This window comes from Pseudoalteromonas undina (assembly GCF_000238275.3).
Classification (GTDB): domain Bacteria; phylum Pseudomonadota; class Gammaproteobacteria; order Enterobacterales; family Alteromonadaceae; genus Pseudoalteromonas; species Pseudoalteromonas undina.
On record NZ_AHCF03000002.1, the window covers coordinates 230,484 to 287,117 of the forward strand.

Sequence of the window (56,634 nt, forward strand, 5' to 3'; positions counted from 1 at the left end):
TTACCTATCAAGAGCTTAAGCTGTTTACTGAAGAATTTGTGCCGTTATTATCACAAGTACTTGAGTATTATCCGGGCGAGCGCCCCATTTTTGATTTATTTGATGTAGAAAGTGAAATTCAAAAGGCGTTGCACCGTAAGGTGACTTTAAAGTCTGGCGGGTATCTGATCATAGATCAAACCGAAGCAATGACCACAGTTGATGTTAATACCGGTGCATTTGTTGGTCACCGTAACCTTGAAGAAACTATTTTTAATACCAATGTTGAAGCAACCTCTGCTATTGCCCGTCAACTAAGGCTGCGCAATTTGGGCGGTATTATTATTATCGACTTTATTGATATGGTGAGCGATGAGCACAAACGCCGGGTAATGCACTCATTAGAGTCGGCGCTCGCTAAAGATCGTGCTAAAGCCAATATTAATGGTTTATCGGCATTGGGGCTGGTTGAAATGACCCGCAAGCGAACTCGCGAAAGTTTAGAGCATATACTGTGTGATGTATGTCCTGCATGTTCAGGGCGAGGCTCTCAAAAAACGGTTGAGACCGTATGCTATGAAATCCTTCGTGAGATAGTACGTGTTAACCGCGCTTATGCAGCTGATAAGTTTGTAGTTTATGCATCTCCTGCAGTATGTGAAGCGCTATTAAATGACGAATATCATAACCTTGCAGAGTTAGAGTTATTTATTGGTAAGCAAGTTAATATTCAAACAGAGAGCTTATACAGCCAAGAGCAGTTTGATGTGGTAATGATGTAATGAAATTTAAAGCGGCCTGTTTCTTTTGTGTGCGCAAATTATGGCAAATAAGTGCTGTAATTTTGGTGCTACTGGCCGTCATTGTTTCTATTTTAAAATACACCTTACCCTACGCAAATGACTATAAAGGCGAGATAGAAAATTATCTTGATAGCAAGTTTGATATTAGCCTATCGATAGGCGCTATATCGGCAAGTTGGCAAGGTAATGGCCCTGCCTTAGTGCTCGAAGAATTATCATTTAAAGACAACCAAACCGCCCCTATTTCTTTAACTATTGCGAAAACCAGTTTAGAGCTAAACCTTTGGGAAAGCCTAAAGTCCCTTCAACTTAAGTCGAATTACTTTGTGATCAATGGTTTTCATACCAAGGTTAATGTCGCGAATTTATTTGTAGGCAACCAAGACGATGTATCATTTGAACAAAAAGAGTTAATAGAAGGGTTGTTTTTAGGTGAAACAGGTCATTTTGCAATAGAAAACTCCAGTATCAACTTTGTATTAGAAGATAACAAAGAACGTAAACTGTTATTAGAAAACATTGTATGGCAAAACCAAGATAAACAACACCTTGGTAGCGGTAGTCTAGCATTACCGGGTATTTCGGTAGGGAATTTTGATGCGCGCATTGCGCTTAAGGGGGAAACCTTAGAGCAAATGGTGGGTGATTTGTATGTGCAGGCTAATCAGGTTGATGTGTCAAATTGGTTAGCGCAATACATTAATACTCAAAAGCAGCATCTACATAGCGATTTAAACTTACAAGCTTGGCTTAGATTAGAGCAAGGCCTAGTGAGTGACGTAAAAGTTCAGTGGTTACCGAGCGCGGTAAATTGGCAGCTCAATGAGCAAACACAAAATGTAAGCCTAAGTGAAGGGGGATTTCATTTATACCCTGAGCAAAATAGCTGGCGATTAAAAAGCACGGGCTTAGCATTTAGTACGGGTGAAACCACTTGGCCAAGCCTTGAATTTGAAGCCTTATTGGGTAAGAAAAATAAAGTATGGCTACAGCAACTTGATTTAGCGCTATTGAGTGATTTAGCTGAGTTGACTAATTTTACCGATTTAGCCCCTTTTTTAGCACGCCAACCTAGCGGACAAATAAAGGCTGCGTACTTTGAGTTTGCCGATACAAAGCAATGGCAATTATGGTTTGATGCTGATGAAATTAGCTGGCAAGAAAAAAACGCCGTACCTTCCGCTCAATCTTTAAGAGTTAATGGGCTGGTTAATCAACAGTATGGTCGCATTGCGATTTTTGGTGAGAACAGCCATTTAATTACAGGCGCTAGCTTTAGTAATAATATTGATTATAACCAATTAAATATTGAGCTAGATTTAGCAAAGCGCTCAGGCGATTGGTACATCAGCAGTAATAATCTTTGGCTTGATAACAATGAGGTGACTTTAAGCGCACAAATTCAGCTGAGTTTGGGTGATACGCCACGCTTAGATTTATATGCTGAAGCGTTTGCACCAGATGCCAGTATTGCAGGTCACTATTTTCCTTTAACGTTAATGAGTCCTGACTTAGTTAGTTATTTAAATGGCGCAATAAAAGCAGGCGAAGTATCAAATACTCAGGTGTTATTTTCTGGCCCACTATCAGGCTTTCCATTTGACGATGGTTCAGGGCAGTTTGATGTAATAGCACAAATAGATAATGCCACCTACCAATTCGATCCCGATTGGCCAGCAGTTACTAATGCCAATGTAAAACTGCATTTTGCTAATGAGCGAATGGATATATATAGTCAGCAAGGTCAACTGGTAAACCTTGACGTTGGCAGTAGTGTCCATGTAAGTATTGATGACTTAATGGGTGATGCGCCGTTGGTGGTTAATATTGATAAGCAAGCTGAGCTTGAAAAAATGCACGATTTTTTTGCCGCTACGCCTTTAGCAAATCCATTAGCTGATATTTTTAATGTTGTGCAAGGGCAAGGGCAGGGGCTGGCAAGTGCAAATATTGAATTGCTAATAGGTTCACAATTTGAGGGGGGAGCCAGTGTCAGTGGTAAGGTTAATTTACTCGACTCACCTCTCTACATTTCTGCGCCTGGTATTTCTCTTGAGCATTTAAAGGGTGAACTTAGCTTTAATAATCAACAAATAAACCTTACAAATGCAACGGCTACATGGCTTGGTATGCCACTAACTATTAACTACAATAGTGACGCAAACGAAGAGGATTATCGCGCTAATATAAATATAAATGCTCAGCTTGATGCACAAACACTCATAAACCATGGTCAAGGCATTTTAGATGGTTACTTAAGTGGGCAAAGTGATGTTGATATTGCTTTGGAGCTTAATTTTACCGAGCAAGGGTTTAACTATCGTGCCCAAGTTGAATCGCCACTTATTGGCTTAAGTAGTTCTTTACCTGGAGCATATACAAAAAACAGTGAGCAAGCTTGGCCACTGAGTGCGGTTATTCAAGGTGATGATATTTCTAATTTGATCACCGCAAACGTTGACCAGCTAGTGTATTTCAATGCCATTCTAGACAATGCTAAATCACAGTTTAACAACGCCCACTTTATAATTGGCAACAAAGATTTAGGGCTTAACGCGCAAGATTTAGCGGTAAGTATTAACTTAGCGCAAAGTGAGTTATTACCTTGGATTGATTTAATTGATCAAATTATTAATGCAGCTAAAGCGCAGCCAGAGAGTGCATCGCCAGGTATTATGCCGCCTTTGTATGAGGTTGTTGCGAATATTAACTCTTTTAATGTGAGTGGCATGCAGTTTAATGATTTTGATATGCGTTTATCGCCCTTAAATAATAACTTGCAATTAAGGCTCAATGCTAAAGAATTACGAGCAGAAGTGTTCATTCCCAGCGAGCAATCAAGTCAGCCGATTCGAATAAACAGTGACTATTTAAGGCTTAATTTTTTAGAGGCCGAAACAGAGCAACCAAGCGAAAAATCATCTCCTGAACAACTTGCATGGCTTACAAATTTGCCTGCTATTGAGTTTGAATGTGCCGATTGTAAGATCAGCCATTATCAGCTAGATAAAGTCAGCGCCTCATTATTAGGTGATGGTAAAAAACTGCTTATTTCTGAGCTAGTAGTTGATAAGGGCGATCATATATTACGTACTAAAGGGCAGTGGCAAAATGGCCTAACAGCAATGAGCGGCGAACTTAAAAGTGATGATATTGGCGCCTTATTTAATGAATTTGATATTACCACCACTATTAAAGACTCAAACGCCAATCTAAATTATCAATTAAATTGGCAAGCGGCACCTTATAACTTAGATATTGCTAGTTTAGACGGTGAAATTAGTTGGGATCTAGGCGAAGGCCACTTAACTGAGGTGAGTGATGGGGGCGCACGGGTATTTTCATTACTAAGCCTTGATTCATTAGTGCGTAAGTTAAAGCTTGATTTTAGAGATGTATTTTCTAAAGGTTTTTTCTATAACAGTATGAAAGGCACGATGCAGATAGATAAAGGCATTGCCTATACCCAAGATACTAAAATGGATGGGGTGCCTGCCGATCTCTCTATTAAAGGGTATGCAAATTTAAATACTCTCGAAATTGACTACGACTTAGCAGTAGCACCGCAAGTAACCTCGAGTATTCCGGTGATTGTAGCTTGGATGGTGAATCCCGTAACGGGGCTTGCAGCCTTAGCAATTGATAAAGTGATTCACTCTGCGCGAGTGATCTCAGAGATCAACTTTAAAGTGACGGGCAAAATGAACGATCCTCAGGTACAAGAGTTAGATCGTAAGAGCCGAGAGGTGACTTTACCGCAAGCAGCACAAAATCAGCCGCAAGCATCTTCAGAGTTAAAGCTTAAAGATGCTGAGGTGAGCGCAGCGCAATGAGTAAATCACTTATAAGTACAACACCTGCGATTATTGCATTACAAATGTGCTCAGGCTTAAATCCTGATGATAACATTGCCACCTTAAAGCAAGCCTTAGCTGAATTACCAAGCCGGCGACCTTTGTTAGTATGTTTACCAGAAGCGTTTTTAGTGTTTAGTAAACACGCTGGTGATACGTTGTTAGTGTCTCAGCGTATTGAACAATATAAACAGCAACTCAGTGAATTGTGCCGTAAACACAATATTTGGTTAAATGCTGGCACCATGCCAGAGCCCTATAACCAACATAAATATTACGCTGCCTCACACTTGTTTAATAACCAAGGCGATATTGTTGCAAGCTATAACAAAATACATTTATTTGATGTTGAGGTAGATGACCAGACCGGCAGTTACCGAGAGTCTGACTTTACTCAAGCGGGCGATGAGATTGTGGTTGTTGATTCTCCCTTTGGTAAAATTGGTTTAACAGTGTGTTATGATTTGCGCTTTGCTGGTTTATTTAATGCTTTAGTTCGCAAAGGCGCAGAAATTATATTAATACCCAGTGCGTTTACTGTGCCTACAGGTAAAGCGCATTGGCAGCCGCTACTTGCAGCACGTGCCATAGAAACTCAGTGTTATGTTATTGCTGCAGCGCAATATGGAACACATGAAAACGGTAGACAAACTTATGGCCACAGCCTGATGTTATCGCCTTGGGGTGAAACATTAAGTGAAAAACCAACAGGGCTTGGTTTTATTAGTTGCACCTTAGATTTAAACCAGTTACACAAAATTAGACGAGATATGCCGCTGCAATCTCACCAACGATTTAGAGAGCCATTATTATGAATTCGGTTGAACAGCATTTATTACACGACAGCCAGCTAAATCGAGAAGAACTCGAAAAAACATTAGCTTATATTCACCAGCACAAAGTTGATTATGCCGATCTTTATTTTCAATCGAGTCATCATGAGTCTTGGGTATTAGAAGACGGCCTTGTTAAAGAAGGGTCTTATAACGTTGAGCGCGGTGTTGGCGTACGGGCTGTTAGTGGTGAAAAAACCGGTTTTTCGTATTCAGATGCAATCAATCTTGAGGCGTTAAACAAAGCAGCCACGGCTGCACGTAGTATTGCCGATGCTGGTGAAGATAAAGCGGTTAAAGTATTTAGTGATGTGGCTGCAAAACAGCAGTTTTCACCGCATCAACCAATTTCTAGCATGAGCGATACCGATAAAGTTAATTTGTTACGTGAGCTTGAAAATTATATCCGCGAATTAGCCCCAGATGCTGAGCAAGTTATTAGCTCGATGTCTGCGGTATACGAAGAAGTATTAATTGCAGCCAGTGATGGCACCTTTGCTACCGATATTCGCCCACTGATCCGTTTAAACTGCTCTGTATTGCTAGAGAAGAGTGGTCGTCGTGAACGTGGCGGTGCTGGTGGCGGTGCGCGCCTAGATTACGGTTACTTTAAAGAGTTGGTTGATGGTAAACCGCGTTGGATGGGCTTTGCAGAAGAAGCCGTACGTCAAGCTAAAGTAAACCTAGAAGCTATTGATGCCCCAGCCGGTACTATGGAAGTGGTATTAGGTAATGGCTGGCCAGGCGTGTTGTTACACGAAGCGGTAGGCCATGGCCTCGAGGGTGACTTTAACCGTAAAGGCGCGTCTGCGTTTAGCGGTAAAGTAGGTCAAAAAGTCGCATCAGAGCTATGTACTGTGGTTGATGATGGTACTATGGCTGATCGTCGTGGTTCACTTAATGTGGATGACGAAGGCACGCCTGCAGCCTATAACGTACTTATCGAAAACGGTATTTTAAAAGGCTATATGCAAGATAAAATGAACGCGCGTTTGATGGGGGTAAACCCAACAGGTAACGCACGTCGTGAGTCATACGCGCATTTACCAATGCCACGTATGACCAACACTTACATGTTAGGCGGAGAGCACAGCCAAGCTGATATTATCAGCACGGTTAAAAAAGGCGTGTTTGCCCCTAATTTTGGTGGCGGCCAAGTGGATATCACCTCAGGTAAGTTTGTGTTTAGTGCCTCAGAAGCTTACTTAATTGAAAATGGTAAAATTACTCAGCCAATTAAAGGGGCAACATTAATTGGTAATGGCCCTGAGGTTATGCAACAAATCTCTATGGTAGGTAATGATTTAGCGCTTGATAAAGGCGTAGGTGTTTGTGGTAAAGATGGTCAAAGTGTACCAGTAGGTGTTGGCCAACCAAGTTTGAAAATTGATCAGTTAACAGTGGGTGGCACGGCTTAATTTTATTACTGCCAAATACTACAAATAAAACCTTGGAAGTGCATGCTTTCAAGGTTTTATTTTGTCGGCTGTTTATTTAAATTTGCTGCTGAAAAAAATCCATAAATGCGACAACTTGTCGTGGCTGAAATTGCCTTGATGGGTAAAGAAACTGTAAGCCAATCTGTTGTTTATCTTTATTACTAAAACCGAGAATATAGTCATCAAGTAGTGTCACTAAATGACCCTTTGTCAGATCATCGCTAATATCTACCATTGATTTTAGAGCAATCCCGGCACCATCAATTGCCCATTGTCTGATCACTGCACCATCACTGCTACTCATAGCCACAGGGACGCGAATTATTTGATTTTTAAAATGCCAATCATTCATCGATTGACCAAATCGCTCCATTACTAGGCAGCGATGATTTAATAAATCGCTTGGCTGCAAAGGTTGGCCATGTATTTTTAAATATTCAGCTGAAGCACATAACACACGTTGATTGGCCTTGATCATTCGGCTAATCAAATTGCTATCGGGTAAGTTTCCAAAGCGAATAGCAATATCAATGCCTTCTTCAACTAAATTGACTAAGCCATCGGTTAAATGCAGGTGTGGTTTAACTTGTGGGTTTTGTGCTACAAATTTAGCTATTGCAGGGGCAACAAACTGTTTACCAAAGTCAGAGGGTGCGGTTATTTTGAGACTACCCGAAAGGGTGTTTTTACTAAGCTGAATACTTTGCTCTGTGGCATCAATTTCAGCAATTACTCTTAAACAGCCTTGATAAAATTGCTCTCCAGCCTCGGTCAATTTAATACTGCGAGTATTACGTATTAAGAGTCGGGTTTGATAGTGATTTTCAAGCTGGTTGATACGTGCCGTCATACTCGCAGGCGATAAACCAATTTTTCGCCCAGCTGCAGCAAGCCCGCCAGAGCGCACCACATGAACAAAAAGCTGCATATCATCAATCTTAGCCATCGTTCCTCACTCTTTATAATTCAGTATTAATGAATAGTGTTTTTGATATTAACTCAATTATCAAATTTAAGTAAATAGTTAAACTGGTTGTACTCATTATCAACAGAGAAAGTTTATGCGTTTAGATCATGTATTAATTTCTAGTTGTGATTACCAGGCGATGCGACAGTTCTTTATAAATTCAGTTGGGCTAGTTGAAGGGTATCGTCCGCCTTTCCCTTTCGAGGGGGCATGGTTATACGGCAGTGATAATGTTGCTTTGATTCATTTGGTTAATGCCACGGGTAATAAAGCGCAACAGGGTTACTTATCAGCATTAAACAGCAAAACCCAAGGCCGAGGAGTGGTAGATCACATTGCCATTCGTAGCATAGGTTATCAAGGATTGAAAAGTCGCTTAGCGCAAACAGGTATAAGCTACTTTGAGCGAACCGTGCCAGAGCTATTAGAGCAGCAAGTCTTTATACCGGGACCAGAAGAGATAAAGGTCGAAATGCTATTTAGTAGTGATGAAATTTAATTTAAATCCAGATAAACATTATTTATAAGAGAGTTAGTTATGTCTATAGAATCCTTATTTGAAGTTAAAACCCTCGGTGGCATGGTCACTCAAAATAGAATTGTGATGGCACCTATGACCCGTTCGCGAACTGCGCAACCGGGCGATATTCCTACTGAACTGATGGCCACTTATTATGCGCAGCGTGCTACTGCAGGACTGATTATTTCTGAAGCAACACAAATTTCTGCTCAGGGCAAAGGTTACTCATTTACGCCAGGTATTTACACGCAAGAACAAATCGAAGGTTGGAAGCAAGTAACACAAGCTGTGCATAAAGAAGGCGGTAAAATATTTTTACAACTTTGGCACGTTGGTAGAATGTCGCACTCTTCATTTCATCATGATGGAACGCCAGTTGCCCCATCTGCACTTGCTCCAGATGCACAAGTTTGGGTGGTGGGCGATGATGGAGAAGGACGGATGCTTGACTGCCCAACCCCACGAGCACTAAGTGTTAAAGAAATTAAAGAAATAGTAAATGATTATAAGCAAGCGGCAATTAACGCGATTGAGGCTGGTTTCGATGGCGTTGAAATACATGGAGGTAACGGGTATTTAATTGATCAGTTTTTAAGACGTTCAGCGAATAAGCGCACAGATGAATATGGCGGTAGCCAAGAAAACCGTATTCGTTTTGCCTGTGAAATTATTGGCGCAATTAGTAATGCCATTGGAGCTCATAAAGTGGGTATTAGATTAGCGCCTTTTATCACTCAGCGTGGTATGGGTGATAGTGAAGCAATTGACACTATTTTATTGGCAGCAAAGCAATTTGAGCAAATTGGTATTGCGTATATTCATCTTGCCGAAGCGGACTGGGACGATGCACCTACCGTAACACCAGAGTTTAGAGTCGCACTTCGTCAGTATTTTAGTGGCGCGATTATTGTTGCCGGTAATTATACCGAGCATTCAGGTGCGCAGCTTATTGAACAAGGTCTTGTTGATTACATTGCATTCGGTCGTCGTTTTATTGCCAACCCAGACTTACCGTATCGTATTCAAGAGCAACTGCCACTAAACACGATTACCGATGGGAGTACATTGTTTGGCGGTACAGCCAAAGGTTATACCGATTACCCAGCGTATCAAAAGTAACTTTTTTTAACTGAAAATATAAGGGCTAAAAATGGTTAATTTTTCAAACTCAGTCGTTACTTTACTGATCAGCGGGCTGTTTAGTAGTGCCAGTTTTGCGGCTGAATTTAGTTTATCGAGCCCTGATTTACAGCCAGGGCAGGCAATAAAGAGTGAGCAATATTGGAATAGCTTTGGTTGTCAGGGGAGTAATGTTAGGCCACAACTTAAATGGCAAAATGCGCCTAAGAAAGCCAAAAGCTTTGCCGTGACAGTGTATGACAATGACGCACCAACTGGCAGTGGTTTTTGGCACTGGGTAGTACATGATATTCCTCTTACTAGTAACTCACTATCTTCAACGACTTTGCCCAAAGGAGCCATTGAAGGTAATACAGATATGGGGAAGCCCGGATACCTTGGGCCATGTCCACCAGAAGGACGCAAGCATAGCTACACCTATAAAGTGTATGCATTGGATGTAGAAAAATTAGCTGTTCCACAAGGGGCAACAAGTGCACTTACAGGGTTTTTCTTACACCAACACTCTTTGCAAACAGCCGAGATCACAGTAACGGCAGGACCGCGTTAATTAGCTTAGGAGATAAAAATGAAGGCTTTACCTTTACTCATTCTTTTAATGGCACTGTGCAGCAGTAAGCTATTAAATGCAGCCCCACTACCTGAGAAATCAGGTTATTGGCCTGATGATGCACAATTAGTGATTTCTATTTCAATGCAATTTGAAGCAACAGCACAAGATAGCTCTGATGCAGGGCCGTTTCCTCAAATAGAGCAGGGTTATCACGATACTATTTCGCCTACTTGGTATCAGTATGGGATGAATGAAGGGATCCCGCGATTACTTGATCTATGGGATAAACATAATATTAAAGTTACCTCTCATATGGTGGGCAGGGCTGTGGAATTAAATCCAGCACTTGCTAAAGAAGTGGTTTCGCGAGGGCATGAAGCATCGGGTCACGGCCAAACATGGACACCACAATATTCGATGAGTGTTGAACAAGAGCGCGCTTCATATATTAAAAGTGCAGATATTATCGAAAAAGTGACAGGCATGCGGCCGGTTGGCTTTAATGCATTTTGGATGAGACACTCAAAAAATACACTTACGCTTTTGCAAGAGCTGGGGTTTATTTATCATATTGATGATCTATCGCGTGATGAGCCTTCTTTTACACCAGTAAATAATAAGCCTTTTGTGGTTGTACCTTATACTTTTCGTAATAACGACATTGTGCGCTATTCAGGAAGCACTGCAATGGCGGCCCAAGCCTACTTACAAGAGTTAAAAGATGAGTTTGACATGTTATACGCTGAAGGAAAACACAGAAGACGAATGATGTCGATTAGTGCTCATGACCGTATTGCAGGAACGCCTGCACGGGTAAAAGCGCTTGATGATTTTATCCAATATGCAAAACAGCATACTGGTGTTAAGTTCATGCGAAAAGATAACATAGCCCGTTGGATAATGAAGCAAAATAATGTGCCTACTAATCCGGCTCAGACGGCTAGATAAAGGAAACATCTATGAGGCAGCTTTTTAATACCATAAGTATGCCTCGTGTGATTTTTAGAGGTGAAGGAGTTAAGTTGTTGTCGTAAATTTTAAACTTCAACGGAATTAGAATAGCTTGTTACATTTTTACTATTCACTTTAAACGAATATCTCTTAAAATAGGTACTTGAATAGTCTATAACACTTTAGGAAATAGCATGTTTAGCCGATGTATGTTCATTTTATTTGTACTATCTCTATCAGGATGCTCTTCTTTGTCTCAGGATGAATGTATACAGGCCAATTGGACAAACCTAGGCTTTAGTCATGGCGAGCAAGGGTATACATTTGAACATGGCAGAGAAATTATATCCGCTTGTAGTGAGTTTGGTATCACTGCAAAATTAGATGATTATAAGGTTGGTTACAAGCAGGGGCTCGCAGCCTTTTGTGAGCCTGAAAATGGCTTTACCCTGGGCTTACGAGGGGATGCGTATAACGGGATTTGTAATGACACACAGTTTAGAAAAGCATGGCAAGAGGGTAACGAGCGTTATCAATTTGAAGCAAGGAAAGCTGAGATAGATGATCGACTTAATAATATTAATTGGCGGTTGCAATCTATTAGTAATGAATTAGCGAGTGATAAACCGTCAAGCAGCCAAAGTAAAGAGTTACGCCGAGAAAGAGAACTGTTAGAGAGAGAGCGTCGTGATTTAAGAAAAGAAAAAGCACTTTTACCATTACTCAACAAGTTTCCTTCATGGCATTTTGAGTATGAACTATAGTTTATAACATATCCTTTTACGGTGATTAATATGAAAGTAATATCAATTTTAATAACATTTCTGATTCTCAGTGGGTGTGCGTCAAAAGAAATGCCAGACGGTTATGGAAATGAAGTATTTGCGGAGCATGAGTGCTTAGGTGGCGAAGTTGAAACAGACTATAGCTATACAATCTTTAGTTCTGACGAAGATGAAAGCAATAAGAGTACGGTGAAGTCGACTTGTCATCCAGTGAAAACGCAGTCTGAACTTGAGCGAGATATAAGGACGGGTGGTTGATAGAAAAAATAAAAAACCCACTTTAAAAGTGGGTTTTTATTTTAAGAATTAAAGCTCAAAGGGAGCAACACCAACAGCTTGCATTTGATAACCCACTTGGGCTATTTCGCCAGGCCAAGTTTGCGTTTTAATAACGCCCGTTACAACAATCGCATCATATAAGCTATCGATAGGCACACCGCCTTTAATAGTTACATGAACCAGCTGGTTTGGCGGTGGGGGTGGCACATGAATACAGGCACCAAAGTAAGGGACTAATAAAAACTCGGTAATAAGTTCGCTGTCACCTTCAAGTGGCACAACAAACCCAGGTAAGCTAACAGACTGCCCATCAAGTGCTTTAACAACCGGCGCGTCCAAATCAGGTTGCACCCAGTTTTGCTCACTGCCTTCGTGATTAGCTTGTGCTTGGGTATCTATTTGCACATGCCCTTGTGGGATCAAGTCTTCCCAAAAAATTTCCTTCGGGGGACTTGCAATGCTAGCAAAGCTAATTAGCACTGCACTTAATAGCATTAAAGAGTGTGTAGTTACTTTAAACAACGTCATGATCATCCTAAAGTTTATATTTTTATACTCATACCATCACTAAGAGAATAAAAGTAAGCGCGTGTAGCGGGGATCAAGCCAATAATGAATCCCGCAGCCATAATAACGCCAATCAAAGTGAGTTCATAGTCAGAGAGCATACTGATATTAATGCTCACTCCTGCTTGGCTTTGTAAGTAACCCGCGGTTGTGCCCATAAGCGCATAAAATAGAGTACAGCCTACTAAGCAACCTAAAAAGGTAGTGAGCAGTGATTCTATACTGATCAGTGAAAATAATTGCCAAGGGCGGGCGCCCACAGAACGTAATATTGCCAGTTCTCTGCGGCGTTGGTTAAGGTTAGCCAGCAGTGTGGTTAACATGCCGAGCAAGCTAATAATGACCACCACAAATGAAAATAGCAATAGGATCTTTTCTATTATTGCCAGCATTTCCCAAAGCTCTTTTAGTGTGACTGTAGGCATAATCGCTAATAAAGGCTCTGGCTTAAATTGGTTTATGTTACGCCTAATTTGTAGCGTATAAAGCGGTGAGTCGAAGCCCATTAAAAAGGCGGTAATTTGTTTTGGATGGCCAACTAGTGCGTGACTCGAGTGGTCATGATGATCGTCATGATCATGATGGCCGCCACCATGAATCAATTCAATTGCCGCCAGCGGCACATGCAATGTTTTATCAACAGGGGTGCCAGTAGGCTTTAAAATACCAACAACTTTGAAGGGGTTATCGTCATGATGATGAAAGCTAGTATTGCCCATACCATGAGAAATCACAATTTCATCACCAATTTTATAGGCCAGTTTACTTGCAACCTCACTTCCTATAACAACTTCATTGATGCTAGAAAAAGCCTGTCCTTGTTCAAATGCTAAGGACTGTTTTTTAGCAAATCGATAGTGCTTAAAATAATCGAGTGTGGTGCCTAAAACTGCTTGGCCCTTATGGCTATCACCAAGGCTGATAGGAATGCTCCATTTAACCCCGCGTTGTTTTGTTATGTATTGATAGCTTTGCCAGCTCACCCCATTATTAGTGTGGCCAATTCTAAACACCGAGGAGAGTAGTAATTGAATATCGCCAGTACGTGCGCCAACAATTAAATCGGTACCCGAAATGGTATTACTAAAACTACTTTTAGCATCTATGCGAACGCGCTCAATACTGAGTAATAACATGACGCTAATCGCAATAGTGAGCAATGTCAGTAATACACTGGCACGTCTATTTAGCAAACTTTTATAGGCAAGTTTAAATAAAATCATACATCACCTTGTAAATTTACTAAGTCGATTGTGCGGCTAAAGAGTGGCTTTAATGTTTCATCGTGACTGACAAAAACAAGCGTGCTGTTACTTTTTTTTGCTTGTTCAAATAACAGCTTAATAAAGCTTTCACGATTTTGCGTATCAAGTGCTGAAGTAGGCTCATCGGCAATGATAAGTTCGGGACTGCCTATAAATGCGCGTGCTGCGGCAACTCGCTGTTGCTGCCCAATACTTAAAGTGGCAACATTTTGATTATGAAAGTGCGGCTCCAACCCAAGTGCGTTGAGAAGTCGGGCAGCTTCTTTGGTTAAACTCTCAATTTGGTTGAGCACGTGTTGCTGACGCTTTTTCGAAAATTGGCACCCTAAACATACATTTTCTAATGGGGTTAAATAAGGTAGTAAATTAAAGTTTTGGAAAATATAGCCAATATGATCCGCTCTAAATGCATCGCGCTGTGCATTGGTAAGCGCACTTAGATTTTGGTTCAAAACACAAAGTTGGCCGCTAGTGGTTACATTAATGCCTGCTAGTAGTGCCAGTAAGGTAGATTTACCACTGCCGCTTGGCCCATGTAAAAAAACATGTTCACCTTCATCAATGGCGAGTTGCTCAATAGTGAGAGTGGGGCTGGCTGCTTTTTTATGCCATTTAAAAGATACATTCTCAAGGTTGATCATAACGTCTTACCAACTCCAATAGTTAAGTCTTTTGCGCATTTTAAATTGTCTAATAAGATTAAGTGGTTTAGCTTTGAGCTTTTCATCACTATGCAACAGTTCATTGGTTGCGCAAAGTACTCGTTGGCTTGACTTGCCATCTGTGTATGGGTGTAATTCTTGGCAAAAGGCTTCAATATTATCCACCAGTTCTTTTGGGTAAGTTAGTGCATAGTCTATTGCGGCTTCAACGTTATTTTTATCTGTAATATCAAGTAAGTGTTTTTCAGGTGCTTTATTACAAAACGTTACAACCGGTTTTCGTTGTACTAAAAACATCAGTAGTATGGATGAAGTATCGCACAGCATTACATCAGCAGATTGTAATAAAGGAATAACATTGTCTGTTTCAACAAAGGTTAGATTATCATTACTTAACGCTTGATATTTATTAACCCACTCTTGCGGCATTTTCGGATGAAACTGAACTAATAGTCGCCATTTACCGCTTTCACTAAAGTGTTTTATTTGATCATAAAGTTTAGGTGCAAGAGATAAGCGTTTTGAAAATGTAGAGCAGATCAATACCGTTGGGCGAGAGTCTGTTTCATCAATATGGCTAGGCTTTGAGTTACCGTTAAAGAATTGATCTAGGGGAGGCCAACCTGTTTCTACTACCTTAAAATAGCCCAGTTTTTTTTGTAACGCCGTAAACGGAGCCGTCGTATTTGGGCCTTGTGTACAATATAAATCAAAACATCCCCGAACTTTAAAGTGATCGTTTTGGCCTTTTTTATTTAGTTTTCCTGCATCAAAGCCGTGAAAAACAGCTACTTTCTTTCCTGGGAAAAATGTAGGGATAGAGTTCGCTGGTGCAAAGGTTGCGTCAGGCGCCCATTGGTTTATCTCATGAATAGAATTTAGTGTTTTTTCATCACGTTTCAAAAAGTCAGGGTTAACATTATTACCCTCTAAGAACCATTTAACTTCCCCTCCTTGAGCTAATATTTCTGCTTGCAATGGCCTTAAAATAGCATAGGAATAATTTTGAGAAATATACATTAGATATTTCTTATTCTTAGTGGCAGTTAAATAGTTCAAGCTAGCTCCTTAGGGCAAGTAATCATGCAAGTTTACCCCAATGCGTCAGCTAGATAAATATTCTGAGATGATTTGTTTTTAGCCTAAGATTGAGCTTTGTGGTTGCCTAGATTATTATAGAGCGCCTAACCCCAATTCCATACTTTGCTCTTTGAGCATGCCAAACCCCGGAGATAGCATGACTAGCTATAAAGTTTTAGACGTAAACGATGACTTACCCATTCGTACTAAAGGTAAAGTACACAGTGGCAAAGTGCGTTCAGTTTATTGGTTAACTGATGCAGATAGCAAACGCTTAATAAATGAAAAAGGCTATAACGTTCCTGCCGATACTGAATTAGCCATTATGGTTATTTCAGACAGAATTTCTGCTTTTGATTGCATATGGCAAGGTGAAAATGGCCTAAATGGCGTTCCTGGTAAAGGGATTGCATTAAACTCAGTGGCTGCTCATTGGTTTAACATGTTTAATGAAGCCGGTTTGGCGGGTAATCATATTGTTGATATTCCTCATCCATACGTATGGATTGTTCGTAAAGCCAGTACAGTTAAAGTTGAAGCGATTGCTCGTCAATATATTACTGGTAGTATGTGGCGCGACTACGCCAAAGGCGAAAGACACTTTTGTGGTTTGCAACTTCCTGAAGGCTTAAAAGCGAATCAAAAGCTTGAGCACGTACTTATAACTCCCTCTACTAAAGGTATTATAGAAGGGGTTGCTGATATTCCTGCCGTTGATGATGTAAACATCACTCGTGAAAATATTACAAACAACTTAGATGTTTTCAATTTTAAATCGACTGACGATGTCACCAAATACGAAAAATTATTGGTAGAAGGATTCGAGTTAATCAGTAGTGAGTTAGCTAAGCTAGGGCAAATTTTCGTCGATACTAAATTTGAATTTGGTTACGTAGAAGATTTAAATGGTGTGCAGCAACTTATTTATATTGATGAAGTAGGGACACCAGATTCATCGCGTATTTGGGATGAAGCATCTTATAAGAATGGCAAAATTGTTGAAAACTCAAAGGAAGGCTTCCGTCAGCTGTTAATTAATAACGTACCAGAGAGTGATGTGTTATTAAATAAAGACCGTATGGCTGAGCGTGAGCAGCTAGCAAAAGATTATATTTTACCTGAGTCAGTAATGCTTGAAGTGTCTGACACTTATGTGGGTATCGCTAGCAAAATTATCGGTAAAGAGATCGTTATACCCAATGATCCGCGCCAAGAAGTGATTGCAATTTTAGATACTGACTACGGGTTAATCGTTAATTAGCGAAGTAAGTAGACAGCATAGCAATGCTCATTTTTACTAGTAAAAAAGTATTTATTTTAACTAACTGAGCTATAATTCTTGCAATTAGTGCTCGTCTCTAATTAACTTAACCTATAGTGAATATTTAGGTGTGATTATGTTAGAGCGGGCAATGCAAGTTATTGCAAAACGTCGTTATTTATTAGTACTGGGTGCATTGTTTAGTGTGTCGGCCTTTGGCAATACTATTAATTTGGTTATTAAAGATCAGCATGACCAAGTATTGCCTAATGCTGTCGTAGAAATCAATCATTTACCTTCCTCAAAAACTACGGGCAATTTACCCACGGCGGTAATGGATCAAGTTGATAAACAGTTTTCACCACAGCTACTTATTGTGCATCAAGGTCAGTACGTTAACTTTCCAAATAGCGATAATATTCGCCACCATGTATATTCTTTTTCAAAAGCAAAGCCCTTTCAATTAAAGCTCTATTCTGGCCAGCCAGAAGATCCCATTAAGTTTGATAATCAAGGTGTTGTTGTTCTAGGCTGCAATATCCACGATTCTATGGTGGGCTATATTTATGTCGCTAATAGTAATCATGTGTATACCAGCAACGAGCAAGGCCAAATAAAGCTACAAGTTGACTCTTTTCCTGTGCAAGCCAGTGTCTGGCATTCACTGCAAACAGCGACTTTGGATAATAAAAAAATGTTTGATATAAAATCAACCAGCCCGGTATCAATCACTATAAATACGTCTACGCCTGCACCACGTAACACCTTTGGCAGTCAATTTAGGGAAGGTAATGGGCAATAATTTACGTAGCCGTATAACAACGCTATGCGTTGGCTTGGTGTTACTTACAACTTTACTCAGCTTAGTGAGTTTTTGGTGGTCTACGAGTAAGTTTCAGGCAGAAAAAGTACAGCAAAATATAACGGTTGCGCAAAGCGTTTATAAGCAATATTTAAAATCAAAAGAGAGCTTGCTATTAACTGCTGCAAAGGTGTTAACCGCTGATTTTGGTTTTAAGCAGGCAGTTGCTACTCGCGATGCAGCCACCATTAGTAGTGTATTATACAATCATAGCCAACGGATCAATGCCGATTTAATGCTGTTGCTCGATTTATCGGGGCGGTTAGTGTCTGCTAATGTGAATGCACAAAATTTTGCAGATAACCTACAGCCCTTGATGGATGAATTATTAAATAATTCTGAACAATCGAGCTTTGTAGTGTTAAATAATCAGCTCTATCAAGTAATATTATTGCCAGTTAAAACCCCCAGAACCATCGCTTACAGTTTAGTCGGGTTCAAAATTACATCGGCTGTGACTACTGAGCTGAAAAGTTTAACCGGTATGGAGGTTAGCTTTGTTGCGCAATTAGATAGTTTTGCAGCAAGCTCGTTTGCACCTCAACCTGAAAAATTTCAACCTATAGAATACTTTGAAAATAAAACTACAGCTCGTTTTTTTGCTGAATATTTGGCCTATGAAAATCAACAAATAGCTTTACCATCTTTGCAATCACACCCGGTCACCTTACTACTAAGTGCTGATTTAACCTCAAGTTATCGAGATATTGAGCAACTATTGCTAACGCTAGTTACATTGGCCGTGTTAACCATGTTATTTGGTGTGATCACCAGTAGTTTGCTTGCCAATAACTTAACCAGCGGACTTACACAGTTAGCGGTTATCGCAAGGCAATTTGCCAAAGGTGACTACCGATTTAAATTTGAAGGTAAAAAACAAAGCAGCGAAATAGCAACGCTAGTCAGCGCCTTTAATAACATGGGTAATGATATTAATAAGCGTGAGCAGCAAATTAGTTTTCAAGCACATCACGATACCTTAACAGGGTTTTATAACCGTTCAGCTATGTTAGATTTATTAGCAAAGCAGCTCACTAAAGATAGATGCTACACGCTTGTTGCTATTGATATAAAAGGCTTAAGACACATAAACGATAAGCTTGGTCCGCAAGTAGGAGATGAGTGTTTAATTGCGGTGGCAAACCGTATTCGTCAATTCTCTGATGAGCTTGGTGGATTTCATGCACGAATTGGCGGTGATGAGTTTTTAACGGTTTACCCCAGTGTGGAGGCTGACCAAGTAAAATGTGCTGTAGCCGATTTGATTGAGCAATTACAGGCACCTTATCAGATTAAAAGCTTAAAAATAAGTTTGCGTTTTAACGCTGGGATTGTGCAGTACCCTGTACAAGGCGTTAAAGCGGACGATTTAATGCGGCGTGTACTCATTGCTGTTGATGCGGCTACAACAAGCCAACAAAGCTTACATTACTACCAAGATGGTGAAGATGAGGCGCACTTAGACCGTTTAATCATGCTTGATGAGCTCAAACAAGCGATTGATGATGATAACGGGCAACTGTTTATGACTTATCAGCCTAAGTTGAATATTAAAAGTCAGAAAATTGATAAGGTTGAGTCACTTATTCGTTGGCAACGTGATGATGGGAGTTGGGTTTCGCCTGAAGTGTTCATTGATTTAGCTGAGCAGTCAGGATTAATTGTGGAACTAACTGCCTGGGTTGTCGATACAGTTATTGCGCAAATAGCCGATTGGTATAAAAAAGGGATTCACTTACAGGCAGCCATTAATGTGTCAGCCCAAGATATTGCGCATGCGGGATTTCATAATTTGTTAGTCGCGACCTTAAAGAAATATCATGTAAGCCCAAGTTCTGTCACTATTGAGTTGACGGAGCGCGATATGATCGAAAATGAAGCTCAAGGTATCAAAGCGTTAGAGAACTTAAAAACTATCGGTGTTAAAATATCACTAGACGATTACGGTGTCGGGCAAACATCATTGGGGCGATTAAAAATGTTACCTATTGATGAGCTTAAGCTAGATAAATGCTTTATTTTAACTTTGCATGAGTCACAAAAAGATCAATACATAGTGCGCTCGTCAATCACACTTGGACACCAACTTGGGTTTTCAGTGGTGGCCGAGGGCGTAGAAACGGCAGCGTCTTTATCATTGCTTCATGAAATGCAATGCGATCATGCACAAGGTTACTACTTGAGTCGTCCTTTAAAAGCACAACAACTAGAACAATGGTTAGAGGAATATCAGGGTGTACATTAAATTTTTACTGAGCATGACACTCTTATTTTGCAGTACGCTAACTGTAGCTGCAACGGGAAAACTATTAGCAACACCGGGCGTGTCTCAAGTTGAAGGCAGTGCAGGAGGAGGGTTAGTTCCTTGGGCGCAGCTAGCAGGTTATGCTAGTGAGGACGAATGGGCTGTTAATGGCTTTTGTAGTCGTGCTGATGTAACAGATTACCGCCTAGATGCCTGTGGTGTGCAGCTTAACCTATTTAATCGTGTTGAACTGAGTTATGCAGTGCAACAGTTTGATGTGCCTGCGCTCAATACAGAAATAGAGCAGTCAATTTCTGGGGCAAAAATTCGTTTATATGGTGATATAGTATACAGTAAGTGGCCCCAGCTAAGCATGGGTGTACAGCATAAATCACTGGATGATGGCACAGTTGCAAAGTTGGTTGGCGCAAAAAAGACCAGTGGTACAGATGTGTACCTAGCAGCTAGTAAATTACATTTGGGCGCACTTGCTGGATACAACTGGTTTTGGAATGTGACCACCCGTTACAGTAAAGCCAATCAGTTAGGGCTTTTAGGATATGGAGGGGCTAATGAAGGTAGCCATATTTTACTAGAAGCAAGTAGTGCGGTGTTTGTAAGTCGTGAACTTGCTATTGGCATTGAGTATCGACAAAAAGCCAATAACCTAGGTTTAGGCGAGCAAGATTGGCGCGATTTATTTATAGCGTGGATGCCTAATAAACACGTCAGTGTAACGGCGGCCTATTTAGACTTAGGGCGGATTGCTGGTGTTGACAAACAAACCGGCTGGTATTTATCCGTAACGGGGTATTGGTAATGAAAATTAGAGTATTTATTTTTTATTGTTTAAGCTTGCTTGCAGGATGTGCTGCTCAGCCTAATACCTCTTTGTATCACCAACTTGGCGAGCGAGCTGGGCTTGAAAAGTTAACTGACAGTTTTATTGCCCAAATAGGTAATGACAAGCAGGTATTTCATTACTTTGAACACAGTAATATTAGCCATTTTCGACAAGGGTTTATTAGTCATTTATGTTCGCTGGTTGAGGGTCCTTGTGAATACAAAGGCGACTCGATGGTTGCGATTCATACAGGTATGAATATAAATGAAAAAGACTTCAATCACGTTGTCGATTTATTAATAAATGCAATGGACGAGCAAAATATCCCACATACAGTGCAAAATGAAATTTTAGCTAAAATGGCGCCATTGCGTGGCGAAATTATTAAGATTTAATTTTTATAATCAAATGCATACATGTAAAAATATGCTGGGTATTACTCACTTGTAATTTTGGCAAGATCCGCAGTTTTATATCGTCTTTGCCTATGAATACTCGATCTATGAATTAAATTTCTGATAAATGTACTGCGGTTGGAATGAGAACCTGCATTAGCGCTTGTTATTTCACTAATAAAGCTTCGATCTTCGGCAACAGGATAGGGTTTTATGCCTATCATATTTAGGCCTACTTCAGTGTGAAACTGCATATCGACATCCACCGGTCTAAAAAACGGTTTTCTTTGCAGTAGTTTTTTAGCGCCGCTTAGTGAAATGATGTAGCCTTGAGTGCCGTTTGGTGCTTTTTTATAGTTGCCAACTGTTAGGTTATTTTCTAATAGCGTACTGTCAATAAATGGAAAGTTTCGATTATCAGATAACTTGATTAAATCCCAATTTTTTAATTTAAGCGCCGCATCAACAACATTTTTAAGTGAAGCTTCAATGAAAAGGTCATCCTCTAATACAACACAATAAGCGATATTTTCATCGACCATTTTTTGCCAAAGGCGCATATGGCTTACATAGCAACCAATTTCACCTGCAGATAGGTTGCGATTGTAACTTTTTTTATTTTTTTTCGGGCAATACCACTTGAGGATTTCTTGTTCACTAAGGTTTTTGCCAATGGTCGCTTCAAAACGTTCAGCATTTAAGTGTAGACTGGTAAGTCGCTTTAGGGTTGTTTCCCAACGGTCTTCGCAGCCTTGCATATTGATAATGTAAAAAGGGATTGGCATAATTTTATTTAGAAACCTCAAAGCAGCTATTTTAGCATTATTATAATTTGTAACCAGTCTAAATTCTGTTTATAAACAGGCTGTAATAATATATAGCTATTTCATTTCCTTAAATTTGGCAAGACGATGAAAAACATAGTCAGTGCAAAATGGTTACATGCGCGTTTAGAGCAAACTAACTTAGTTATTTTTGATGCAGGTATGCTACGCCCCTCTGCTGCAGGGGAGTACTCGCCCGTTGCTATGCTACCCAAGGCACAACGGTTTGATATCAAAAAAGAACTCGCAGATACTTCAAACCCATTACCCAATACCTTGTGTAGTGCAGAGCAATTTACTCAGGTGATGCAAAAAGCAGGCGTTAATCACGACTCATTGGTGGTGATTTATGAGGATGCGGGGTTATTCAGTGCAGCTAGAGCCTGGTGGATGTTTAAAGCCATGGGGTTTAATAACGTAAAAGTCCTCGGTGGTGGTTTAGCCAAGTGGCTTGAGCTGGGGCTTGCGGTTGAGTCAAACTATACGCAAGCATCACTAAAAGGCGACTTTATTGCTCATTACCAACCTGATTACTTTATTGATAAAAAACAGGTGCTAAGTGCTACTAAGGATGCCAATACAGTTATTTTAGATGCGCGTGCTTATGGGCGCTTTACCGGTAAAAATAAAGAGCCAAGAGCGGGTATGCGCAGCGGCCACATTATTAATAGCTACTCGCTACCTTTAAGTAGTTTATTAGAAAATGGCGAGGCAAAATCACTCGACTTTATACAAACACAGTTTAGTGAATTAGTCGGTAATGCAACCCAGATACAGTTTAGCTGCGGTTCGGGGGTTACTGCCTGTGCGCTTGCACTGTTCGCTGATGAATGCGGATATAATAATTTAAGTGTTTACGACGGCTCGTGGAGTGAGTGGGGCGCTGATAGCTCACTGCCTATTGCAGTGGGTGGCTAATTTAATTATAGGGACAATTTTTACACCCGTTTTTGCAGCAAGTACCACGTTTTAAAAAATACCACTTACTAAACACCATATAATTATTCTGCATGGTGTAATCTAACCCTTCAATTAAATTATCATGGCTTCTAAATTGTTTAGCAAAAGCGATTTGAGCTTTTATTGGTTGAGTGTATATAGTCTCTAAATAGTTATTTATTTTAGCAAGAGTACATAAGCGGCATAAGCAGCTGGTTGCTGTATCATCGAGTGGTAAAATAGCAGGTAACTGATAACACCAACATGCGGTTATATCATTAACATTACAGTTAAGCGTTGTATTACATTGGCTGCAGTTTATCTGGGTCATTTTAGGTCTTATTAACAGTAGAGCAGCAAGAATAACAAACATTATGAATATACAAAAAGCATTGGCTGAATTTATTACATTTGGCGAGCAAAGAGATAGTGCCATTAGTGTGATTGTTTCAACCGCAGCAAGCAATAAAACCTACCTGTACACACTCACAAAGCCTGTACTAATTAATGTACTTATGCGTTGTTTCAATAAAGAAATTGATATTGACGATTTACAGCTGTGGGCAAATGTTATTGAGTCGCGAGATGACATAAATTGCGCTGAGCATGAAGGCGTTATTTACGCGCTAAGTAATAGCGAGCAAATGGGCGAGTTGACTCATCAAAAGCTCGCACAGTTGTTAAAGCTGCTACAACAGTAGCAGGTGGTTATCAGAAAGTATGAAAGGTTTTAAGCAACAGTTTTCAGATGTTAGTAACCACTACTGGGCTAATCTCTAGCTGACAACTGAAACCTAAAACCTATTCTTAAAGTTTACTTATGATAGCTCAAGCAAGTTTCTACTTCGTCTTTAGAGCCTAAAATAACCGCAACTCGCTGATGGATAGCATCAGGCTGAATATCCATAATACGCTCAGTGCCTGTTGAAGCAATACCACCTGCTTGCTCTACTAGCATTGCCATTGGATTTGCTTCATATAGTAAACGTAGTTTATTAGGTTTATTAGGATCTTTAGTGTCAGTTGGGTAAGTAAATAAACCACCACGGCTAAGTACACGATGAACATCGCCAACCATTGCAGCAATCCAACGCATATTGAAGTTTTGAGCGCGAGGGCCTGTATCTCCGGCAAGTAAGTCATTAATGTAGTTTTGCATCGCTGGTTCCCAGTGGCGCTGGTTAGAGGCGTTAATTGCAAATTCATTAGTTTTAGCAGGAATAGCGGCAAAATCTTGAGTAAGTAAAAAGCTACCTTGGGTTTTATCTAAGGTAAACATGCGTGTACCTTTACCCGTTGTTAGCGCAAGCATAGTTGATGGGCCATACAGTACGTAACCTGCAGCCACTTGTTGATGCCCAGGTTGCATAAAAATCTTTTCATCAGCAGCATCTGAGCCCACAGGTGCTTTCATAATAGAAAAAATAGTACCTACAAGTGAGTTAATATCGGTATTTGACGAGCCATCAAGTGGATCAAATGCAACAATGTACTCGGCATCTGGGTTACCGGCAACAGTATAATCTTCTTCTTCAGAGGCAATCGCTTTAACTGTGCCTGACTCCAGCAATATATCTTTTAATAACTGATTAGACAGTACATCGAGTTTCTTTTGTGTTTCGCCTTGAATATTTTCATCGAGGGTTGAGCCTAATACGCCCGATAATTCACCTTGACCGACGCGAAATGAAATTTCTTTACATGCCGCTAAAATAGTACGAATTAACGACAAAAGTTCTCTTGAACAGCCATCTTCTAGTAATACTGGTGGGAGTCTACGCATTCTTTTTTCCTGATAACGTGTTAAAACTAATCATAATGTGAGAGAGATTAGTTTAGAGCGCTGAAATTCGTCTTAAATAACTGTATTGTATAAATAACCCCCTATAATGGGGTACCTACATCGCATTTAAAACGCTAATAACAAAGATAAGATTATGCAAAAAATATCACGATTAAGTTACATACTCTTTACTGTGCTGCTCTGTATGATAACTCAAGCGCACGCAGCAATTAAGTCTATTGACGAATTTACTGAAAAAATGAACCATTTCCCTGGTTATTTTTCTTTCTTTTACGATACCCAAAACGGCAATGTGTATTTAAAAGTTGATAAACTTGAGCAACAATTTTTACTACAGCATAGCTTGCCTTATGGCGTTGGCTCTAACGACATAGGTTTAGATAGAGGCCAATTAGGCGGTACCTATTTGGTACAGTTTGAGCGCTTTGGCAACAAGGTGATGTTACGTGCCGTAAATACTTACTACCGTGCAAACACGAGTAATATAGCAGAGCAGCAAAGCGTTAAAGAAGCGTTTGCATCCAGCATTTTGGCGGGTTTTAAAGTTGTCGCTCAAGATGCCAATGCTGCATTAATAGATTACACCCCTTATTTACTGAGTGACGTACATGGCGTAAGCCGTACTTTAGCTGCGCGCAAGCAAGGGCAGTTTAGCCTTGATGAGTCACGCAGTGCGGTATTTATGAATCGCTCAAAAGCATTTTTGAAAAATACTGAACTTGAAGCCATTCTCACCTTTAAAGGGTCTAAACCAGGTAAATACGTTCGCCAAGTGAGTGCTGATCCTTACGCTTTGAGTGTGCACATGCACCATTCACTTATTCAATTGCCTGATGATAATTACACGCCACGAAAATTTAGCCCGCAATCGGGTTATTGGAGTGTGGAGCATAAAAATTATGCAGCAGGGCTCGATGAGTCTATGTACGTGCGTTACATTCCGCGTCATCGTTTAGCAAAAAAAGATCCAAGCTTAGCAGTTAGTGAGCCGATAGAGCCTATTGTTTATTACTTAGATCCTGGGGTACCTGAACCAGTAAAAACGGCTTTATTAGAAGGCGGGCAATGGTGGAATGACGCTTTTAATGCAGCAGGCTATAAAAATGCCTTTGAAGTTAAAGTGCTACCAAGTAATGCTGATCCTATGGATGTGCGCTACAACGTTATTCAATGGGTGCATCGAGCAACTCGAGGTTGGTCGTATGGCAGTTCAATTATAGACCCACGTACAGGCGAAATTATTAAAGGCCATGTGACATTAGGGTCGCTGCGAGTGCGTCAAGATATCCTTATTGCTGAATCACTCGCTGCGCCTTATTTAAAAGGCAATGAAGTGGCAGGTATCTTACATGCAATGGCACTTGATCGTATTCGTCAGCTCAGTGCTCATGAGATTGGTCATACACTGGGTATTGCGCACAACTTCGCAGCGTCAGTAAATAATCGTGCTTCGGTGATGGATTATCCGCATCCGTTATTGAGCTTTGCAGATAATGGTCAGTTAGATGTATCTCAAGGTTATGCTAAAGGTATGGGCGCATGGGATACGCAAGTGATCAAATATGGCTACAGTGATTTTACCGGCCAAGATGAAAGCGAAGCACTCGCTGCTATTTTGCAGCAAAATAAAGCACAAGGTTTGGCGTTTATTTCTGACAGTGATGCCCGTGCCAAAGGTGGGGCGCACCCTACAGCTCACCTTTGGGATAATGGTGGTAATCCAAGTGAAGAATTACTTAGAGTGCTTGATGTGCGAAAGCAGGCGCTTGGGCAGTTTGGTATTAACAATATAAAAACTGGGGTTGCACTGTCGCAGTTAGAAGAAAAGCTAGTGCCACTTTACTTGTTCCACCGTTATCAAGTTGAAGCGGTTGCAAAGCTTATTGCGGGCGTTGATTATGACTATGAAATTCGTAGTGACGCACCCGTCAAAGGCGCCCAAGTTGTAGCTAAAGAGGCTCAGCAACAAGCAGTTAACGCTATTTTAGCCACCCTAAAAGCAACTAATTTAACGCTGCCAGAGTCGATACTGTCTTTGATTGTACCAAAGGCGTATGGCGAGTCTAAATCACGAGAAAGTATAGTGGGTCGTACCGGCTTAACTATGGATGCACTTGCATTGCCTGAAGTGGCAGCGCAGCATAGTCTATCGCTATTACTTAATGCTCAACGATTAAATCGATTAGCACAGCAGCAAGCACGTGATAACCGCTTTTATAGTCTAGATGAGCTACTTAAACAGTTAAATAAGCAAGTGTTTAATGTATCAGCGCCTGCCACCATGACAGGAAAAGTAACACAACGAGTACAGTACCTAACGGCAAAAACCATGGCTGATCTTGTGGCTAACGACGGTTTAAGCCCTGAAGTGCAAGCGCAACTGCATTTCTATTTAAGCAAACTTGCTGATGAGTTTAATCAGCACTCTTTGCTAGGCCACCCTGAAGTGGGTGACAGCGCATTTAAAAACTATTTAGCGTCGCAAATTAATCAGTTTTTAACAACAGGCCAGTGGCCTGACAATTTTAAAGCCCTGCCAATACCACCAGGCTCACCTATTTAATAGTACAAGCCAGAGGATAAAGGCGCTGTGTAAACGTTACGTTTCATGGTGCCTTGTTTTTAGGGTGTTACTTTTGCTTGCATAAAGTTGGTTTTTTGTTAATCTAGCCACCCCCTATTTTAGTCTTTTTGAGGTGTTTATGGCGTTTTTATCTCGTTCGATATTGGCGTTATCAATGGCACTTTTAAGCTCCAATGCAATCGCACAAAAACAATGTGATGTTGAACTTCGTCATGGTTTAATTATTACCGATGATGTGATCCGTATTGTTGATAAAGGCCAAACAAGGGTGCAAATTAACAATAATAATCAATTGTTTATTCGAGGCTACTGGGTCGATTTAAGCACCGACGAAAGCAAAGTGCTAGAACAATTTAGCAATGGTATTCGTCAAACAGTTCCTGAGTTGGTCGATTTAGCGACCGATGGCGTTAACCTAGGACTCAGTGCTATTGAGCATGTTGTTGAGGGCATGTCAGATAAAGAACCCGAAGTGCTAAAAACGCAATTACAATATGTAGAGCGCGCACTTATGGATAAGTTTAAACGTGGCGACGATTTCTTTTTTATAGCTCCTCAATCGCTTTCCCAAATTGATGATTTTTTTACTAAAGAAATTAGTCAAAAAATACACTCCGCAGTACATGGCTCTTTGGGTGCTATTTTAATGTCGCTTGGGGATGCGTTTAAATCTCGAGAAGGCAATATAGAAGACCGCATGAACGACATGGGGCAACGCATGGATATCATCACCAAAGAAATAGATAAGTCGTTACAGAAAAAAGCCCATCAATTAGAACTTAAAGCCTCTGAATATTGTGAATGTTTAAACTCTCTAGATATTACTGAGTCTCGGCTGCAAGCGATTGTACCTGGGATGACAGACTTTGATTTAGTACAGATTAAATCGTAAGAACAGAGATTAGGCAAGATTATAGAGGGCAACGAGCAGCGAGCCTAGAGCGGCAGATGAACAGCCCGAACCTCGTGAACCATTTCCTAACACCTAAACAACCTCACAGTTTTATCTCTGCGGCAGTTAATGGGCGGTATTCACCTGCAGCCAAATCTTCACCTAACTTTATACCCGCAATTTGTTCACGATGTAGTTCAACTACTTTGTTATCTACCGCTGCTAGCATACGTTTTACTTGGTGATACTTCCCCTCAGAAATAGACAAGCGTAAACCATAATTCCCTAAGCGCTCAGCAATAGCTGGGCGAGTTAAATCTTTTTCATTGTGAAGCTGCACACCGTCGCGTAATTGCTGCAGTGCATCATCGGTAATCGGCTCTTGAGTTTCAACCAAGTAGGTTTTAAATTTATTCTTTTTAGGCGAGGTAATTTTGTGTGACCAGTCGCCATCATTAGTAATAAGCACTAGGCCTGTGGTGTCTATGTCTAAACGCCCGGCAATGTGAAAGTCGGCCATGTTTGGCTCATCAAGCAAATCAAATACGGTTTTGTGTAACTCATCTGAATTAGCGCATACATAACCTACCGGCTTATTGAGCATAAAGTAGCGTTTACCTAAAAACACTAATGGCTGATCATGAAATAACACGTCATCTTGCTGAGTAACTTGAAAGTCGAATGCCGTGATCACCTCGCCATTAACGCTAGCCGCTTGGCTTTTTATTGCTGCGCGGGCTTTTGAGCGTGGTAACTCTGCTAAATGGCTAATAAATTTATCTAAACGGCAAGGAAATTTCATGTTGTTCACATTTTTAGTCGGCTACAATGGCCGCGAGTATAGCGGATAGTGAAATACCATGACAGAGCCCAGTACAGAAATTTTAAGCCTGTACCATAGCAAGGTTTCATCAGGAGAGCTTGATTTCGATGCGGCGCAACACCAAGCCGTGAGTGCGTTACAGTCTTTAAGTGAGCAATTAAATCAGCCTGCAAGCTGGTGGCAAAAAGCACCTTCAATAAGGGGAATATATTTATATGGCCCGGTTGGTCGAGGTAAATCTATGTTGATGGACTTATTTTATGAACACTTACCCACAGAGAAAAAGCAGCGCCTGCACTTTCATCATTTTATCGAAAAAGTTCATGCTCAATTGGCCAAGTTACAAGGGGATAAAAATCCGCTGCAAATAATTGCTAAACAGTGGGCCAAAAAGATAAAAGTGCTGTGCTTTGATGAGTTTTTTGTTAGTGATATTGGTGACGCCATGATCATGGCTCGGTTATTTAACGCTTTATTTGAACAAGGCGTGGTGCTAGTAGCAACCTCTAACGCAAAACCGGAGCAACTTTATTACAACGGTCTGCAACGCGCGCGATTTTTACCAACTATCGATTTAATAAATGAACATTGTCGTGTAATTAACGTAGCGGGGGAGGAAGATCACCGCTTTAGATACGGCAGAAGTAGTCGTCATTATTTTATTAACTTGCCCGATGCTGAATTTGAGGCTGGGTTTTTATCCGTACATTCTCAAGCAATGCGTAATAATACAATAACTGTGCATGGCCGAGTGCTTCCTTATTTATTAAAAACTGACGATGCTTTACTGATTGATTTTATAGCATTGTGCTCAGGCCCTCGTAGCGCCAATGACTATATGTTTTTAGCAGAACAGTTTTCGGTAGTATACATCGCGAATGTGCCAATAATGGGAAAAGAGGCAACTGGTAAAGTTATTGTGCATGGTATAGAAGATAGCTATCAGCGCGAAAAGCAGCAGTTAGATGAGCATACACTCGATGATGAAGCTCGGCGTTTTATTGCCTTAGTCGATGAGTTTTATGATTGCCACAAATTACTGGTAATTAATGCCCAGACCGACATAAACGAGTTATACCAAGGTAAAAAATTAAGCTTTGAATATGCGCGAACCCAGTCACGGATTGTAGAAATGCAAAATTGGTAAGTACAACATTAAAACACCGCATTTAATTTAAATGCGGTGTTTTAATTTTAAGCTGATAACTTAAAGAAGCCTTTATGACTTATATCCATTTGGATTATTTGACTGCCAGCGCCATGTATCTTGCATCATAACATCAATGCCGCGCTCGGCTTGCCAACCTAGTTCACTAAGGGCTTTTTCTGGCGCAGCATAACAGGCTGCAATATCACCAGGGCGACGAGGTGACACCGCATAAGGGATAGCTTGGTCGCTTGCCTTAATAAACGCATTGACCATTTGTAATACTGAATAGCCGTTACCGGTACCAAGGTTATAAACAAGTGCGCCGGTTTCTGCGGCTATTTTATCAAGTGCTTTTAAATGCCCTAAGGCTAAATCCACAACGTGAATGTAATCACGTACGCCAGTACCATCTACCGTGTCGTAATCATCGCCAAATATAGCGAGCTGCTTTAATTTACCAACCGCAACTTGTGAAATGAAAGGCAGTAAATTATTAGGAATGCCATTAGGATCTTCACCAATTAAACCTGACTCATGTGCACCAACAGGATTAAAGTAGCGCAAAATAGCAAACGCAAAGCGCTCATCTGATTTAGCGATATCTTGCAGCATCATTTCAACCATTAGTTTAGACGTACCATATGGGTTGGTTGTACCGCCAACGGGGAAGTCTTCGCGTATTGGTAAGCTTGCAGGGTCACCATAAACTGTTGCAGATGAGCTAAATACCAGTTTAAACACACCCGCGTCACGCATAGCATCAACTAGTGTTAATGTGCCTTGTACGTTATTTTGATAATACGCGATTGGTTTGGCTACCGACTCACCAACCGCTTTTAAACCTGCAAAATGAATTACACTATCAATGTTATGTTTTGCAAATACTGAGTCTAAAAAGGATTGATCTAAAATATCACCTTGATAAAAAGTAATTGCTTTACCGGTTATTTTTTTCACTCTCTCAAGTGATTCTTCAGAGGAGTTACTTAAGTTATCGATAACGATAACGTCGCTGCCTTGCTGTAAAAGTTCTAAAACGGTGTGTGAGCCAATATAGCCTGCGCCACCGGTTACTAAAATTGCCATGAATGCTCCTTGGAAACCTCTGTTCAATTACCCTAATTTCACCATAAATAATGAGTTTTTACATGTATTATTTTATTTGCTTTGTAATAGTATGATCGTAAACCGTACTTTCGATTACATTTTGTGCAATTTTAATAACACCTCAGCGTAAAGATTAAGTTATAGTTCATATGTAATTGCTAAAGTGATGTATAGCGATTTGTAAAATATTCAATTGATCACAATGATCAAAATACTCGTTGGAGAAACGTATGAACTTAGTTAAAAAAATAGCAATGTTGATGTGTATTGCACTACCGAGTGTTGTTTGCGCGGGTGAGGCTCAAGTTAAATGGCATGACTTTAATGATTATCGCGATGTACGCCCATCCAACCAAACTAAAGGCTCATACCATAAGCAAATAGCCAAAAGTATTGATGAACACTTTGCAAAGCTCAGCGAGCAACTTCCTAAAAACTACAGTTTAAAAATTGAAGTCACCGATTTAGATTTAGCCGGAGACGTACGCTATGGCGGTGTTAACGAAATCCGAGTGGTTAAACCTATTCACTTTCCACGCATTGAATTTAATTATGTGCTTAGTGATGAAAGTGGCGTTGTCGCACAAGAAGATAACGTAAGCTTAAAAGATATGGGTTTTATGGATAAAATTAAAATGGGTCGAGATGAAGCATTTTACTACGAAAAACGCTTATTAACAGAGTGGTTTGGTGAACAAATTTTACCGCGTATTAAGTAACATAGCGCAAAACATCTGTGCAACAGATGTTTTGCGCAGTAAGCCCAGAGTGCTTACTTAAAGGTCGCTAACAAGGTTAGTAAGTTTTGTAGTTTAATAACTGCTTGTTTTAGCTTTTCTTCGTCTAAACCGTCGCTTGATAAGCTTTCTACATCTGCGGCAACGTCTAAAACGTAAGGCTTAAAGCGTTTAGCTTCAAAGCTAAATCCAGCGTCTTCGGCAAATAAGGCTTTAAATTTTCCGTGGCCTTGCTGTTGTAACTCATCGAGTTTTTTATCAGCATCAAGCGCCTGACGGTAAACAATTTTTAAGTTGGCGTTGAGTTGTTCAATTATAGAATCCATGGTTTTCCTAAAGCTTAGTGCAATGTTGCCGATAAATACTTAAGTGGGTTGGTAAAGTAATTTACCAATTCAGCGACTATAATACGTGTATTACATTTAAATGTCAGGTGTGAGTTATGAATATATCAGGTGGAAATCTACCTACAATCCCTGGTGCAGGCCAAGGCGCAGAGGTTTTAACTGCTGCTTTATCTAAAAAGCAACAGCAAGCTGATGGCGCCGCTGCACTTGCGCTTATTGAAGGTGCTACACAATCCTCAAGTGCGCAAACACCGGCTAAGTCGGTTACTGCAACACTTGGGAATAATGTAAACGTTTATGTTTAAACCAATTTGAGGTCAATAGGGGTTTTACTTTTTTGGCCCCCTATTTCTCTTACTAGTTTAGGCACTAAAAATCCTGGCAGGGCTTCTAAAAGCTCTGCCATTATTTTTATGGCCTGCGCCTCATCTATATCAAAATGACTTGCGCCTTCTACCTTATCCAGTAAGTGTAAGTAATAAGGCATTACGTCTGTATCAAACAAGGCTTCACTTAAGTTTATTTGCGCATCAACTGTATCGTTAACATCTTTTAAAATAACCGCCTGATTTAATAACAGTACATTGGCTTGTTTTAGCATGTTCATGGCGTTTTTAAAGTCATTATCTATTTCGTTAGCATGGTTAATATGGTTCACGAATATAATTTTTAGTGGTGACTTTGCTAATCTTTCACATAATTGTTCAGTAATGCGTGCAGGGATAACAACAGGTAAGCGGCTGTGTATGCGCATCCGTTTTATTTGTGGTATTTGCTCAAGCTCATCTAAAAACCAACTTATAGCATCGTCTTTGGCCATTAGTGGATCGCCACCACTTAAAATCACTTCGTTAATATTTTTATCAGCTTGTATATAGCTCAATGCATCAATAAGGCTGCGTTTATTTAACTGGTTTTCTTGATAAGGAAAATGGCGTCTAAAGCAGTAGCGGCAATTTACCGCACAACCAGTTTTAAACATGACTAAAACACGTGATTTATATTTATGTAACAGACCTGGTTGATTGTTATCTTGCTCAAGTAGCGGATCTTTATTAAACCCCGACTTAGTTAAAAATTCTTGATGGCGAGGCATAACTTGCAGCAATAAAGGATCATTTGCATCGCCATGACGAATTTTTTTTATAAAAGGCAATGGCACACGAACAGGAAACAAGCTACGAGCTTTTATGTCGTTTTCATGGACTTGGCTCGATAAACCAACCATTTCTAACAACACTTTTGGGCAGGTAACTACATTTGCTAATTCTTTTTGCCAGTTTTTATGCAAATTTGCTTCATTTCTTTGTATCATTGGCACGTAGATTACTCGAAAAATATAAATAGAGGAAACGATGGCGAATTATAGCACCAACGAGTTCAAGGGCGGCCTAAAAATTATGATGGACGGCGAACCTTGCAGTATCTTAGAAAATGAAATGGTAAAACCGGGTAAAGGCCAAGCGTTTAACCGTGTTCGTATCCGTAAGCTTATCTCTGGCAAGGTACTTGAAAAAACCTTTAAATCGGGTGAATCGGTTGAAGGTGCTGATGTAATGGATACCGATTTAGCGTACCTATATACAGACGGTGAATTTTGGCATTTCATGAACAATGAAACATTTGAACAAATCGCTGCTGACGAAAAAGCACTGGGCGATGCTGGCAAATGGTTAGTTGAAAACGATGTATGTACTATTACATTATGGAACGGCAGCCCAATTGCTGTAACTCCACCAAACTTTGTTGAGCTTGAGATCACTGAAACTGATCCGGGCCTTAAAGGCGATACAGCGGGCACGGGTGGTAAACCAGCAACGCTTAGCACAGGTGCTGTAGTACGTGTTCCATTATTCGTACAAATTGGCGAAGTAATTAAAGTAGACACTCGTAATGGTGAATACGTGAGCCGTGTTAAGTAAGCAGCAACGCGTCTTATTAATTAAATCCCGGCTTAAGCTGGGATTTTTTTTGGAGAAAATATGTCAGCAGATCTTTGGAAGCCGAGTGCCAGCATAGAAATACTTAAGCAACGCGCAGCAATTATGCGCAGCATTCGGGAATTCTTTTATGAGCGTAATGTAATGGAAGTCGAAACACCGAGTTTAAGTGCTGCCAGTGTAACCGATGTGCATTTAGCCAGCTTTAATACTACATTTGTGGGCCCAGGCCATGCTGGTGGGCTACCCCTGTTTTTGCAAACATCTCCAGAGTTTGCGATGAAACGCTTGTTAGCGGCCGGCTCAGGCGCTATTTTTCAGCTTTGTAAGGCATTTCGAAATGAAGAAGCGGGCAGTCATCATAATCCTGAATTTACTATGCTTGAATGGTATCGGCCTGGGTTTGACGAATTTGCTTTAATGGACGAAATAGATGAGCTAATGCAGCTCATTCTTGAGGTTGCTCCTGCAGAGCGCGTTACCTACCAACAGGCATTTGAACGCGCGTTAGGGGTCGATCCATTAACTGCCTCTATCACGCAGTTACAACAACTCGCATGCGATCATGGCTTTGCTGATATTGCTAAAAACGAGACTCATAAAGATACCTTGCTGCAATTATTATTTTGTATGAAAGTAGAGCCAACAATAGGACAAGATAAGCCATGTTTTGTGTATCACTTTCCGGCATCACAAGCGGCACTGGCACAAATTTGTGAACACGATGAGCGAGTAGCAGGGCGTTTTGAGTTGTATTATAAAAATATGGAACTGGCTAACGGCTTTAATGAGCTCACTAATGCTAAAGAACAAGCAAAAAGGTTTAACGAAGATAACGCCTATCGTGCTGCTAACGGCTTAAAGCAAGTTCCTATGGATACGCGTTTAATTGCTGCATTGGAACATGGTTTAGAGCAATGTGCGGGGGTTGCATTAGGGATTGATAGACTCGTGATGCTAGCAACCAATAAACAAAAAATAAAAGAAGTGATTGCGTTTGATGTGGCAAGAGCTTAAAGCAGCTAATTGCTTTTAGCGGTCAGCTATCAGATAAAAAACACCGCGTTTGCATTAAACGCGGTGTTTTCTATTCTCGAACTGACAACTGGTTCGCTGTATTACAGATTAAGCGTAAACGTAACGCCGGCCACACGTGGCTCACCTAGTTGAATGTAAGTTTGACTTGTATAACCATCTAACGGGTTGTTACCAAATTCAAAACCGCGAGTTGGAACGGTTTCATCAAACACATTACGTGCCCATGCACGAACAGCCCAGTTTTCTGCTTCGTAACCAAGGCTCGCATTTACTAAGTTTGTATTTGGAGCTTGTGCATTATGGCTGTCTGAGAAGTAATAATCGTCTTTTCCTTCAACGCCTAACATTGCATATAGCTCATCAGTAACATTGTAGCGTGCACTAAATGCGTATTGGTATTTAGGCGCTTGTGCTTGCTCGCGGCCATCTTGGTTTAAGCCCGACTTAGTGACAAAGTCGTTTATTTTCGTATCTAAATAGCCAGCGCTACCGCTAATGAGTAAATTATCAGTAAGTAAGTAGCTGCCTTCAATTTCAAGACCGTAGTTGCTGCCAGAGCTGGCATTGGCGACATAACCGGTAAATTGTTGATCTGATACTTGCCACGACTTTAATTGAATATTATCGCGGTGCATATAAAATGCCGCTAAGCGCAGGGTAAACTTGTCATCTAGCGATGAACCTTTAACGCCAAACTCACCACTCCACAAGTATTCTGGATCAAAGCTGGTATGCTGTTTGAAAAAATCAGCATCTAAGCTTAAACCTTCATCTTTTGCTTTTGCTAGCGCTTCTGAATTAATACCACCAGCTTTGTAACCGCGGGTGATACTGGTGTAAATCATGGTACGGTCAATAACTTGGTATTCAAGTGCAATTTTACCACCGAGCATAATATCGTCAGTTTCTTCAATAAAACCGTTACTATCGGTGTAATCTCCTTGATATTGCTCAACTCGTAAACCAGTAATAAGCGTAGTTTTTGGGCCAATTGCTGTGGCTAATTGGCCATAAGCTGCAATGTTATTAGTTTCATAGGTTGAAGCAAACGGGTTGGCTAACCACGTATATTGACGCTCTAAATCCACATCACGGTTTTGATAGTAAATACCCGCAACCCAGTTACCTGCTTTACCAGTAAATTGCAGATCGAGCGCTTGATCATCACGATCGCGGCTATAAATATCTGTTGAACTATAACCATCAGGATGTAAACCGGCGGCACATAATTGCGGCTTATTAGTATCGTTACACACCCAGTCTTCATCAAAGCTATAAAAAAGTTCTGTATCAATGGCTGAAAGGTTTAAGCTGACATCAAAGGTATCAAAACCAGTGTAAGTATTATTCAGGCCAATAGCATAACTTTGTTGATTATCTTCGCCTGGTTGATCAGCAAGACTGTTGCGAGAATTATCAAGAGTAAATGCATCGTAGCCGTTATTAATATCGATATAATGCAGGTTAAGTTCTGAATTTAAATGAGCTGTGAGTTGGCTGTTTAATTTAAAGCGTGCAACTTGCTCATCTTGATCTTGAGTGGGTTTATCTAAATAAAGGTTGTCTACGTAGCCGTCAGACTTTCTGCGAAAGTAGCTAACGCGGGCACTGGTGTCATCTGTTAAGCCTGTACTAGCAGCAAGGCCTGCTTCGTGGCTGTTATAAGTGCCAGCACCTAAATGTAATTTTAAGCTAGGATCGCTGGTTGCACTAGCTGATTGCATTTGGATCATGCCCGCCATGCCATCTGCACCAAAACGCGTACCTTGAGGACCACGGTAAATTTCTACTTGGTCAATATCAAACAATAATGAACTACCACCTAAGCCTGAATAATTAATACCGTCAATTACTAAGCCCACAGATGGGTTTATCGGGTCAACAAACTGCGAGCGTAAACCGACACCGCGAATTTGAATATAACGACCGCGAGACGCACCAGCAGCAAAGTTTACATTGGCTGCACTGGCTAACATTTCGTCTAAATACGTTGCACCACGTTGATTCATTTCATTTTCAGAAAATAAGCTGGCACTGGCGCTTAATGTTTGAATGCTTTCTTGCTGAAAGTCACCGGTAACAATGATTTTCTCTAGCTCGGTGTCATCTGCGTTAGCATATATAGGTGCTGCGAGCAGGGGTAATAACGTGGCTGTAATTAAAGACAAACGTAAGTTCATTAGGTTACTTAACTCCATTTTAGGGACTTGTATGGTAGCAATTATTTCAACACTTGTGCTATAAACGCGGCAATTATACGTTAAATAATTGGGATTACTAATATGACCTTTAAAGTAGACTTTAAGGTACGCGACTACGAATGTGACCTACAAGGTATTGTGAATAACAGTGTTTATTTTAATTATCTTGAGCACGCTCGCCACGAGTTTTTATACGCACACGGCGTTGATTTTGCACAACTTGCGAAAGATAAAATTAACTTAGTGGTGATACGCAGTGAAATGGATTACAAACATTCCCTACTACCAGGGGATGAGTTTTATGTGGCGGTAGAGCCTGTGCGTATTAGTCGTCTTAAGTTTGCATTTAAACAAACGGTAGTGCGCAAACAAGATGAAAAAATGATGCTCAATGCCTTGGTTATTGGTACATCGGTTAATGAGAAAGGTCGGCCATTTTTACCACCACAGATAGATAACTTATTCCAAGCCGTTGCATAGTTTTAAATAGCATGAATTTTAAACAAAAATTTACATTTAAAATATGCATTTTTAACGGATAAACCTGACAAATATTGATACTATTACATTAATTAGACAATAAGTTAGTAGTAACATGAAATTAGCAGCAATACCGATGCTCGTAATCGGTTTATGTGTTGGTTGCGCATCAACAGGGACAGTTACCACTGAGCAGCTAAAATATACACAATGGCAATTATCAAAGGTTGATGATTTGGCTATTCCCGCGTCCTTTAAAGCATCAATGAGTTTTATAGAAGCGCTACAAATAAACGGCTTTGCCGGATGTAATAAGTTTTTTGGTGAAGGCTCACTTGAAGACAGTAGCCTGAGCGTAAGCAAATTAGGTATGACACGTAAATCATGTGGCCCTGAACTGGATGAGTTTGAACAACAGTTTTTACAAGCTCTGCAGCAAGGTGCAGTGCTTAACATGCAAGACCAAACATTGGTAATGCAAGCTGAACAAAAATTTGTGTTTATCCCAAAATAATTTTTGAGTTTTGAAAAACAGCCCCTTGCAGGGAATTTTCAACTGACGTACACTCATCGCAGATTTGATCAAAACATTATCAAATCAACGAAAAATTCAAATACTTGTCGGAGTGCCTAAGTTTTATTTAGGCTGAGATCGCGAAAGCGGGATCCGTGAACCTGATCAGGTTAATACCTGCGTAGGGAACAAGCTGCCTAACTAGGACGCTTGTGCGTCTTTTTTTATGCGCACAAAAAAGCAACATCCGTCTTAGGCCGCAAAGTCGCATAAAGCTACTTTACGATCTTTCTCTATTCCTCAGCGGAATATCTGACAAGACAACCCTTTAGCAATGAGGTAAGTCATGTCAAATACAACAAATAAAGCCACCCGTCGCGAAACTCGTGCGGCCGCATCAGATTATATTTATAACCTTACAGGGCAACCATTCCCAAGTTCTCATAAAGTGTATGTTGAAGGCACGCAAGAAAATGTACGTGTGGGTATGCGTGAAATCACATTGAGCGATACTTTTATTGGTGGTGATGAGCAAAACCCAGTATATGAGTCAAATGCACCACTGCGTGTTTACGATACATCAGGCCCGTATACCGACCCTGAATTTAAATTGGATGTGCGCAAGGGACTTAATAAATACCGTGAACAATGGATTGAGAGCCGTAATGATACCGAAGTACTCGAGTCGGTAACCTCACAGTTTGCACAGCAGCGTATGGCTGATGATGGGCTAGATCATATTCGCTTTGAACACTTGCCAAAAATTCGCCGTGCAAAAACGGGTAAAAATGTCACGCAAATGCATTATGCTCGCCAAGGGATAGTCACCCCAGAAATGGAATATGTAGCGATACGTGAAAACATGGGGCGTGCGCAAATACGTGAAGAGTTACTAGCTGCGCAGCATAAAGGGGAGTCGTTTGGCGCGAGTATTCCTGAGTTTATTACTCCTGAATTTGTTCGCGATGAAATTGCTCGTGGACGCGCTATTTTGCCTAATAATATTAATCACCCAGAAACCGAGCCTATGATTGTTGGTCGTAACTTTTTAGTTAAAGTTAACGCCAATATAGGTAATTCATCAGTGGGTTCATCTATCGAAGAAGAAGTTGAAAAAATGGTGTGGTCAACCCGCTGGGGTGCTGACACAGTAATGGATTTATCAACAGGACGTTACATTCACGAAACCCGTGAATGGCTGGTACGTAATTCACCAGTACCTATCGGTACTGTTCCAATTTACCAAGCACTTGAAAAAGTAAATGGCGTAGCAGAAGACCTAACCTGGGAAATATTTCGCGACACCCTGATTGAACAAGCAGAACAAGGCGTTGATTACTTTACCATTCATGCTGGTGTGCTGCTACGTTATGTACCAATGACAGCAAAGCGCGTAACCGGTATTGTGTCACGTGGTGGCTCAATTATGGCTAAATGGTGTTTAGCGCACCACAAAGAAAACTTCTTATACACTCACTTTGAAGATATTTGTGAAATTTTAAAACAATACGATGTGTGTTTTTCACTAGGGGACGGTTTACGTCCGGGTTCTATTGCCGATGCGAACGATGAAGCGCAATTTAGTGAGCTTCGTACCTTAGGGGAACTGACTAAAATAGCTTGGAAGCATGATGTACAAGTGTTCATAGAAGGCCCTGGGCATGTGCCTATGCATATGATCAAAGCCAATATGGATGAGCAACTTAAACATTGCGATGAAGCGCCATTTTATACCTTAGGCCCACTGACCACAGATATTGCCCCTGGGTATGATCATATTACCTCGGGTATTGGTGCAGCGCAGATTGCTTGGTATGGCTGTGCCATGTTGTGTTACGTAACACCCAAAGAGCATTTAGGTTTGCCAAATAAAGAAGACGTTAAAGAAGGCCTTATTACCTACAAAATTGCCGCTCATGCCGCCGATTTAGCGAAAGGTCACCCTGGCGCACAAGAGCGAGATAACGCGCTATCAAAAGCGCGCTTTGAATTTAGATGGCATGACCAATTTAATATTGGTTTAGACCCGGTTCGTGCCCGTGAATATCATGATGAAACACTGCCGCAAGAATCAGGCAAAGTGGCGCATTTTTGTTCTATGTGTGGCCCTAAATTTTGTTCCATGAAAATAACCCAAGAAGTACGCGACTACGCCAAAGATCTACAAGCGCGCGGTATTGATCCTAATAATGTGGGTGATGCCATTGAAATCAAAATGGTTGATGTTGAGGCCGAGATGAAAGCCAAATCTGAAGAGTTTAAGCAAACAGGCTCAGAGATTTACCATAAAGCAATATAAAATAGGTTGCGGGTTGCGAGCATCGAGTAGCGAAATGTTTATTTTAGCACCTTGTTGCTCGAAGCCAGAGACCCGCAGCTCGCAGCTAAATGTAGGAGTGTTTATGTTTTATGACATTGCTGTGGTGGGCTTTGGTTTAGCAGGGCGGTTGGCCGCGCTTGAGTTAAGTAAGCAACATCGTGTTACCGTATTTGAAGCCGATGATGAACATACTCAGAACAGTGCCGGTAAAGTGGCAGCAGCGATGCTAGCCCCCCTAGCTGAGTCTGTTATGTGCGAACGTGAATTGGCTTTAATGGGAGTGGATTCTATTACTCGCTGGCCTGCTATTTTAGAACAACTAAATAGCGAGGTATTTTTTCAACAGCAAGGTACCCTAGTGGTTGCTCATCCGCAGGATAAAGGCGACTTACAAAGCTTTGCACAGCGAATCAAGCCGTTACTAAATTTTAGTGCTCAAGCAATTAATGCACAGCAAATTGAGCAACTAGAACCTGAACTGGCTGGTCGATTTAGCCAAGGCCTATTTTTGCCCGGTGAAGCGCAGATAGATAACCAAGCCTTTTACAAAGCCAGCTTTAGGTTGCTAAATAAGCGCAAAGTAAAGTTTGTATTTAATCAGCGCGCCAGCATCTTTGATAACAAAGTGAATAATCGAGAGTTTGATTACATTATTGATTGCAGAGGGCTTGGAGCCAAACAAGAACAGCCCCTTCGAGGCGTGCGCGGGGAAGTGGCAAGACTCTATGCACCCGAGGTTAATTTATCTCGGCCAGTGAGGTTAATGCATCCGCGTTATCCTATTTATATAGCACCTAAGCCGAACCATGAATATGTGATTGGTGCCACCGAAATTGAGTCTCAAGATAACGGGGCGGCAACGGTGCGTTCAACGTTGGAGTTACTTTCAGCCGCTTATACAGTGCACAGCGGTTTTGCCGAGGCTCGACTGCTAAATATTCAAACCGGGCTTCGCCCTGCGTTTAGCGATAACTGCCCACAAGTTACACAACTGGGGCAGGTAATTAGTATTAATGGATTATACCGCCATGGCTACATGCTCGCGCCGAGTTTAGTTGCTGATGCTGTTGCCAGAATAGAGTGAGGAATGATGGATATAATAATTAATGGTAAAGAGCTCACCCTAACAAGTAGCGAACTAAAACAGTGTTTAATTGAGTATGGTGCTAAAGCACCATTTTCAGTAGCCATTAATGGCCAGTTTGTACCTCAAGAGCAACATGCTAACTACACACTTAATGATGGTGATTGCATTGATGTGTTATCTCCGATTCAAGGAGGGTAACCATTATGTTACCTCCCGATAATATCACTATTTATGGCGAGCAATTTTCAAGCAGATTACTGATTGGCTCTGCGCTTTACCCATCTCCCGCGACGATGACAAAAGCAATTAATGCTTCAGGAGCGGATATTGTTACTGTGTCTTTACGTCGCCAGCAAAGTGCAGCCGCAGGAGATGATTTTTGGCAACTTATAAAGAATACAGGACTCAAAGTTTTACCTAACACAGCAGGATGTCACAGTGTTAAAGAGGTCATTAATTTAGCTAAAATGTGTCGAGAAGTATTTGCTACCGATTGGATTAAGCTGGAATTAATTGGCGATGACTATAACTTACAACCAGATCCTTTTGCTTTGCTTGAAGCCACTGAAATTTTAATCAAAGATGGGTTTAAAGTACTGCCTTACTGCACCGATGATTTAGTGCTTTGCCAACGATTAGATGAGTTAGGCTGCGAGGTGCTGATGCCATGGGGCGCGCCAATTGGTACCGGTAAGGGATTATTAAATAGTTATAACTTAAAGGCGATACGGGAGCGTTTACCTAACAGCACATTAATTGTTGATGCTGGGTTAGGTTTACCATCGCATGCCTGCCAAGCCTTAGAATTAGGGTATGATGCGGTATTATTAAATTCAGCCATAGCGGGTGCGGGTTGCCCTATTACCATGGGACGTGCATTTAAAGCAGCTGTTGAAGCAGGGCGCTTTGCTTATAACGCCAAAGCAATGCCAGAAAAAGACGTTGCGGCCCCATCAACCCCCACCATGGGTATGCCATTTTGGCATCAAACGTAAAAAATTAGGAAGTAGGTCATTATGAACAATGTAGTATGGACGATTGCGGGCTCAGACTCCGGCGGTGGCGCAGGTATTCAAGCTGATATTAAAGCAATGCAAAGCTTTGGTGTGCACGGTTGTACTGCGATTACCGCACTAACAGCACAAAACAGTTTAGGCGTTGAGGCGATTAATGCCGTCTCTACTGATGTGATTGAGTCGCAGTTATTGGCACTCGAAAAAGACATGAAAGCCAAAGTAATTAAAATTGGTATGTTAGCTAACGTGCAGCAAATTCAATTGATCAGTGAGCATATTAGCCATTACAAAGCGAAGTGGCCAACCCCGCCGGTGATTGTGTACGACCCTGTGGCTATTGCCTCAAGCGGTGACGTACTAACAGAAGAAGACACTGTAAGCGCGATTAAAGAATGCCTATTACCGCTGGTGGATGTAATTACCCCTAATACCCATGAAACACAGTTATTAACAGGTGTGTATTTAATTGGCCCCGCAGCAATTAAAGAAGCAGCAAGCAAACTAATGGCATGGGGTGCCAAAGCGGTGGTTATAAAAGGCGGGCATTGGGACTACCCAAGTGGTTACTGTATTGATTACTGCTCACAAGGTAATGAAGAGTACTGGTTGGGTAATGAAAAAATTCAGGTTCCGCACAATCATGGCACTGGCTGTAGTATGGCGTCTGTTATTGCTGCATGTCTTGCAAAAGACTATCCGTTAAAAGATGCGTTTATTTTAGCTAAAGCCTATATAAACCAAGGTTTAAAGCAATCAGTTCGCTATGGCGAGGGGATAGGGCCGGTTGCACAAACGTCGTTTCCGACTGACCTAGCGCATTACCCTCAAGTGATTGAAGCGGGTAGTTGGTTGGGTGATGAGCTAGATTTTGATGTACCGCTTGATTTTAATATGGCAGCTGACTTTGCTGCGTGTGAAAGCAAAGCGCTTGGCGCTTATGCGGTAGTCGATAGTGTAGAGTGGTTAGAAAAATGCTTACAAAATGGTATTAAAACAGCGCAGTTAAGAGTTAAAAATAAAAGCGAAGATGAGCTGGAACAATTAGTCGCAAGCGCGGTCGCTTTGGGTCAGCAATACAGTGCGCATGTGTTTATTAACGATTACTGGCAGCTGGCAATTAAACATGGCGCCTATGGTGTGCATTTAGGACAAGAAGACTTAGAGAGTGCAAATTTAGCGGCTATAAAAGAAGCAGGCCTGCGACTTGGGCTTTCTACCCATGGCTTTTATGAAATGCTTCGGGCGCATAATTACCGCCCAAGCTACATGGCCTTTGGCGCGATTTACCCTACCACCACCAAAGACATGGCAGGGCAAATTCAAGGGCTTGAAAAGCTAACTCGATTTGTGCCATTAATGCAAAGTTATCCTACTGTGGCTATTGGTGGAATTGATTTAAATAGGGCGCAAGAGGTTGCTAAAACTGGCGTGGGCAGTGTAGCCGTGGTACGTGCTATTACCGAGGCTGATGATTATGTAGAGGCAATCAATACCTTAAAATCGGTGATAAATGAGAATGCCTGCTAACATGCAAACGCAGCAGCTCAGCGACAAAGAAACTCTACGTTATAGCCGCCACTTATTATTAAAAGAGGTGGGGCTTGAGGGGCAGTTAACACTTAAAGCGGCAACGGTTGCTGTGGTAGGTGCAGGTGGACTAGGAAGTCCTGCGCTACTTTATTTAGCAGCTGCTGGTATCGGCACACTAATATTAATTGATGACGATACCGTTGAACTCTCTAATTTACAGCGGCAAATACTGTATAAAGTGAATCACTTAGGGCAGCAAAAAGTAAATGCAGCAGGGAAGGTGCTTGCGAGCCTTAACAATCAAATAAACATAGTGACTCACTCGCAAAAGTTGAGCGATGCTAACAGTGATGCACTATTTAGTAACGCCGATATCGTACTTGATTGCTCTGATAACTTTGCGACTCGTTACACCGTCAATCGTTTTTGCGTAAACAACAAAACACCACTAATTTCTGCAGCAGCGCTAGCAACCCAAGGGCAATTAATGGGCTTTGACTTTAGGCAAACAGATAGCCCTTGCTATGGCTGCGTATTTCCACAAAATGATGCTAACCCTGTTGTTAATTGCGACAATGCGGGCGTTATTAGTCCCTTACTTGGTGTAATTGGCTCTATGCAGGCACAGCTAACTCTTAATATGTTGTTAGGTCATTGTGGTGGGAGTGTGTTTATAACCTTTGACGCATTAAGCTTAAAGCAACAGCATTTTAAGATGGCTAAAAATTTAGCGTGTAGAGAGTGCGGTAAGTATGAGTAATGAACAGCTTCGCTTTTAACCTGAGCAAGCTCTTCGTCTACAAAAAAACACCGCGTTCAATACAATAAACGCGGTGCTTTTTAATTTCGATCTGACAACTGGTACTATTTATTAATCATCAATTTTTGCAAACGCAGTGCCTAAACGAGTTACCGTTTCAGGGCGTTGATCATCAAAAATATCGGCTTTATCTGCACCCCATGCAAGCACAACTGTTGAGCCTAATTTAAAGCGGCCCATTTCTTCCCCTTTCTTAAGGGTGATCATGTTTTCGCCTTTAGTTGGGTAGTTCCAGCTAAACACATCGCTGCCAGCTGGTGGAGTGACTGTGCCAGCCCAAATAGTTTCTATGCTAGCAACAATTGTTGCGCCTACAAGGACCATAGCAAGCGGGCCAATTTCAGTTTCAAAAATTGCTACTACACGCTCGTTACGGGCAAATAAATTCGGTACGTTTTGCGCGGTAAGTGGATTTACCGAAAATAAATCGCCCGGTACGTAAATCATTTTGCTTAGCGTGCCATCAATTGGCATATGAATACGGTGGTAGTCTTTTGGTGCCAAGTAGATAGTTGCAAATTTACCGCCTAAAAACGGCGTTGTGTCGTCTTCTGAGCCACCTAGCAACGCTTGTAAGCTGTAATCATGACCTTTAGCTTGGATTAGTTGGCCGTCAACAATATCGCCAAGTTGGCTGATTGCGCCGTCAACAGGGTGAATAATAATATCCTCATCTTCAACCATGGGACGAGCACCGTCTTTTAACGGACGGGTAAAAAATTCATTAAAGGTTTTATAGTGAGCAGGGTCAGAATATTTAGCCTCACTCATATTTATTTTGTATTGTTTAATAAATAATTTAATTAGCGTTGTTGTTAATGCGCCCGCTTTTGCAGCTGCAAGCTTACCTACTACACGAGAAATAAAGTGCTTTGGCATAGCATATTGCATGGCGATTTTAAATTTATCTAAACTCACAGGTTTTTCCCTAATTATACGCGAGGCGCACGCGCGCCGGCACGGCCATCGGCCATGGTTTCTAAAATACGATGATAGCTTTCAAAACGTAACTTTGAGATATCGCCATCAGCGACTGCTTGCTGAATTATACAGCCTGGATCGTTTAAGTGTTTACAGTCTCTAAAACGGCATCCACCTATAAACTCTCTAAATTCTTTAAAGCACCAAGTGACTCGTTCAACATCTAAATGCCATAAACCAAACTCACGAATACCCGGTGAATCAATTAAGTTACCGCCACTTGGTAAATGATGCAGACGCGATACTGTGGTGGTGTGCTGGCCTAGACCGCTGTTTTCAGACACTTCTTTAGTCAAAATTTCAGCATCCGGCAGCACTGTGTTTACTAAGGTGGATTTACCCACACCACTTTGGCCAACAAAAATATTGTTTTTTTCTACAAGTACTTCTTTTAATTCATTAATGCCTTCGCCGGTTATATTACTAACTAGCAGCACCTGGTAATTAAGTTTGCGGTAAATATCGAGTATTTGTTGGATTTCGTTTAAACCAGTTTCATCAATTAAATCAATTTTATTAAGTACTAAAATCGGCTCAATGCCCATGTCTTCGCAGGCAATTAAATAGCGGTCGATAATGCTTGGCGTAAACTCAGGCAATACTGCTGATACCATTAAAATTTGGTCTATATTCGCGGCAATAACTTTTACACCGTCGTAAAAATCAGGGCGCGTTAACTGTGAACGACGTTCTTGAGTTGCTTCAATAACACCCGCTAAATCGCCTTCACTTACTTTTGCACGACGAAATAATACCTCATCGCCACATACTAAATTCGATACGGTACGGCGAATATTACAGCGAAGAACATCGCCATTTTGGGTTTCTACGTCGGCATGTTGGCCAAAGCGGCTAATAACAATCGCATTTTCCACTTGACCTAAATTATCTGTTTGCCACTCTTGCGCGCCGACTTTTGCCGGTTTTTTATCGGCATTCGATAAACGCTTTTGATGATTGGCCTTGATCCTACGGGATTGGCCTTTACTTAATTTTTTCTGTTTTGCCACTTGAGGCCTATAACCTGAGTTAAATGCCGAGTTTGCCAAAAAAAGCTTTAGCTCGACGGTTGATGCTAATATGATATATCGAAATGCGTTGGATCTAAAGAAAAGCACCGTTTAAGGTAATTATGACTATTAATAAATCAAATTTAATTTGGCTCGATCTGGAAATGACCGGACTTGAACCAGAGACTGACAAAATACTTGAAATTGCAACTGTTGTCACTGACGCTGATCTGAATATATTAGCCGAAGGGCCAACGATTGCCATTCATCAAAGTGATGAACTACTGGATGGCATGGATGAGTGGTGTACAACTCAGCATGGCAAATCTGGATTAACGGCTCGCTGTAAGGCAAGCACGTTTGATGAAGCTTATGCCGTGGAACAAACCCTCGCGTTTTTAAAGCAATGGGTGCCAGCGGGTGCTTCACCTATGTGTGGTAACTCGATAGGCCAAGACCGTCGCTTTATGAATAGGTATATGCGCGAGCTTGAAGACTTTTTTCATTACCGTAATTTAGATGTCAGTACCATTAAAGAACTTGCTCGTCGTTGGAAACCAGATGTGTTGGCTCAAGTGAATAAAAAAGGGTCGCATTTAGCGTTAGACGACATTAAAGATTCGATTATGGAATTAAAGGTTTACCGAGAAAAGTTTTTTAATTTATAAAAAATACTTGCAAAGCCCCCTAATTATTGTAGAATCCTGCCCCGCTCAAGACGATAACCCCCGCGGGGTTAGTGTGTTTGGGCTTAGGTTAAAAGAACAGGTTTAATATTGATAGAACCTAGAACCTAGAACCTAGAACCTAGAACCTAGAATGCGGCACTAGCTCAGTTGGTAGAGCGCGACCTTGCCAAGGTCGAGGTCACGAGTTCGAGCCTCGTGTGCCGCTCCAATTTCTCACCAAAGAAATTGCAGCACAAGACAAAAAGTTAAAGTTGATATAATGCGGCACTAGCTCAGTTGCCAGAATGTTGAACGCGACCCGTCGCGCACCAACGGACAAATTACTGACTATTTTGAATGCGGCACTAGCTCAGTTGGTAGAGCGCGACCTTGCCAAGGTCGAGGTCACGAGTTCGAGCCTCGTGTGCCGCTCCAATTTCTAACCAAAAGAAATTGTAGTAAAATTAGAATACGATATTAAATGCGGTACTAGCTCAGTTGGTAGAGCGCGACCTTGCCAAGGTCGAGGTCACGAGTTCGAGCCTCGTGTACCGCTCCAATCTTATTTACTTTCCAGATATTCATTCTCAAATAGCAAAAAATGACCCATACGCGAATCATTATAAATTTAATTTATGTAACTTTTTTGAAATGTTCAATGTGTGCGAATGATCTATGTTGTAAAATCTAAAACGCTTCGCCTTGCAAAGTTGCAATAATGTGCCTTGAACCACCATGATCACGGTGCTCACCTAAGTATATTCCTTGCCAAGTTCCCAGCGCTAACTGACCGTGACTAATCGGGATAGTTAATTCGCAACCTAAGGTACTGGTTTTTATATGGGCAGGCATATCATCATCGCCTTCATAGTCATGACGGTAATAAGGCTGGCGCTCTGGAACAAATTGATTAAAGTGGCTTTCCATATCCATACGCACGGTAGGATCGGCATTTTCATTAATGGTTAAGCTGGCTGAGGTGTGTTGAATAAATAAGTGTAATAAACCAACTTTAAATTGGCTTATTTGTGGGAGTTGATTGAGTATGTCGTTATCAATTAAATGAAAGCCCCGCGAGCGAGGCTTTAATGTAATTGTGGTTTGCGACCAGCTCATAGCTTATCGAAACTCACTTCTATATTTGCATTACCTGCGTCACTGGTAAACGGCATAAGAATTTTTTTGCCGTCACTTTTGTGAGTAATAGTGTGGTTTTTACCAGACACAACAATGGGTGTTGCCATGGCAAAATCATAGCCTTTTTCACCTAATAAATTCTTAGCACCACCGGTAACCATATTAGTTATTTCACCGACCATGTCGGTCACTTCTTCATTTATGTCGTCTGGTCGTTCGCCTAACATTCGTTCCATAATGGTCAGCGCTAAACCTTCGTCGAAGGTAATTGAAAATGAACCGCGAGTTTGAGGGCCAACCATACCAATTAATCCCGATACATCACCACAGGCTATCTCATCTGTTTTAATGCGTGGCTTGCCTGGTTTTAACTGAGTTTGAGCCATAGTGCTCAATACATTCATCAAAGAAGCTAAAAAGGGATTAATGAACTCTACATTCATATTAGATGTCCTTAAATTGGTACTGATAAAGGTTATACGCAAAGTATAGCTATAGTCGCTTACCTATGCTCGGCAAGAGTCACATTTACCATGTGCTTCTATTGTTTGCCCGGAAACTACAAAGCCACTTTCGGCTGCCAAGTTATTGAGCTCATGTGAAATTACTGTTGAGTGCAGCTCTTTAACAAAGCCGCAGCTATCACAAATTAATAGCTGAACAGGATGAATATGATCAAAATGATGACACAGCATAAATGCATTGGTGCTTTCAATTTTATGAATAAAACCGAGTTCGGCTAAAAAGTCTAAAGCACGATAAATCGTTGCAGGTTTAGCACCTGTTTCAGTGACTTTCAATTGCTCAAGTAAATCGTACGCCCCCACACCACCTTGGGCACTGGCCAATAAACGAAATACCTTCTCGCGAATTGGTGTGAATCGCGCACCACGGTTGTCGCACACTTGTTTTGCTTTACTTACGAGTGATTCTATATTCATCTTCTCTCATCCTTACGCTGCCGTGATATACTAACATACTGTATTGTAGTTGCAGCGTTTTATTAACCGATTTAGTGAAAAGGTACTCATTAATGCATGAACTATTAGCTATATTTATTTTCTTTTTTGCGGTTATCGATCCAATTGGCACAATCCCGGTTTTTATCGCCGTAACTCGTGGAGATGACGACAAGTTTAAGCGTAAAGTGATTTTTAAAGCCGTGGGTGTGTCTGCTTTAGTGCTGTTATTTTTTGTAGTTGCTGGCGAGCAATTACTGAATGTGATTGAGATCCCGCTCTCGGCATTTCAAATAGCGGGTGGTTTAATTTTATTAATTTTTGCACTCTCCATGACCTTTGGTGAAAGCAAGCCTGAAGCTGAAATTAAAAGTGTTAGAGACAGCACTGAAACCGCTATTTTTCCGCTCGCTATCCCATCAATAGCCAGTCCCGGTGCCATGTTAGGTGCGGTATTAATGACACGCAATGAGGAATATACCTGGGTTGAACAAATGATTACTTCATCAATGATGTTAGCTGTTTTAGTGGTGGTACTGATTTTGTTATTACTTGCTACGCATGTACATAAAATAATAGGTGATAGCGGGGCGAGTATTATTAGTCGAATTATGGGGTTAATTTTAAGCTCAGTCGCGGTGACTAATATTTTAAACGGTATTGCACAATACTTTGGCTTGCAAGTGTTTGCTTAATATTGCTGCGCATAGGGCTTTTGTGTAAAATGCAGCGCCGTTTAAGCTGTGCTTAAATTATAAATTTTTGAGGATCACATTTTGGATAAACGTACTTTAAATCGGCGCTTTAGCGTGGCACCCATGCTTGATTGGACTGATCGCCACTGTCGTACGTTTCATCGTAAAATGACAAAACACACCGTGCTCTACACTGAGATGATCACAACTGGCGCTATTTTATTCGGTCGTGGTGACTACTTGCATTTTAATCAGCACGAAGGCCCTGTGGCATTGCAATTAGGTGGATCAGACCCGCAAGCGCTAGCACAGTGTGCCAAGCTTGCTGGTGAGCGCGGTTATGATGAAATAAACCTTAATGTAGGTTGTCCGTCAGATCGTGTGCAAAATGGACGTTTTGGTGCCTGTTTAATGGCCGAGCCTAATTTAGTTGCAGAGTGTGTTGCTGCAATGAAAAGTGAAGTGAATATTCCGGTTACAGTTAAAACTCGTATTGGTATTGATGAGGAAGATTCTTATGAATTTTTATGTGCTTTGATAGAGGCTTCACATAAAGTTGGCTGTGATGACTTTATTATTCATGCGCGCAAAGCATGGCTAAAAGGATTGAGCCCGAAAGAAAATCGCGAAGTTCCTGAGCTTAACTACCCCCGAGTTTATCAGCTTAAAAAAGATTACCCTCAACTTGATTTAAGTATTAACGGTGGTGTTAAAACCATTGAGCAAAGTCTTGAGCATTTACAGTACATAGATGGGGTTATGGTGGGCCGAGAGGCTTACAGTAATCCATTTATGCTTAATGAAGTAGATGAAAAAATTTATGGTGATGCGGCTAATACTCAGTCTCGACATGATGTTGTACGCTCTATGTATGATTATATTGAAGAAGAGATGCGTTTAGGGGCTAATTTTTGGCATGTTGCACGCCACATGCTGGGTATTTTTCAGGGGCAACCCGGTGCGCGTGGCTTTAGACGCCACTTATCTGAAAATGGTCATGGTAAGCAAGCTGATTTAAGTGTTATGGATAAAGCGTTAAGTTACGTACCCGAGTAATGCCAATTTAATGCAATTGGCGTAACAGATCCTCTTTATAGAAAAAGCCACCTCAGGTGGCTTTTTTTGATCCCAAATTTTAGTCAAAAATGTAATTTATTAGCCAATTCGACTTAATTTCATTCAGTGACTAGTCATTAACTTACCCGCCAAAAATAATTTAAATTATTGATATTTAATGAAAATAAAAGAATTTTAAGTTGTTGGCATAACTCTTGGAATCCTGTTGATGTATAAATAAAAAATCATCAGGAGAATAACATGGGTATATTTAATCGCGTAAACGACGTCATTCAAGCAAATATCGTAGCTATGCTTGATAAAGCTGAAGATTCAGAAAAACTACTTAATTTGATGCTAACCGAAATGCAAGAGGCGCTTAATGAGTGTCGTAGCACCGCGGCGGCATTATTATGTGAAGAAAAAAATATTAAACGTCAAATAAGCAATAAACAACAAGCGCTCACAAATTGGCAATTAAAGGCCGAACATGCCATTGCAAAAAATCGTGACGATTTAGCTAAATCAGCACTAGCTGAAAAACACACAGTTGAAAAAAACATAGAATGCTTACAAACACAGCTTGAGACATTGCAGCAATCAATTGTAAAAATCACAGAGGACTGTGAGCGCCTACAGCAAAAAATGACACAGGCTAAAGCTAAGCAAGCACAACTTGTAAAGCGTGAAAATGTGGTTGAGGCAAGAGCAAAGATAAATACTCAGCTGCAGAGCGATAAAGTGGCCACTGCTTTATCACGATTTGAGCAAATTGAGCGTCGTGTTGAGAGTGTTGAATCGCAGGTTGAAGCATATGAGCTGACAGATACAGCGAGCAATACTGCGACGCAAATTGAGTCACTGGTTAAAAACGAAAAAATTGATGCAGAACTGGCAAGTTTAAAAGCGAGTTTAAATACTGCTAACAAACAAACAGCCTAAGGAGATTGTTATGAATAATTTTAATACGCATCGTCGTTGGTATAAAAATACGCTTAACAAAAAAATATCAGGTGTCTGTAGTGGGTTAGCCTACCGATTAGACTTTCCGGTATGGTCTACTCGTTTAGTCACCGTTTTATTATTTTTAAGTTTTCCGTTTGCAGTGGCGCTAGGTTATTTAATTGCGCACTGTTGTCTTGAAGAAAAAGCAGTGTAAGGGGAACGACATGAAAACTCTCGCCGTATGCCTACTTATTGTTACATTATTTTTGATTAATAGCGGCTCGATAATTCATTTTGATGTATGGCAATTTCCGTTGTGGATCTCAGATATTAGTTGGACTGGTATAGAGCTTATTGGGGCGTTAATCGCCATTATTGTTGTTATTGCGATTGCTGCTTTGGTAACTATGGGGCTTGTTGGCGCGGCGATGGTGGCACTGGCTGGAACTATATTAGCCTTTTTATTCGGATCACTGATGATTGCTTGGCCATTATTGTTTGTGGCAGGGTTGTGCTGGTTAATCGCAGATAACAAAAAAGTGGCTTCTTAAACTTAAATTAGCTGCCTAATATTAGGGAATTATGATAAATTTGGACTATATTTTTATGTTTTAACAAGGATTTTACTGATGATTAAACAATGTATTTTAAGTGCAAGTGCATTATTGGTGGGTGTTTTTTCGTCTTCGTTATTGGCGCACGAAGGGCATGAACACGATAGTGTTGTTGCGCAATTACAAGTAACAAATGCGCAAGTAAGAGAGTTTTTACCTGCCACTAAAGCCAGCGTGGGTTATTTTAGTATTGAAAACCACAGTAATGTGCCGGCAACACTCACAAGAGCGACCATAGATGGTTTAGGTCGTGTTGAGATCCATGAGCACGTCCACGCTGATGGCATGATGAAAATGCAAAAAGTAGAATCATTGCTTATTAAAGCTCACCAGCAACTCGATTTTAAGCCTGGAAGCTACCATTTAATGGTGTTTGAACCACAAGAGCCGTTAAAAGTAGGTCAAGAACGCAAACTCACGCTATATTTTGAAGACGGGAATCGAGTATTCACCAATGCGAAAGTAGTTTCGCTAGCATCACAAGCTGAGCCTGTAAAAGCATCAAAAGATCATAGTCATCATTAGGGGGATAAATGTCACAGCATAAAGGAAAAATAATAACGGCATTGGTATTATTGTTTGTCGTATTTTACGCTATTGCAGTGTACTGGAGCATAGAGCCTGCACGTTTTGATGTGGTACAAAATGCCAAGCAGCAAGCGCAGCAACGCAGTGAAAAGCCAGTAACAGGATATGTAACCACTTCAACACTTATCACCGTCGCTGATACCCTCTTAACTAAGTCAGGCGGTTACTTATCAAATGATGTACTGCCACCGAGCGTAATAATGGACAACATGCCCGCTTGGGAGTATGGCGCGTTGGAAATGGTGCGTGATTTAGCACTATCAATGCGAAAAGATTTTAGTCGTTCACAGTCACAATCTACTGAGCACGAAGCGCTTAAAAAAGCACAGCCACAATTTAATATTAGTTCTGAAGCATGGGCATGGCCAAGTGCTGAGGGCGAATATCAGAAAGGTATTGATTACTTATTAGTTTACCGTTCTCAAATTGCGAATCAGCATGAGCGCGATAGCCAATTTTACTCACGTGCAGATAATTTACGCAGTTGGTTAAAAGAAGCTGAAAAACGCTTAGGTAGTTTAAGCCAACGTTTGAGTGCGAGTGTAGGTCAAGACAAGGTAAATACCGATTTAGCAGGCAACTCTTCAAATACACAAGCTACTTATACGCCATTACAACAACAAGTAAGAACATCGTGGTGGGAAATTGATGATGTATTTTATGAGTCACGCGGTGCTACTTGGGCTTTACTGCATTTTTTACAAGCGGTTGAATATGATTTTGCCGAAGTACTTGATAAAAAGAACGCCCGTGTTAGTTTACAACAAATTATACGCGAGCTTGAAGCGACCCAAGAAACCGTTTGGAGCCCAATAATTTTAAACGGCAACGGATTCGGTTATGTCGCCAACCATTCACTCGTTATGGCAAATTATATCTCTAGAGCCAATGCGGCACTGATTGAACTTAGCGAATTATTAGCGCAAGGATAAAAAATGAAAAAGTATTGTATAGCAGCAGCCTTATCAATGGCATGTTTAGCACCTGTAGCACAAGCCGATACTGTATTGGGTTTGTATGTAGGGGTTGATGGTTGGAAAGCCGATAATGACGGTAGCTTTTCTGATAATAATAACGCCCTACAAAACTTCAATTTTGAAGATGAGACTTTTGTTAGCTATTACGCTGCACTTGAGCATCCGGTTCCATTAGTGCCAAACTTAAAACTAAAATACACTGAGCTTGAACTAACCGGTTCAACGCAACTTGAAGATACATTTAGCTTTAATGGCTCTGATTATATTGTTGGCACTGATGTTAATTCAGTCACTGACTTATCGCACATTGATTATATTCTTTACTATGAGATTTTTGATAACGACTTAATCTCAATTGATTTAGGTATTAATGCTAAGCAGTTCGATGGTGAGCTTGTGGTAACAGGTACATCACAACAAGGTGGTGCTAACTTCACTGAAATTGAAGAGTTCTCAGGTGTAGTACCTTTAGCATACGGACGTTTTGAAGCGGGTTTACCATTTAGTGGTTTAAGTGTTTTTGCTGAAGGCAGCTTTTTAGCCATTGATGACAGTAAAGTACGAGATTACCAAATGGGTATTGCTTGGGAGTTTATTGATAATCTAGCCGTTGATGTTGCGGTTAAAGCGGGCTACCGCTCTATGGTTTTAGAGCTTGATGATGTAGATGATATTAATACTGATATTGATGCATCGGGGCCATTTGCGGGCATACAAGTTCACTTTTAAGCACCGATTAGTTTAATGAAAAGCCACCTTGTGTGGCTTTTTTTAGTTATTTTGAAGTGTGCCACACTAATTCAAATTCCCCTTCAAATGCTGCACCAATTAACTGTTTGTACACTTTATTAATTGGGTAATTCATTAGTCTAAACAGTTCATCACCAGTTTGGGTAAACTTATAATAGCTTAGTACTAAGTCGTTACTTTTTGCTTTTAAAGTTAGTTTTTGAGTTAAAAAGGAGAGGGTGATCTCTTGTCCTGCTTTTAATGCAGCGGATTCAATTTCTTTACGATAAAGCAAGTTTAAGTCCATTAAGGTCAATACATCAGGAAAGCTCACACCGCTTTTACCTATGCTTAATGACACTTTATTTCCCTTGCCTAATAAATCAAATAACGAGGGCTTTTTGTAATAACCTAAAAATATTAGGTGACTACTATCCTTTTCGTTATACCCTGAAATAGACACACACTTTCTTAATGAATCCGCTTCGCGCTGGGTCATATGTTTGAGGGTTTGTAAGCTTTTTATAGAAAAGGTACCTGGGCTAATGGTTTCGCCAGTAAAAATTTTTGCCCATAATGTTTGCATTGATTGATTTGAGGTATCTTCACACAAGGCAATAAAGTGCTCTACCCAATCGGCATCAGGCTGTTTAGCGCAGGCTACATCAGGACAAAATTCCATTGCCAAGGCTAAAATAGTCTCGATATTTTGTTGTTGTTTTATTAGCAGTAGATCTTGTCTTTTTTGTGCTCGAGCTAACACTGAATGCTCGCTATTAATACGGTAAAGAGACTTTGCTTTTCCCTGCGTATTATAGGTTTTTTCATCAGCTGCAGG

60 protein-coding genes, 3 tRNA genes and 1 riboswitch (2 of these 64 running past the window's edge) are annotated in these 56,634 nt (G+C 40.8%); of the genes, 44 read left to right on the forward strand and 19 right to left on the reverse strand.

Going from position 1 to position 56,634, the window contains the following annotated elements; all coding sequences use genetic code 11:
• The 4 genes in view from rng to tldD are tightly spaced (each overlapping or abutting the next) and all read left to right on the forward strand, a layout consistent with a single transcriptional unit that may run on beyond the window.
• On the forward strand, positions 1–761 hold the 3' portion of the coding sequence (rng, locus tag PUND_RS01635; RefSeq protein WP_010390470.1) for a ribonuclease G. It extends 712 nt beyond the left edge of the window; 761 of the gene's 1,473 nt are visible here — the last part of the coding sequence; its start codon lies beyond the left edge, outside the window; its stop codon occupies positions 759–761.
• A complete protein-coding gene (locus PUND_RS01640; RefSeq protein ID WP_010390471.1) occupies positions 761–4,615 on the forward strand; it encodes a YhdP family protein in 3,855 nt (1,284 codons plus the stop codon). The genes rng and PUND_RS01640 overlap by 1 nt, the downstream gene beginning before the upstream one ends.
• Positions 4,612–5,451 (forward strand): carbon-nitrogen hydrolase family protein, encoded by an 840-nt coding sequence (locus tag PUND_RS01645; protein WP_010390472.1) that lies wholly within the window; start codon positions 4,612–4,614, stop codon positions 5,449–5,451. The genes PUND_RS01640 and PUND_RS01645 overlap by 4 nt, the downstream gene beginning before the upstream one ends.
• Positions 5,448–6,887, forward strand: a complete 1,440-nt coding sequence (tldD, locus tag PUND_RS01650) for a metalloprotease TldD (RefSeq protein WP_010390473.1) — start codon at positions 5,448–5,450, stop codon at positions 6,885–6,887. Before PUND_RS01645 ends, tldD begins: the two co-directional genes overlap by 4 nt.
• A gap of 76 nt (positions 6,888–6,963) precedes the next feature.
• Here tldD and PUND_RS01655 read toward each other — a convergent pair whose 3' ends face one another.
• The gene (locus PUND_RS01655) at positions 6,964–7,854 is read right to left on the reverse strand and encodes a LysR family transcriptional regulator (RefSeq protein WP_010390475.1); all 891 of its coding nucleotides are present in this window, start codon (positions 7,852–7,854) and stop codon (positions 6,964–6,966) included.
• A gap of 115 nt (positions 7,855–7,969) precedes the next feature.
• Here PUND_RS01655 and PUND_RS01660 point away from each other — a divergent pair, with 115 nt between their 5' ends.
• From PUND_RS01660 to PUND_RS01685, 6 genes are all read left to right on the forward strand, one after another.
• Entirely contained in the window at positions 7,970–8,374 is a 405-nt protein-coding gene (locus tag PUND_RS01660; protein ID WP_010390477.1) for a VOC family protein, read from the forward strand.
• Between the two features lie 39 nt (positions 8,375–8,413).
• Entirely contained in the window at positions 8,414–9,514 is a 1,101-nt protein-coding gene (locus PUND_RS01665; protein WP_010390478.1) for an alkene reductase, read from the forward strand.
• A gap of 31 nt (positions 9,515–9,545) precedes the next feature.
• Positions 9,546–10,085 (forward strand): YbhB/YbcL family Raf kinase inhibitor-like protein, encoded by a 540-nt coding sequence (locus tag PUND_RS01670; RefSeq protein ID WP_010390480.1) that lies wholly within the window; start codon positions 9,546–9,548, stop codon positions 10,083–10,085.
• A gap of 48 nt (positions 10,086–10,133) precedes the next feature.
• Positions 10,134–11,036: a polysaccharide deacetylase family protein gene (locus PUND_RS01675; RefSeq protein WP_052024236.1), complete on the forward strand. Its 903-nt coding sequence runs from the start codon at positions 10,134–10,136 to the stop codon at positions 11,034–11,036.
• Between the two features lie 197 nt (positions 11,037–11,233).
• Positions 11,234–11,803 (forward strand): DUF2799 domain-containing protein, encoded by a 570-nt coding sequence (locus tag PUND_RS01680; protein ID WP_084601858.1) that lies wholly within the window; start codon positions 11,234–11,236, stop codon positions 11,801–11,803.
• Between the two features lie 90 nt (positions 11,804–11,893).
• Positions 11,894–12,082 (forward strand): hypothetical protein, encoded by a 189-nt coding sequence (locus tag PUND_RS01685; RefSeq protein ID WP_041709654.1) that lies wholly within the window; start codon positions 11,894–11,896, stop codon positions 12,080–12,082.
• A gap of 48 nt (positions 12,083–12,130) precedes the next feature.
• On the opposite strand, the gene PUND_RS01690 is transcribed toward PUND_RS01685, so the two are convergent.
• The 4 genes from PUND_RS01690 to PUND_RS01705 are packed head-to-tail and all read right to left on the reverse strand — an operon-like array spanning position 12,131 to position 15,617.
• Entirely contained in the window at positions 12,131–12,631 is a 501-nt protein-coding gene (locus PUND_RS01690) for a DUF3299 domain-containing protein (RefSeq protein ID WP_010390488.1), read from the reverse strand.
• A 14-nt stretch (positions 12,632–12,645) separates the two neighbouring features.
• Positions 12,646–13,893 carry an ABC transporter permease gene (locus tag PUND_RS01695; RefSeq protein ID WP_010390489.1) on the reverse strand — a complete coding sequence of 416 codons (1,248 nt, stop codon included), beginning with the start codon at positions 13,891–13,893 and terminating at the stop codon, positions 12,646–12,648.
• A complete protein-coding gene (locus tag PUND_RS01700; RefSeq protein ID WP_010390490.1) occupies positions 13,890–14,576 on the reverse strand; it encodes an ABC transporter ATP-binding protein in 687 nt (228 codons plus the stop codon). The genes PUND_RS01695 and PUND_RS01700 overlap by 4 nt, the downstream gene beginning before the upstream one ends.
• Before the next feature lie 6 nt (positions 14,577–14,582).
• Entirely contained in the window at positions 14,583–15,617 is a 1,035-nt protein-coding gene (locus PUND_RS01705; RefSeq protein ID WP_010390491.1) for a CDP-glycerol--glycerophosphate glycerophosphotransferase, read from the reverse strand.
• Positions 15,618–15,834: 217 nt separating this feature from the next.
• Here PUND_RS01705 and PUND_RS01710 point away from each other — a divergent pair, with 217 nt between their 5' ends.
• The 5 genes from PUND_RS01710 to PUND_RS01730 all read left to right on the forward strand — a co-directional run bounded on the left by PUND_RS01710 (position 15,835) and on the right by PUND_RS01730 (position 21,284).
• Complete coding sequence (locus PUND_RS01710; protein WP_010390493.1) at positions 15,835–16,938, forward strand: phosphoribosylaminoimidazolesuccinocarboxamide synthase; 1,104 nt, start codon at positions 15,835–15,837, stop codon at positions 16,936–16,938.
• A gap of 136 nt (positions 16,939–17,074) precedes the next feature.
• Positions 17,075–17,740 carry a methylamine utilization protein gene (locus tag PUND_RS01715; RefSeq protein ID WP_010390495.1) on the forward strand — a complete coding sequence of 222 codons (666 nt, stop codon included), beginning with the start codon at positions 17,075–17,077 and terminating at the stop codon, positions 17,738–17,740.
• Positions 17,730–20,045 (forward strand): bifunctional diguanylate cyclase/phosphodiesterase, encoded by a 2,316-nt coding sequence (locus PUND_RS01720; protein WP_010390496.1) that lies wholly within the window; start codon positions 17,730–17,732, stop codon positions 20,043–20,045. Before PUND_RS01715 ends, PUND_RS01720 begins: the two co-directional genes overlap by 11 nt.
• A 13-nt stretch (positions 20,046–20,058) precedes the next feature.
• Positions 20,059–20,865, forward strand: coding sequence for a DUF3034 family protein (locus PUND_RS01725; protein WP_282454125.1), 807 nt, complete (start codon positions 20,059–20,061; stop codon positions 20,863–20,865).
• The gene (locus PUND_RS01730; protein ID WP_010390499.1) at positions 20,865–21,284 is read left to right on the forward strand and encodes a group I truncated hemoglobin; all 420 of its coding nucleotides are present in this window, start codon (positions 20,865–20,867) and stop codon (positions 21,282–21,284) included. Before PUND_RS01725 ends, PUND_RS01730 begins: the two co-directional genes overlap by 1 nt.
• A 41-nt stretch (positions 21,285–21,325) precedes the next feature.
• Here PUND_RS01730 and PUND_RS01735 read toward each other — a convergent pair whose 3' ends face one another.
• Entirely contained in the window at positions 21,326–22,069 is a 744-nt protein-coding gene (locus PUND_RS01735) for a glycosyltransferase family 25 protein (protein ID WP_010390501.1), read from the reverse strand.
• 126 nt (positions 22,070–22,195) lie between these two features.
• Here PUND_RS01735 and PUND_RS01740 point away from each other — a divergent pair, with 126 nt between their 5' ends.
• Positions 22,196–23,026: a sulfurtransferase gene (locus tag PUND_RS01740; protein ID WP_010390502.1), complete on the forward strand. Its 831-nt coding sequence runs from the start codon at positions 22,196–22,198 to the stop codon at positions 23,024–23,026.
• Position 23,027: 1 nt separating this feature from the next.
• Here the strand turns inward: PUND_RS01740 and PUND_RS01745 are convergent, their stop codons facing one another.
• Positions 23,028–23,378, reverse strand: a complete 351-nt coding sequence (locus tag PUND_RS01745; protein WP_010390504.1) for a DUF5522 domain-containing protein — start codon at positions 23,376–23,378, stop codon at positions 23,028–23,030.
• 43 nt (positions 23,379–23,421) lie between these two features.
• On the opposite strand from PUND_RS01745, the gene PUND_RS01750 reads away from it, so the two are divergent.
• Positions 23,422–23,748, forward strand: coding sequence for a hypothetical protein (locus PUND_RS01750; RefSeq protein WP_010390505.1), 327 nt, complete (start codon positions 23,422–23,424; stop codon positions 23,746–23,748).
• Positions 23,749–23,861: 113 nt separating this feature from the next.
• On the opposite strand, the gene PUND_RS01755 is transcribed toward PUND_RS01750, so the two are convergent.
• Positions 23,862–24,830: a class 1 fructose-bisphosphatase gene (locus tag PUND_RS01755; protein WP_008115459.1), complete on the reverse strand. Its 969-nt coding sequence runs from the start codon at positions 24,828–24,830 to the stop codon at positions 23,862–23,864.
• Between the two features lie 154 nt (positions 24,831–24,984).
• Here PUND_RS01755 and PUND_RS01760 point away from each other — a divergent pair, with 154 nt between their 5' ends.
• Together PUND_RS01760 and PUND_RS01765 are read left to right on the forward strand one after the other, a co-directional pair.
• A complete protein-coding gene (locus PUND_RS01760; RefSeq protein ID WP_010390507.1) occupies positions 24,985–27,414 on the forward strand; it encodes a zinc-dependent metalloprotease in 2,430 nt (809 codons plus the stop codon).
• A gap of 139 nt (positions 27,415–27,553) precedes the next feature.
• Positions 27,554–28,327: a YggN family protein gene (locus tag PUND_RS01765; RefSeq protein ID WP_010390508.1), complete on the forward strand. Its 774-nt coding sequence runs from the start codon at positions 27,554–27,556 to the stop codon at positions 28,325–28,327.
• 103 nt (positions 28,328–28,430) lie between these two features.
• On the opposite strand, the gene rsuA is transcribed toward PUND_RS01765, so the two are convergent.
• Positions 28,431–29,129: a 16S rRNA pseudouridine(516) synthase RsuA gene (rsuA, locus tag PUND_RS01770; protein WP_010390509.1), complete on the reverse strand. Its 699-nt coding sequence runs from the start codon at positions 29,127–29,129 to the stop codon at positions 28,431–28,433.
• Between the two features lie 58 nt (positions 29,130–29,187).
• On the opposite strand from rsuA, the gene zapE reads away from it, so the two are divergent.
• Positions 29,188–30,297, forward strand: coding sequence for a cell division protein ZapE (gene zapE, locus PUND_RS01775; RefSeq protein ID WP_010390510.1), 1,110 nt, complete (start codon positions 29,188–29,190; stop codon positions 30,295–30,297).
• A gap of 72 nt (positions 30,298–30,369) precedes the next feature.
• On the opposite strand, the gene galE is transcribed toward zapE, so the two are convergent.
• On the reverse strand, positions 30,370–31,386 hold the full coding sequence (galE, locus tag PUND_RS01780; RefSeq protein ID WP_010390511.1) for a UDP-glucose 4-epimerase GalE: 1,017 nt from the start codon (positions 31,384–31,386) through the stop codon (positions 30,370–30,372).
• A 251-nt stretch (positions 31,387–31,637) separates the two neighbouring features.
• On the opposite strand from galE, the gene PUND_RS01785 reads away from it, so the two are divergent.
• The gene (locus PUND_RS01785) at positions 31,638–32,126 is read left to right on the forward strand and encodes a DUF3016 domain-containing protein (RefSeq protein ID WP_010390512.1); all 489 of its coding nucleotides are present in this window, start codon (positions 31,638–31,640) and stop codon (positions 32,124–32,126) included.
• A gap of 53 nt (positions 32,127–32,179) precedes the next feature.
• Here the strand turns inward: PUND_RS01785 and PUND_RS01790 are convergent, their stop codons facing one another.
• Positions 32,180–32,470 carry a hypothetical protein gene (locus PUND_RS01790; RefSeq protein ID WP_010390514.1) on the reverse strand — a complete coding sequence of 97 codons (291 nt, stop codon included), beginning with the start codon at positions 32,468–32,470 and terminating at the stop codon, positions 32,180–32,182.
• Between the two features lie 116 nt (positions 32,471–32,586).
• Between PUND_RS01790 and PUND_RS01795 the strand changes: the two genes are divergently transcribed.
• Complete coding sequence (locus PUND_RS01795) at positions 32,587–32,796, forward strand: hypothetical protein (RefSeq protein WP_008115467.1); 210 nt, start codon at positions 32,587–32,589, stop codon at positions 32,794–32,796.
• Here the strand turns inward: PUND_RS01795 and epmB are convergent.
• On the reverse strand, positions 32,793–33,806 hold the full coding sequence (gene epmB / locus PUND_RS01800; RefSeq protein WP_010390516.1) for an EF-P beta-lysylation protein EpmB: 1,014 nt from the start codon (positions 33,804–33,806) through the stop codon (positions 32,793–32,795). The two genes, PUND_RS01795 and epmB, sit on opposite strands and share 4 nt — an antisense overlap.
• Positions 33,807–33,846: 40 nt before the next feature.
• On the opposite strand from epmB, the gene efp reads away from it, so the two are divergent.
• Together efp and epmA are read left to right on the forward strand one after the other, a co-directional pair.
• Positions 33,847–34,413, forward strand: a complete 567-nt coding sequence (gene efp, locus PUND_RS01805; RefSeq protein WP_010390517.1) for an elongation factor P — start codon at positions 33,847–33,849, stop codon at positions 34,411–34,413.
• A 60-nt stretch (positions 34,414–34,473) separates the two neighbouring features.
• Entirely contained in the window at positions 34,474–35,448 is a 975-nt protein-coding gene (epmA, locus tag PUND_RS01810; protein ID WP_010390518.1) for an elongation factor P--(R)-beta-lysine ligase, read from the forward strand.
• Between the two features lie 101 nt (positions 35,449–35,549).
• Here the strand turns inward: epmA and PUND_RS01815 are convergent, their stop codons facing one another.
• Positions 35,550–37,649 carry a TonB-dependent receptor gene (locus PUND_RS01815; protein WP_010390521.1) on the reverse strand — a complete coding sequence of 700 codons (2,100 nt, stop codon included), beginning with the start codon at positions 37,647–37,649 and terminating at the stop codon, positions 35,550–35,552.
• Positions 37,650–37,751: 102 nt separating this feature from the next.
• On the opposite strand from PUND_RS01815, the gene PUND_RS01820 reads away from it, so the two are divergent.
• The 8 genes from PUND_RS01820 to PUND_RS01855 all read left to right on the forward strand — a co-directional run bounded on the left by PUND_RS01820 (position 37,752) and on the right by PUND_RS01855 (position 45,377).
• Complete coding sequence (locus tag PUND_RS01820; RefSeq protein WP_010390522.1) at positions 37,752–38,150, forward strand: acyl-CoA thioesterase; 399 nt, start codon at positions 37,752–37,754, stop codon at positions 38,148–38,150.
• Positions 38,151–38,265: 115 nt separating this feature from the next.
• On the forward strand, positions 38,266–38,664 hold the full coding sequence (locus PUND_RS01825) for an META domain-containing protein (RefSeq protein WP_010390523.1): 399 nt from the start codon (positions 38,266–38,268) through the stop codon (positions 38,662–38,664).
• A gap of 98 nt (positions 38,665–38,762) precedes the next feature.
• A riboswitch (TPP riboswitch) is annotated at positions 38,763–38,869 on the forward strand.
• A 141-nt stretch (positions 38,870–39,010) separates the two neighbouring features.
• Positions 39,011–40,963 carry a phosphomethylpyrimidine synthase ThiC gene (gene thiC, locus PUND_RS01830; protein WP_010390524.1) on the forward strand — a complete coding sequence of 651 codons (1,953 nt, stop codon included), beginning with the start codon at positions 39,011–39,013 and terminating at the stop codon, positions 40,961–40,963.
• 103 nt (positions 40,964–41,066) lie between these two features.
• Entirely contained in the window at positions 41,067–42,068 is a 1,002-nt protein-coding gene (locus tag PUND_RS01835) for an FAD-dependent oxidoreductase (protein WP_010390525.1), read from the forward strand.
• A 6-nt stretch (positions 42,069–42,074) separates the two neighbouring features.
• Positions 42,075–42,269, forward strand: coding sequence for a sulfur carrier protein ThiS (gene thiS / locus PUND_RS01840; RefSeq protein WP_010390527.1), 195 nt, complete (start codon positions 42,075–42,077; stop codon positions 42,267–42,269).
• Between the two features lie 5 nt (positions 42,270–42,274).
• Complete coding sequence (locus tag PUND_RS01845; RefSeq protein ID WP_010390528.1) at positions 42,275–43,066, forward strand: thiazole synthase; 792 nt, start codon at positions 42,275–42,277, stop codon at positions 43,064–43,066.
• Between the two features lie 21 nt (positions 43,067–43,087).
• The gene (gene thiE / locus PUND_RS01850) at positions 43,088–44,614 is read left to right on the forward strand and encodes a thiamine phosphate synthase (protein ID WP_010390530.1); all 1,527 of its coding nucleotides are present in this window, start codon (positions 43,088–43,090) and stop codon (positions 44,612–44,614) included.
• The gene (locus PUND_RS01855; protein ID WP_041709645.1) at positions 44,598–45,377 is read left to right on the forward strand and encodes a HesA/MoeB/ThiF family protein; all 780 of its coding nucleotides are present in this window, start codon (positions 44,598–44,600) and stop codon (positions 45,375–45,377) included. Before thiE ends, PUND_RS01855 begins: the two co-directional genes overlap by 17 nt.
• Before the next feature lie 111 nt (positions 45,378–45,488).
• Here PUND_RS01855 and asd read toward each other — a convergent pair whose 3' ends face one another.
• Together asd and rsgA are read right to left on the reverse strand one after the other, a co-directional pair.
• Positions 45,489–46,355, reverse strand: coding sequence for an archaetidylserine decarboxylase (asd, locus tag PUND_RS01860; RefSeq protein ID WP_010390533.1), 867 nt, complete (start codon positions 46,353–46,355; stop codon positions 45,489–45,491).
• Positions 46,356–46,369: 14 nt separating this feature from the next.
• A complete protein-coding gene (gene rsgA, locus PUND_RS01865; protein WP_041709652.1) occupies positions 46,370–47,428 on the reverse strand; it encodes a small ribosomal subunit biogenesis GTPase RsgA in 1,059 nt (352 codons plus the stop codon).
• A gap of 122 nt (positions 47,429–47,550) precedes the next feature.
• Between rsgA and orn the strand changes: the two genes are divergently transcribed.
• The 4 genes from orn (at position 47,551) to PUND_RS01885 (ending at position 48,655) form a co-directional block, all read left to right on the forward strand.
• Positions 47,551–48,096, forward strand: a complete 546-nt coding sequence (gene orn, locus PUND_RS01870) for an oligoribonuclease (RefSeq protein ID WP_010390535.1) — start codon at positions 47,551–47,553, stop codon at positions 48,094–48,096.
• A 153-nt stretch (positions 48,097–48,249) separates the two neighbouring features.
• Positions 48,250–48,325: transfer RNA gene (locus PUND_RS01875), tRNA-Gly, on the forward strand.
• 130 nt (positions 48,326–48,455) lie between these two features.
• A tRNA-Gly gene (locus PUND_RS01880) sits at positions 48,456–48,531 on the forward strand.
• 48 nt (positions 48,532–48,579) lie between these two features.
• A tRNA-Gly gene (locus tag PUND_RS01885) sits at positions 48,580–48,655 on the forward strand.
• Positions 48,656–48,783: 128 nt separating this feature from the next.
• Here the strand turns inward: PUND_RS01885 and PUND_RS01890 are convergent.
• The 3 genes from PUND_RS01890 to PUND_RS01900 all read right to left on the reverse strand — a co-directional run bounded on the left by PUND_RS01890 (position 48,784) and on the right by PUND_RS01900 (position 50,174).
• Positions 48,784–49,212: a secondary thiamine-phosphate synthase enzyme YjbQ gene (locus PUND_RS01890; RefSeq protein ID WP_010390538.1), complete on the reverse strand. Its 429-nt coding sequence runs from the start codon at positions 49,210–49,212 to the stop codon at positions 48,784–48,786.
• Positions 49,209–49,676 carry a chemotaxis protein CheX gene (locus tag PUND_RS01895; RefSeq protein ID WP_010390540.1) on the reverse strand — a complete coding sequence of 156 codons (468 nt, stop codon included), beginning with the start codon at positions 49,674–49,676 and terminating at the stop codon, positions 49,209–49,211. The genes PUND_RS01890 and PUND_RS01895 overlap by 4 nt, the downstream gene beginning before the upstream one ends.
• Before the next feature lie 63 nt (positions 49,677–49,739).
• Entirely contained in the window at positions 49,740–50,174 is a 435-nt protein-coding gene (locus PUND_RS01900; RefSeq protein ID WP_008115496.1) for a transcriptional repressor, read from the reverse strand.
• Positions 50,175–50,266: 92 nt separating this feature from the next.
• On the opposite strand from PUND_RS01900, the gene PUND_RS01905 reads away from it, so the two are divergent.
• From PUND_RS01905 to PUND_RS01940, 8 genes are all read left to right on the forward strand, one after another.
• Positions 50,267–50,887, forward strand: a complete 621-nt coding sequence (locus PUND_RS01905) for a MarC family protein (RefSeq protein WP_008115498.1) — start codon at positions 50,267–50,269, stop codon at positions 50,885–50,887.
• Between the two features lie 123 nt (positions 50,888–51,010).
• Positions 51,011–51,943: a tRNA dihydrouridine(20/20a) synthase DusA gene (gene dusA / locus PUND_RS01910; protein ID WP_041709650.1), complete on the forward strand. Its 933-nt coding sequence runs from the start codon at positions 51,011–51,013 to the stop codon at positions 51,941–51,943.
• A gap of 261 nt (positions 51,944–52,204) precedes the next feature.
• Positions 52,205–52,885 carry a PspA/IM30 family protein gene (locus PUND_RS01915; protein ID WP_010390546.1) on the forward strand — a complete coding sequence of 227 codons (681 nt, stop codon included), beginning with the start codon at positions 52,205–52,207 and terminating at the stop codon, positions 52,883–52,885.
• Between the two features lie 10 nt (positions 52,886–52,895).
• Positions 52,896–53,102, forward strand: a complete 207-nt coding sequence (locus PUND_RS01920; RefSeq protein WP_010390548.1) for a PspC domain-containing protein — start codon at positions 52,896–52,898, stop codon at positions 53,100–53,102.
• Between the two features lie 10 nt (positions 53,103–53,112).
• Positions 53,113–53,439, forward strand: a complete 327-nt coding sequence (locus PUND_RS01925) for a hypothetical protein (protein WP_010390549.1) — start codon at positions 53,113–53,115, stop codon at positions 53,437–53,439.
• A 78-nt stretch (positions 53,440–53,517) separates the two neighbouring features.
• Positions 53,518–54,027: a copper chaperone PCu(A)C gene (locus PUND_RS01930; protein WP_010390550.1), complete on the forward strand. Its 510-nt coding sequence runs from the start codon at positions 53,518–53,520 to the stop codon at positions 54,025–54,027.
• An 8-nt stretch (positions 54,028–54,035) separates the two neighbouring features.
• On the forward strand, positions 54,036–55,022 hold the full coding sequence (locus PUND_RS01935) for a DUF2333 family protein (RefSeq protein ID WP_010390551.1): 987 nt from the start codon (positions 54,036–54,038) through the stop codon (positions 55,020–55,022).
• Positions 55,023–55,025: 3 nt separating this feature from the next.
• On the forward strand, positions 55,026–55,796 hold the full coding sequence (locus PUND_RS01940) for a TIGR04219 family outer membrane beta-barrel protein (protein WP_010390552.1): 771 nt from the start codon (positions 55,026–55,028) through the stop codon (positions 55,794–55,796).
• Positions 55,797–55,842: 46 nt separating this feature from the next.
• Here the strand turns inward: PUND_RS01940 and PUND_RS01945 are convergent, their stop codons facing one another.
• A protein-coding gene (locus PUND_RS01945; RefSeq protein WP_010390553.1) for a TIGR03899 family protein crosses the window boundary here: on the reverse strand, positions 55,843–56,634 show its 3' portion. The gene runs 90 nt beyond the window's last position; only the last 792 of its 882 coding nucleotides appear in the window; the start codon falls outside the window, past its right edge; its stop codon occupies positions 55,843–55,845.

Coding starts and splice junctions, on each gene's coding strand:
- PUND_RS01640 (WP_010390471.1), top strand. CDS start 761: ATGAAATTTAAAGCGGCCTGTTTCTTTTGTGTGCGCAAATTATGGCAA.
- PUND_RS01645 (WP_010390472.1), top strand. CDS start 4,612: ATGAGTAAATCACTTATAAGTACAACACCTGCGATTATTGCATTACAA.
- tldD (WP_010390473.1), top strand. CDS start 5,448: ATGAATTCGGTTGAACAGCATTTATTACACGACAGCCAGCTAAATCGA.
- PUND_RS01655 (WP_010390475.1), bottom strand. CDS start 7,854: ATGGCTAAGATTGATGATATGCAGCTTTTTGTTCATGTGGTGCGCTCT.
- PUND_RS01660 (WP_010390477.1), top strand. CDS start 7,970: ATGCGTTTAGATCATGTATTAATTTCTAGTTGTGATTACCAGGCGATG.
- PUND_RS01665 (WP_010390478.1), top strand. CDS start 8,414: ATGTCTATAGAATCCTTATTTGAAGTTAAAACCCTCGGTGGCATGGTC.
- PUND_RS01670 (WP_010390480.1), top strand. CDS start 9,546: ATGGTTAATTTTTCAAACTCAGTCGTTACTTTACTGATCAGCGGGCTG.
- PUND_RS01675 (WP_052024236.1), top strand. CDS start 10,134: ATGGCACTGTGCAGCAGTAAGCTATTAAATGCAGCCCCACTACCTGAG.
- PUND_RS01680 (WP_084601858.1), top strand. CDS start 11,234: ATGTTTAGCCGATGTATGTTCATTTTATTTGTACTATCTCTATCAGGA.
- PUND_RS01685 (WP_041709654.1), top strand. CDS start 11,894: ATGCCAGACGGTTATGGAAATGAAGTATTTGCGGAGCATGAGTGCTTA.
- PUND_RS01690 (WP_010390488.1), bottom strand. CDS start 12,631: ATGACGTTGTTTAAAGTAACTACACACTCTTTAATGCTATTAAGTGCA.
- PUND_RS01695 (WP_010390489.1), bottom strand. CDS start 13,893: ATGATTTTATTTAAACTTGCCTATAAAAGTTTGCTAAATAGACGTGCC.
- PUND_RS01700 (WP_010390490.1), bottom strand. CDS start 14,576: ATGATCAACCTTGAGAATGTATCTTTTAAATGGCATAAAAAAGCAGCC.
- PUND_RS01705 (WP_010390491.1), bottom strand. CDS start 15,617: ATGTATATTTCTCAAAATTATTCCTATGCTATTTTAAGGCCATTGCAA.
- PUND_RS01710 (WP_010390493.1), top strand. CDS start 15,835: ATGACTAGCTATAAAGTTTTAGACGTAAACGATGACTTACCCATTCGT.
- PUND_RS01715 (WP_010390495.1), top strand. CDS start 17,075: ATGTTAGAGCGGGCAATGCAAGTTATTGCAAAACGTCGTTATTTATTA.
- PUND_RS01720 (WP_010390496.1), top strand. CDS start 17,730: ATGGGCAATAATTTACGTAGCCGTATAACAACGCTATGCGTTGGCTTG.
- PUND_RS01725 (WP_282454125.1), top strand. CDS start 20,059: ATGACACTCTTATTTTGCAGTACGCTAACTGTAGCTGCAACGGGAAAA.
- PUND_RS01730 (WP_010390499.1), top strand. CDS start 20,865: ATGAAAATTAGAGTATTTATTTTTTATTGTTTAAGCTTGCTTGCAGGA.
- PUND_RS01735 (WP_010390501.1), bottom strand. CDS start 22,069: ATGCCAATCCCTTTTTACATTATCAATATGCAAGGCTGCGAAGACCGT.
- PUND_RS01740 (WP_010390502.1), top strand. CDS start 22,196: ATGAAAAACATAGTCAGTGCAAAATGGTTACATGCGCGTTTAGAGCAA.
- PUND_RS01745 (WP_010390504.1), bottom strand. CDS start 23,378: ATGACCCAGATAAACTGCAGCCAATGTAATACAACGCTTAACTGTAAT.
- PUND_RS01750 (WP_010390505.1), top strand. CDS start 23,422: ATGAATATACAAAAAGCATTGGCTGAATTTATTACATTTGGCGAGCAA.
- PUND_RS01755 (WP_008115459.1), bottom strand. CDS start 24,830: ATGCGTAGACTCCCACCAGTATTACTAGAAGATGGCTGTTCAAGAGAA.
- PUND_RS01760 (WP_010390507.1), top strand. CDS start 24,985: ATGCAAAAAATATCACGATTAAGTTACATACTCTTTACTGTGCTGCTC.
- PUND_RS01765 (WP_010390508.1), top strand. CDS start 27,554: ATGGCGTTTTTATCTCGTTCGATATTGGCGTTATCAATGGCACTTTTA.
- rsuA (WP_010390509.1), bottom strand. CDS start 29,129: ATGAAATTTCCTTGCCGTTTAGATAAATTTATTAGCCATTTAGCAGAG.
- zapE (WP_010390510.1), top strand. CDS start 29,188: ATGACAGAGCCCAGTACAGAAATTTTAAGCCTGTACCATAGCAAGGTT.
- galE (WP_010390511.1), bottom strand. CDS start 31,386: ATGGCAATTTTAGTAACCGGTGGCGCAGGCTATATTGGCTCACACACC.
- PUND_RS01785 (WP_010390512.1), top strand. CDS start 31,638: ATGAACTTAGTTAAAAAAATAGCAATGTTGATGTGTATTGCACTACCG.
- PUND_RS01790 (WP_010390514.1), bottom strand. CDS start 32,470: ATGGATTCTATAATTGAACAACTCAACGCCAACTTAAAAATTGTTTAC.
- PUND_RS01795 (WP_008115467.1), top strand. CDS start 32,587: ATGAATATATCAGGTGGAAATCTACCTACAATCCCTGGTGCAGGCCAA.
- epmB (WP_010390516.1), bottom strand. CDS start 33,806: ATGATACAAAGAAATGAAGCAAATTTGCATAAAAACTGGCAAAAAGAA.
- efp (WP_010390517.1), top strand. CDS start 33,847: ATGGCGAATTATAGCACCAACGAGTTCAAGGGCGGCCTAAAAATTATG.
- epmA (WP_010390518.1), top strand. CDS start 34,474: ATGTCAGCAGATCTTTGGAAGCCGAGTGCCAGCATAGAAATACTTAAG.
- PUND_RS01815 (WP_010390521.1), bottom strand. CDS start 37,649: ATGAACTTACGTTTGTCTTTAATTACAGCCACGTTATTACCCCTGCTC.
- PUND_RS01820 (WP_010390522.1), top strand. CDS start 37,752: ATGACCTTTAAAGTAGACTTTAAGGTACGCGACTACGAATGTGACCTA.
- PUND_RS01825 (WP_010390523.1), top strand. CDS start 38,266: ATGAAATTAGCAGCAATACCGATGCTCGTAATCGGTTTATGTGTTGGT.
- thiC (WP_010390524.1), top strand. CDS start 39,011: ATGTCAAATACAACAAATAAAGCCACCCGTCGCGAAACTCGTGCGGCC.
- PUND_RS01835 (WP_010390525.1), top strand. CDS start 41,067: ATGTTTTATGACATTGCTGTGGTGGGCTTTGGTTTAGCAGGGCGGTTG.
- thiS (WP_010390527.1), top strand. CDS start 42,075: ATGGATATAATAATTAATGGTAAAGAGCTCACCCTAACAAGTAGCGAA.
- PUND_RS01845 (WP_010390528.1), top strand. CDS start 42,275: ATGTTACCTCCCGATAATATCACTATTTATGGCGAGCAATTTTCAAGC.
- thiE (WP_010390530.1), top strand. CDS start 43,088: ATGAACAATGTAGTATGGACGATTGCGGGCTCAGACTCCGGCGGTGGC.
- PUND_RS01855 (WP_041709645.1), top strand. CDS start 44,598: ATGAGAATGCCTGCTAACATGCAAACGCAGCAGCTCAGCGACAAAGAA.
- orn (WP_010390535.1), top strand. CDS start 47,551: ATGACTATTAATAAATCAAATTTAATTTGGCTCGATCTGGAAATGACC.
- PUND_RS01890 (WP_010390538.1), bottom strand. CDS start 49,212: ATGAGCTGGTCGCAAACCACAATTACATTAAAGCCTCGCTCGCGGGGC.
- PUND_RS01895 (WP_010390540.1), bottom strand. CDS start 49,676: ATGAATGTAGAGTTCATTAATCCCTTTTTAGCTTCTTTGATGAATGTA.
- PUND_RS01900 (WP_008115496.1), bottom strand. CDS start 50,174: ATGAATATAGAATCACTCGTAAGTAAAGCAAAACAAGTGTGCGACAAC.
- PUND_RS01905 (WP_008115498.1), top strand. CDS start 50,267: ATGCATGAACTATTAGCTATATTTATTTTCTTTTTTGCGGTTATCGAT.
- dusA (WP_041709650.1), top strand. CDS start 51,011: ATGCTTGATTGGACTGATCGCCACTGTCGTACGTTTCATCGTAAAATG.
- PUND_RS01915 (WP_010390546.1), top strand. CDS start 52,205: ATGGGTATATTTAATCGCGTAAACGACGTCATTCAAGCAAATATCGTA.
- PUND_RS01920 (WP_010390548.1), top strand. CDS start 52,896: ATGAATAATTTTAATACGCATCGTCGTTGGTATAAAAATACGCTTAAC.
- PUND_RS01925 (WP_010390549.1), top strand. CDS start 53,113: ATGAAAACTCTCGCCGTATGCCTACTTATTGTTACATTATTTTTGATT.
- PUND_RS01930 (WP_010390550.1), top strand. CDS start 53,518: ATGATTAAACAATGTATTTTAAGTGCAAGTGCATTATTGGTGGGTGTT.
- PUND_RS01935 (WP_010390551.1), top strand. CDS start 54,036: ATGTCACAGCATAAAGGAAAAATAATAACGGCATTGGTATTATTGTTT.
- PUND_RS01940 (WP_010390552.1), top strand. CDS start 55,026: ATGAAAAAGTATTGTATAGCAGCAGCCTTATCAATGGCATGTTTAGCA.